At 56.3% G+C, this 57,671-nt stretch carries 52 protein-coding genes, 1 tRNA gene and 1 pseudogene (2 of these 54 only partly in view); 36 read left to right on the top strand and 18 right to left on the bottom strand.

Annotation, left to right across the window (positions count from 1 at the left end):
* Positions 1-293 carry the 5' end (the start) of a 5'-methylthioadenosine/adenosylhomocysteine nucleosidase gene (locus FKCLFG_RS16540; RefSeq protein ID WP_472614155.1) on the bottom strand. 493 nt of this gene lie to the left of the window's left edge, so the window shows 293 of its 786 coding nt (coding positions 1-293); it begins with the start codon at positions 291-293; its stop codon lies off the left edge, out of view.
* A 1,353-nt stretch (positions 294-1,646) separates the two neighbouring features.
* Between FKCLFG_RS16540 and FKCLFG_RS16545 the strand changes: the two genes are divergently transcribed.
* The 6 genes from FKCLFG_RS16545 to FKCLFG_RS16570 all read left to right on the top strand — a co-directional run bounded on the left by FKCLFG_RS16545 (position 1,647) and on the right by FKCLFG_RS16570 (position 8,091).
* A complete protein-coding gene (locus FKCLFG_RS16545) occupies positions 1,647-3,275 on the top strand; it encodes a GMC family oxidoreductase (RefSeq protein ID WP_472614156.1) in 1,629 nt (542 codons plus the stop codon).
* 106 nt (positions 3,276-3,381) lie between these two features.
* The gene (locus FKCLFG_RS16550; RefSeq protein ID WP_472614157.1) at positions 3,382-4,152 is read left to right on the top strand and encodes an ABC transporter ATP-binding protein; all 771 of its coding nucleotides are present in this window, start codon (positions 3,382-3,384) and stop codon (positions 4,150-4,152) included.
* Positions 4,152-4,862, top strand: coding sequence for an ABC transporter ATP-binding protein (locus FKCLFG_RS16555; RefSeq protein WP_472614158.1), 711 nt, complete (start codon positions 4,152-4,154; stop codon positions 4,860-4,862). The genes FKCLFG_RS16550 and FKCLFG_RS16555 overlap by 1 nt, the downstream gene beginning before the upstream one ends.
* 48 nt (positions 4,863-4,910) lie before the next feature.
* Positions 4,911-6,125: an ABC transporter substrate-binding protein gene (locus FKCLFG_RS16560; RefSeq protein ID WP_472614159.1), complete on the top strand. Its 1,215-nt coding sequence runs from the start codon at positions 4,911-4,913 to the stop codon at positions 6,123-6,125.
* A 108-nt stretch (positions 6,126-6,233) separates the two neighbouring features.
* Complete coding sequence (locus tag FKCLFG_RS16565) at positions 6,234-7,118, top strand: branched-chain amino acid ABC transporter permease (protein ID WP_472614160.1); 885 nt, start codon at positions 6,234-6,236, stop codon at positions 7,116-7,118.
* 1 nt (position 7,119) lies between these two features.
* Positions 7,120-8,091: a branched-chain amino acid ABC transporter permease gene (locus tag FKCLFG_RS16570; protein ID WP_472614161.1), complete on the top strand. Its 972-nt coding sequence runs from the start codon at positions 7,120-7,122 to the stop codon at positions 8,089-8,091.
* A gap of 61 nt (positions 8,092-8,152) precedes the next feature.
* On the opposite strand, the gene FKCLFG_RS16575 is transcribed toward FKCLFG_RS16570, so the two are convergent.
* Positions 8,153-9,310 carry an iron-containing alcohol dehydrogenase gene (locus FKCLFG_RS16575; RefSeq protein WP_472615881.1) on the bottom strand — a complete coding sequence of 386 codons (1,158 nt, stop codon included), beginning with the start codon at positions 9,308-9,310 and terminating at the stop codon, positions 8,153-8,155.
* A 237-nt stretch (positions 9,311-9,547) separates the two neighbouring features.
* Here FKCLFG_RS16575 and mnmG point away from each other — a divergent pair, with 237 nt between their 5' ends.
* The 17 genes from mnmG (at position 9,548) to FKCLFG_RS16660 (ending at position 26,522) form a co-directional block, all read left to right on the top strand.
* On the top strand, positions 9,548-11,491 hold the full coding sequence (gene mnmG, locus FKCLFG_RS16580) for a tRNA uridine-5-carboxymethylaminomethyl(34) synthesis enzyme MnmG (RefSeq protein ID WP_472614162.1): 1,944 nt from the start codon (positions 9,548-9,550) through the stop codon (positions 11,489-11,491).
* A gap of 7 nt (positions 11,492-11,498) precedes the next feature.
* The gene (gene rsmG / locus FKCLFG_RS16585) at positions 11,499-12,149 is read left to right on the top strand and encodes a 16S rRNA (guanine(527)-N(7))-methyltransferase RsmG (protein WP_472614163.1); all 651 of its coding nucleotides are present in this window, start codon (positions 11,499-11,501) and stop codon (positions 12,147-12,149) included.
* A gap of 158 nt (positions 12,150-12,307) precedes the next feature.
* Entirely contained in the window at positions 12,308-13,078 is a 771-nt protein-coding gene (locus FKCLFG_RS16590; RefSeq protein ID WP_472614164.1) for a ParA family protein, read from the top strand.
* A gap of 9 nt (positions 13,079-13,087) precedes the next feature.
* Positions 13,088-13,978, top strand: coding sequence for a ParB/RepB/Spo0J family partition protein (locus tag FKCLFG_RS16595; protein WP_472614165.1), 891 nt, complete (start codon positions 13,088-13,090; stop codon positions 13,976-13,978).
* A 441-nt stretch (positions 13,979-14,419) separates the two neighbouring features.
* Positions 14,420-14,764, top strand: a complete 345-nt coding sequence (locus tag FKCLFG_RS16600; RefSeq protein ID WP_472614166.1) for an ATP synthase subunit I — start codon at positions 14,420-14,422, stop codon at positions 14,762-14,764.
* Positions 14,761-15,591: a F0F1 ATP synthase subunit A gene (gene atpB / locus FKCLFG_RS16605; protein WP_472614167.1), complete on the top strand. Its 831-nt coding sequence runs from the start codon at positions 14,761-14,763 to the stop codon at positions 15,589-15,591. Before FKCLFG_RS16600 ends, atpB begins: the two co-directional genes overlap by 4 nt.
* Before the next feature lie 74 nt (positions 15,592-15,665).
* Positions 15,666-15,908 (top strand): F0F1 ATP synthase subunit C, encoded by a 243-nt coding sequence (gene atpE, locus FKCLFG_RS16610; RefSeq protein WP_472614168.1) that lies wholly within the window; start codon positions 15,666-15,668, stop codon positions 15,906-15,908.
* A 66-nt stretch (positions 15,909-15,974) separates the two neighbouring features.
* Positions 15,975-16,445 (top strand): F0F1 ATP synthase subunit B, encoded by a 471-nt coding sequence (locus tag FKCLFG_RS16615; RefSeq protein WP_472614169.1) that lies wholly within the window; start codon positions 15,975-15,977, stop codon positions 16,443-16,445.
* Between the two features lie 2 nt (positions 16,446-16,447).
* Entirely contained in the window at positions 16,448-16,981 is a 534-nt protein-coding gene (locus FKCLFG_RS16620) for a F0F1 ATP synthase subunit delta (RefSeq protein ID WP_472614170.1), read from the top strand.
* A gap of 50 nt (positions 16,982-17,031) precedes the next feature.
* Positions 17,032-18,573 carry a F0F1 ATP synthase subunit alpha gene (gene atpA, locus FKCLFG_RS16625; RefSeq protein ID WP_472614171.1) on the top strand — a complete coding sequence of 514 codons (1,542 nt, stop codon included), beginning with the start codon at positions 17,032-17,034 and terminating at the stop codon, positions 18,571-18,573.
* 22 nt (positions 18,574-18,595) lie between these two features.
* Positions 18,596-19,465 (top strand): F0F1 ATP synthase subunit gamma, encoded by an 870-nt coding sequence (gene atpG, locus FKCLFG_RS16630; protein WP_472614172.1) that lies wholly within the window; start codon positions 18,596-18,598, stop codon positions 19,463-19,465.
* A 45-nt stretch (positions 19,466-19,510) separates the two neighbouring features.
* Entirely contained in the window at positions 19,511-20,890 is a 1,380-nt protein-coding gene (atpD, locus tag FKCLFG_RS16635; protein ID WP_472614173.1) for a F0F1 ATP synthase subunit beta, read from the top strand.
* A 93-nt stretch (positions 20,891-20,983) separates the two neighbouring features.
* On the top strand, positions 20,984-21,406 hold the full coding sequence (locus tag FKCLFG_RS16640; protein WP_472614174.1) for a F0F1 ATP synthase subunit epsilon: 423 nt from the start codon (positions 20,984-20,986) through the stop codon (positions 21,404-21,406).
* A 27-nt stretch (positions 21,407-21,433) separates the two neighbouring features.
* Positions 21,434-21,985, top strand: coding sequence for a CoA-binding protein (locus FKCLFG_RS16645; protein WP_472614175.1), 552 nt, complete (start codon positions 21,434-21,436; stop codon positions 21,983-21,985).
* Complete coding sequence (locus FKCLFG_RS16650; RefSeq protein WP_472614176.1) at positions 21,982-22,800, top strand: PPK2 family polyphosphate kinase; 819 nt, start codon at positions 21,982-21,984, stop codon at positions 22,798-22,800. Before FKCLFG_RS16645 ends, FKCLFG_RS16650 begins: the two co-directional genes overlap by 4 nt.
* A 259-nt stretch (positions 22,801-23,059) precedes the next feature.
* Positions 23,060-24,139, top strand: a complete 1,080-nt coding sequence (gene hemE / locus FKCLFG_RS16655; protein WP_472614177.1) for a uroporphyrinogen decarboxylase — start codon at positions 23,060-23,062, stop codon at positions 24,137-24,139.
* A gap of 361 nt (positions 24,140-24,500) precedes the next feature.
* Positions 24,501-26,522 (top strand): primosomal protein N', encoded by a 2,022-nt coding sequence (locus FKCLFG_RS16660; protein WP_472614178.1) that lies wholly within the window; start codon positions 24,501-24,503, stop codon positions 26,520-26,522.
* A 66-nt stretch (positions 26,523-26,588) separates the two neighbouring features.
* On the opposite strand, the pseudogene FKCLFG_RS16665 reads toward FKCLFG_RS16660, so the two are convergent.
* From FKCLFG_RS16665 to uraH, 4 genes and pseudogenes are all read right to left on the bottom strand, one after another.
* Positions 26,589-26,827, bottom strand: a pseudogene (locus FKCLFG_RS16665) (transposase); the annotation flags it as partial.
* A gap of 242 nt (positions 26,828-27,069) precedes the next feature.
* Positions 27,070-28,632, bottom strand: coding sequence for an alkyl hydroperoxide reductase subunit F (gene ahpF / locus FKCLFG_RS16670; protein WP_472614179.1), 1,563 nt, complete (start codon positions 28,630-28,632; stop codon positions 27,070-27,072).
* Between the two features lie 212 nt (positions 28,633-28,844).
* The gene (gene ahpC / locus FKCLFG_RS16675) at positions 28,845-29,408 is read right to left on the bottom strand and encodes an alkyl hydroperoxide reductase subunit C (protein ID WP_472614180.1); all 564 of its coding nucleotides are present in this window, start codon (positions 29,406-29,408) and stop codon (positions 28,845-28,847) included.
* 113 nt (positions 29,409-29,521) lie between these two features.
* Positions 29,522-29,875 (bottom strand): hydroxyisourate hydrolase, encoded by a 354-nt coding sequence (gene uraH, locus FKCLFG_RS16680; RefSeq protein ID WP_472614181.1) that lies wholly within the window; start codon positions 29,873-29,875, stop codon positions 29,522-29,524.
* Between the two features lie 180 nt (positions 29,876-30,055).
* Between uraH and puuE the strand changes: the two genes are divergently transcribed.
* Both puuE and FKCLFG_RS16690 read left to right on the top strand, forming a co-directional pair.
* Positions 30,056-31,024, top strand: a complete 969-nt coding sequence (puuE, locus tag FKCLFG_RS16685) for an allantoinase PuuE (protein WP_472614182.1) — start codon at positions 30,056-30,058, stop codon at positions 31,022-31,024.
* The gene (locus FKCLFG_RS16690; protein WP_472614183.1) at positions 31,025-32,797 is read left to right on the top strand and encodes an allantoate amidohydrolase; all 1,773 of its coding nucleotides are present in this window, start codon (positions 31,025-31,027) and stop codon (positions 32,795-32,797) included.
* Here FKCLFG_RS16690 and FKCLFG_RS16695 read toward each other — a convergent pair.
* On the bottom strand, positions 32,781-32,951 hold the full coding sequence (locus FKCLFG_RS16695; RefSeq protein ID WP_472614184.1) for an oxidoreductase-like domain-containing protein: 171 nt from the start codon (positions 32,949-32,951) through the stop codon (positions 32,781-32,783). The two genes, FKCLFG_RS16690 and FKCLFG_RS16695, sit on opposite strands and share 17 nt — an antisense overlap.
* A gap of 220 nt (positions 32,952-33,171) precedes the next feature.
* On the opposite strand from FKCLFG_RS16695, the gene FKCLFG_RS16700 reads away from it, so the two are divergent.
* From FKCLFG_RS16700 to FKCLFG_RS16725, 6 genes are all read left to right on the top strand, one after another.
* Positions 33,172-33,384 (top strand): SlyX family protein, encoded by a 213-nt coding sequence (locus FKCLFG_RS16700; RefSeq protein WP_472614185.1) that lies wholly within the window; start codon positions 33,172-33,174, stop codon positions 33,382-33,384.
* 160 nt (positions 33,385-33,544) lie between these two features.
* Complete coding sequence (locus tag FKCLFG_RS16705; RefSeq protein WP_472615882.1) at positions 33,545-35,740, top strand: YgiQ family radical SAM protein; 2,196 nt, start codon at positions 33,545-33,547, stop codon at positions 35,738-35,740.
* Between the two features lie 18 nt (positions 35,741-35,758).
* Entirely contained in the window at positions 35,759-35,983 is a 225-nt protein-coding gene (locus FKCLFG_RS16710; RefSeq protein WP_472614186.1) for a VF530 family protein, read from the top strand.
* 49 nt (positions 35,984-36,032) lie between these two features.
* On the top strand, positions 36,033-36,884 hold the full coding sequence (locus FKCLFG_RS16715) for an NYN domain-containing protein (RefSeq protein ID WP_472614187.1): 852 nt from the start codon (positions 36,033-36,035) through the stop codon (positions 36,882-36,884).
* Positions 36,885-37,032: 148 nt separating this feature from the next.
* Entirely contained in the window at positions 37,033-37,542 is a 510-nt protein-coding gene (locus tag FKCLFG_RS16720) for a hypothetical protein (protein WP_472614188.1), read from the top strand.
* A gap of 430 nt (positions 37,543-37,972) precedes the next feature.
* Complete coding sequence (locus tag FKCLFG_RS16725; RefSeq protein WP_472614189.1) at positions 37,973-38,638, top strand: YiaD family glycine zipper/OmpA-like lipoprotein; 666 nt, start codon at positions 37,973-37,975, stop codon at positions 38,636-38,638.
* A 165-nt stretch (positions 38,639-38,803) separates the two neighbouring features.
* Here the strand turns inward: FKCLFG_RS16725 and FKCLFG_RS16730 are convergent, their stop codons facing one another.
* Positions 38,804-39,685, bottom strand: coding sequence for a c-type cytochrome (locus FKCLFG_RS16730; protein WP_472614190.1), 882 nt, complete (start codon positions 39,683-39,685; stop codon positions 38,804-38,806).
* 198 nt (positions 39,686-39,883) lie between these two features.
* On the opposite strand from FKCLFG_RS16730, the gene FKCLFG_RS16735 reads away from it, so the two are divergent.
* Positions 39,884-39,959, top strand: a tRNA-Arg gene (locus FKCLFG_RS16735).
* A 133-nt stretch (positions 39,960-40,092) separates the two neighbouring features.
* Here FKCLFG_RS16735 and FKCLFG_RS16740 read toward each other — a convergent pair.
* From FKCLFG_RS16740 to FKCLFG_RS16775, 8 genes are all read right to left on the bottom strand, one after another.
* Positions 40,093-41,601 carry an HDOD domain-containing protein gene (locus FKCLFG_RS16740; RefSeq protein WP_472614191.1) on the bottom strand — a complete coding sequence of 503 codons (1,509 nt, stop codon included), beginning with the start codon at positions 41,599-41,601 and terminating at the stop codon, positions 40,093-40,095.
* Entirely contained in the window at positions 41,598-43,292 is a 1,695-nt protein-coding gene (locus tag FKCLFG_RS16745; RefSeq protein ID WP_472615883.1) for a putative bifunctional diguanylate cyclase/phosphodiesterase, read from the bottom strand. Before FKCLFG_RS16745 ends, FKCLFG_RS16740 begins: the two co-directional genes overlap by 4 nt.
* Positions 43,293-43,686: 394 nt before the next feature.
* Positions 43,687-44,751 carry an AbrB family transcriptional regulator gene (locus FKCLFG_RS16750; RefSeq protein ID WP_472614192.1) on the bottom strand — a complete coding sequence of 355 codons (1,065 nt, stop codon included), beginning with the start codon at positions 44,749-44,751 and terminating at the stop codon, positions 43,687-43,689.
* A gap of 137 nt (positions 44,752-44,888) precedes the next feature.
* Positions 44,889-45,962 (bottom strand): ABC transporter ATP-binding protein, encoded by a 1,074-nt coding sequence (locus FKCLFG_RS16755; protein ID WP_472614193.1) that lies wholly within the window; start codon positions 45,960-45,962, stop codon positions 44,889-44,891.
* A 34-nt stretch (positions 45,963-45,996) separates the two neighbouring features.
* The gene (locus tag FKCLFG_RS16760; protein WP_472614194.1) at positions 45,997-47,757 is read right to left on the bottom strand and encodes an ABC transporter permease; all 1,761 of its coding nucleotides are present in this window, start codon (positions 47,755-47,757) and stop codon (positions 45,997-45,999) included.
* Between the two features lie 148 nt (positions 47,758-47,905).
* Complete coding sequence (locus FKCLFG_RS16765; protein ID WP_472614195.1) at positions 47,906-49,015, bottom strand: ABC transporter substrate-binding protein; 1,110 nt, start codon at positions 49,013-49,015, stop codon at positions 47,906-47,908.
* 65 nt (positions 49,016-49,080) lie between these two features.
* Positions 49,081-50,055, bottom strand: coding sequence for a Bug family tripartite tricarboxylate transporter substrate binding protein (locus FKCLFG_RS16770; RefSeq protein WP_472614196.1), 975 nt, complete (start codon positions 50,053-50,055; stop codon positions 49,081-49,083).
* Positions 50,056-50,232: 177 nt separating this feature from the next.
* On the bottom strand, positions 50,233-51,210 hold the full coding sequence (locus tag FKCLFG_RS16775) for a porin (protein ID WP_472614197.1): 978 nt from the start codon (positions 51,208-51,210) through the stop codon (positions 50,233-50,235).
* Between the two features lie 141 nt (positions 51,211-51,351).
* On the opposite strand from FKCLFG_RS16775, the gene FKCLFG_RS16780 reads away from it, so the two are divergent.
* From FKCLFG_RS16780 to FKCLFG_RS16795, 4 genes are all read left to right on the top strand, one after another.
* Positions 51,352-52,059 carry a response regulator gene (locus FKCLFG_RS16780; RefSeq protein ID WP_472614198.1) on the top strand — a complete coding sequence of 236 codons (708 nt, stop codon included), beginning with the start codon at positions 51,352-51,354 and terminating at the stop codon, positions 52,057-52,059.
* A complete protein-coding gene (locus FKCLFG_RS16785) occupies positions 52,056-53,498 on the top strand; it encodes a sensor histidine kinase (RefSeq protein ID WP_472614199.1) in 1,443 nt (480 codons plus the stop codon). The genes FKCLFG_RS16780 and FKCLFG_RS16785 overlap by 4 nt, the downstream gene beginning before the upstream one ends.
* A gap of 329 nt (positions 53,499-53,827) precedes the next feature.
* Positions 53,828-54,142, top strand: coding sequence for a metal-sensitive transcriptional regulator (locus FKCLFG_RS16790; protein ID WP_472614200.1), 315 nt, complete (start codon positions 53,828-53,830; stop codon positions 54,140-54,142).
* 134 nt (positions 54,143-54,276) lie between these two features.
* Complete coding sequence (locus tag FKCLFG_RS16795) at positions 54,277-55,263, top strand: CAP domain-containing protein (RefSeq protein WP_472614201.1); 987 nt, start codon at positions 54,277-54,279, stop codon at positions 55,261-55,263.
* A gap of 13 nt (positions 55,264-55,276) precedes the next feature.
* Here the strand turns inward: FKCLFG_RS16795 and mnmE are convergent, their stop codons facing one another.
* Together mnmE and FKCLFG_RS16805 are read right to left on the bottom strand one after the other, a co-directional pair.
* Positions 55,277-56,650, bottom strand: coding sequence for a tRNA uridine-5-carboxymethylaminomethyl(34) synthesis GTPase MnmE (gene mnmE / locus FKCLFG_RS16800; protein ID WP_472614202.1), 1,374 nt, complete (start codon positions 56,648-56,650; stop codon positions 55,277-55,279).
* A 213-nt stretch (positions 56,651-56,863) separates the two neighbouring features.
* Positions 56,864-57,671 carry the 3' portion of a chemotaxis protein CheA gene (locus FKCLFG_RS16805; RefSeq protein ID WP_472614203.1) on the bottom strand. The gene runs 986 nt beyond the window's last position, so 808 of the gene's 1,794 nt are visible here — the last part of the coding sequence; the start codon falls outside the window, past its right edge; its stop codon occupies positions 56,864-56,866.

Here is a 57,671-nt window from a genome sequence, read left to right on the forward strand (position 1 = left end):
TCCGCCAGCACGATATCGCCAACCTGCACCTGGTGCGCAGCGCTACCGGCCACACCGGTAAATACGATATGGGTCACGTTAAAGCGTTCAATCAACGTAGCTGCCGTTGCCGCTGCAGCAACTTTTCCAATTCTGGACAGAACGCATACGCAATCAATCCCCCATAAGGAGCCGCTGGTGTAGTCGCGCATGCCGCGCTGGATGCTGTGTTTGCGCTGCATTTGTTCTATCAAGCCGGTTTGTTCTTGATGCAGGGCGCTGATAAGCCCCAAACGAATTTTTTTGTCTGTCATTGCTTGCCTTGATCTGGTTGCCGGATGTTTACTGGGTTTTTAATACTTTGTTTATATATATAAATAGTAGTAATAGTTAACGGTCGGCCTAGCCTGTGGATAAGTGTATAAAACCGAATGATTTCAAGCAGTTGGCGATTTCATAAAGTCTGCATAAGCGCGGTATGTATACAGGATAGATTCTGGACAAGATTTTAGCCGCACGTGTATACATCACTTATGCACAAAAACACCCTGTGGATATCCCTAGGGTTATCCACAGGGTAAAGCGTAAAAAATATCTGTTTTAGTAATTTTTTGCTTATTTTTTGCTGGGTTATCCACATTTTCGATTTTATTTAAGCCGAAAAGGTATTTTTAGGCGTCTGGCAAGCTTGAAAAAATTTTGGGCTCCCGCATTCGCTAAATCGTCTGCCAGCGCCTTCAGCGATGGATTCAAGGCTTCGTAGCGGCATTCATGCGCTTATTGCAGTCATGTTTGCGCTGGAAAAATTTGAAGTTGCCGGAAAAATTAATTTTTAAATAAAACTTGCAGCATTCTTTTTGTAAAAGTAGCGCTATGACAAGGTCATTTCCGTTTCGTCATTGATTGCGGCCGCAAAGATACCGCGCCTGGCTTATTCACAAGGCAATCCTGCATTATTTGAAAAATCTGGAAGGCGTTTTTTGATATGACGCTGCCGGCGAAGAGGGTTTTGATTTTTTTTCAGCGTTGTTTAATGTTTTATATATATAAATAGTAGTAATAGCTAACGGTCGCACTTGCCTGTGGATAAGTGCATAAAACCGAATCATTTCAAGCGACTGGCGATTTCATAAAGTCTGCATAAGCGCGGTATGTTAACAGGATGGATTCTGGATAAGAAAAATGTCGATTGCGCCGGATGTGCTTACACACAATGGATAGGCCAGATATCCACAGGCTTATCCACAATTGGCAGAAACGCACTATTTATTCATACTGATTTATACCGATCATCAGTATTTTTTAAAGCCGCTTTATTCGTATGCGGAAAATAATATGTTTTTTGGCATACTGCCTGATTATTTTATTTTTTCAGATTTAATGCCGTAGTGCAAAAGCGCTGCGACGACAGGCGTTTGGCGCCGGCAATGAACGACAGTTCAGACCCCAGCGCGACTACGCGGGCAATTACAATGCAGTGCGCGCGGACTTCGCGCAGCGCGATCCGAACGGTATTGGCAAGGACGCAATAATGGTGTTTGTATTTTTTTTGATAATTATTTATTAAGGGGGTATGCTGTAAAAGCAATGCTTTACCGCATTATTTATATGCGGTATTAAAAAATACAATAGATAGTATTTAATCAAACACTAAAGCGGGGCATGCCATGGAGTCTGCAGGTAAATACGATTACATCATCATCGGCGCCGGCTCGGCCGGTTGCGTGCTGGCCAACCGGCTCAGCGCCGACAGTCAAAATTCGGTGTTGCTGATCGAGGCCGGCGGCAAGGATGATTATCTGTGGATTCATATTCCGGTCGGCTATCTGTATTGCATCAATAATCCGCGCACCGACTGGATGTACCGCACCGAACCGGATGCTGGCCTGAACGGGCGCAGCCTGATTTATCCGCGCGGCAAGGTGCTGGGCGGCTGCTCCTCGATCAACGGCATGATTTACATGCGCGGGCAGGCCCGCGATTACGACCAGTGGGCTGATTTGACCGGGGACGAGAGCTGGCGCTGGGACAATGTCTTGCCGTTTTTCATGAAGAGCGAAGACCATTACAACGGTGCCGATGCTACGCACGGGGCCGGCGGCGAATGGCGGGTCGAAAAGCAGCGCCTGTCGTGGGAAATCCTGGATGCGTTTCGGGCTGCGGCGTTGGAATGCGGGATTCCCAATACCCTTGACTTCAACCGCGGCGACAATTCCGGTTGCGGCTATTTCGACGTCAATCAAAAGCGCGGGGTGCGCTGGAATACCGCGAAAGCCTTCCTGAAACCGGCCGCCGGCCGTCCCAATCTGGAGATCATGACCGGTTGCCAGGTGCGCCGCTTGCGCACCACGAGCGGGCCGCAGGGCGTGGTCTGCAGCGGGGTGGAATTCGTCGGTGGCGGCCGCGAATGGTTTGCCGAATCCGCTTGTGAAACGATTCTGGCCGCCGGCGCCATCGGCAGCCCGCAGATATTGCAACTGTCCGGCATCGGCCCGGCCGCCTTGCTGCAGCAGCATCAGGTGCCGCTGGTGCTGGACCTGCCGGGTGTCGGCGAAAACCTGCAAGACCATTTGCAGATTCGCACCGCTTTCAAAATAAAGGGCGCGAAAACGCTGAACATGATGGCCGGCAACTGGTTCGGCAAGATGAAGATCGGCCTCGAATATGCGCTACGTCAAAGCGGCCCGATGTCGATGGCGCCGTCGCAACTGGGCGCGTTCACCAAGTCCGATCCATCGCAGGCCAGCGCCAATCTGGAATACCACGTGCAGCCGCTGTCGCTGGAAAAATTCGGTGAGCCCTTGCATCCGTTTCCGGCTTTTACCGCCAGTGTGTGCAATCTACGGCCGACTTCGCGCGGCCATGTGCGCATCGCGTCCGGCTTGGCACTGGACCCTCCAAAAATTTCTCCGAATTATTTGAATACGCCGGAAGACCGCAAGATAGCCGCAAGTTCGCTGACGTTGACGCGCAATATCGTCTCCGCACCGGCGCTGAGAAAATATGCGCCGGAAGAATTGAAGCCCGGCGCGCAGTTCCGCAGCGAAGAAGAACTGGCGCGCGCGGCCGGCGATATCGGCACCACCATCTTCCATCCGGTCGGCACCTGCAAGATGGGCCGCAGCGACGATCCGCTGGCGGTGGTCGACAGTCAGTTGCGGGTCAGGGGCATCGCCGGGTTGCGGGTGGCGGATGCCTCGGTGATGCCGACCATCACCTCCGGCAACACCAATTCTCCCACCATCATGATTGCCGAAAAAGCGGCAGCGTGGATACGCGCCAGCCGTAACCCTTGATCAATCTTGATACGTATTTATACGGTATTACCGCACGACAAATAATGTTGTATATTAAAAAAAGTATACAAATAAAGCCGGAAAAACCCGGCAGCGAGGAGACAAAATGGGCGACGTTATCTTGGAAACGAGAGGCCTGACCAAGGAGTTCAAGGGCTTTACTGCCGTTGATAATGTGAATCTGCAGGTGCAGCGCGGCCATATCCATGCGCTGATCGGGCCGAACGGCGCCGGCAAGACCACCTGCTTCAATTTGCTGACCAAGTTTTTGATTCCGACCACTGGACAAATTCTGTTCAACGGGCGCGACATCACGGCCGCCAGGCCGGCCCAGATTGCGCGCCAGGGCATCATCCGCTCGTTCCAGATTTCCGCAGTATTTCCGCATCTGACGGTGCTGGAAAACGTGCGCATCGGCCTGCAGCGCGAGCTTGGCACTTCCTATTATTTCTGGAAAAGCCAAGCCAGCCTGACACAACTCAACGAACGGGCGATGGCATTACTGGAACAGGTTGATCTGGGCGAATTCGCCGCTACCGTGACGGTCGATTTGCCTTACGGCCGCAAGCGTGCGCTCGAAATCGCCACCACGCTGGCGATGGAACCGGAGCTGATGCTGCTCGATGAGCCGACCCAGGGCATGGGACACGAAGATGTCAGCCGCGTCACCGAACTGATTAAGAAAGTCTCCAGCGGCCGCACTATCCTGATGGTCGAACACAATATGAATGTGGTGTCCGGCATTTGCGACCGGATTTCGGTGCTGCAGCGCGGCGCGATTCTGGCCGAAGGGACGTATGCCGAGGTATCAAACAATCCCGAAGTAATGGAGGCCTACATGGGTTCAGACAGCGAAGAGTTGGCGGGAGCGCACTGATGAGCCAAAGCGCACTGGAAATCACCGGCTTGCACGCCTGGTATGGTGAATCGCACATTTTGCACGACATCAATTTATCGGTCCAGCAGGGTGAAGTGGTCACTTTACTCGGGCGCAACGGCGCCGGCCGCACCACCACGCTGCGCGCGATCATGGGCTTGACCGGCACGCGAAAAGGCTCGATCAAGGTTGGCGGGGTTGAAACTATCGGCATGCCGACCCATCGCATCGCGCACTGCGGCATCGGTTATTGCCCGGAAGAGCGCGGGATTTTTTCTTCCCTGTCGGCCGAGGAAAATCTGCTGCTGCCGCCGCTGCTCTCGAAAACCGAGCAAGCCATGTCGCTGGGTGAGATTTACGCAATGTTTCCAAATCTGGAAGAACGCAAGTCCAGCCAGGGAACGCGGCTGTCGGGCGGCGAGCAGCAAATGCTGGCGGTGGCAAGAATTTTGCGCACCGGCGCGCGTTTGCTGCTGCTCGACGAGATTTCCGAAGGGTTGGCGCCGGTCATCGTGCAGGCCTTGGCGCGCATGATCAAGATGCTGAAATCGAAAGGCTATACGATCGTAATGGTGGAACAGAACTTCCGTTTCGCCGCGCCGCTGGCCGATCGGTTTTATGTGGTGGAACATGGCCAGATTGTCGAGGCTTTTGCCGCCAGCGAATTGAGCGCAAAAATGCCTGTGCTGAACGCGTTGCTGGGAGTTTAGGTTGCTAGGTTGGTTTGAGGGTAGTAGTTTTTAATCACTGGAGAAGACATGAGAATTAAAATTAAAACGTTAGCACTGGCAGTTTCAGCAGTCATGACAGTTGGTTTTGCTGGCAGCGCCAGCGCGCAGGTGTCGGGCGACACTGTCAAGATTGGTTTTATTACCGACATTTCCGGCCTGTATTCCGACATCGACGGTAATGGCGGCGTGGAAGCGATCAAGATGGCGATTGCCGACTTCGGCGGCACGGTGCTCGGCAAAAAAATCGAATTGGTGAGCGCAGATCATCAAAACAAGGCGGATATTGCAGCCAGCAAGGCGCGCGAGTGGTTCGACCAGCAAGGCGTCGATGCGCTGATCGGCGGTACCAATTCAGGCACCAGCCTGGCGATGGCGAAGATCGCGCAGGAAAAGAAAAAACCGTTCCTGGCAATTGGCGCCGGCAGCGCGCGTTTGACCAATGAAGCATGTTCGCCGTACACCATACATTACGCTTACGACACCGTGGCGCTGGCCAAGGGCACCGGTTCGGCCGTCGTCAAGCAGGGCGGCAAGTCCTGGTTCTTCCTGACCGCCGATTACGCGTTCGGCCATTCGCTGGAAAGCGACACTGCCAATGTCGTCAAGGCATCCGGCGGCACGGTATCGGGCGCGGTCAGGCATCCGCTGTCGGCCTCCGATTTTTCATCGTTCCTGTTGCAGGCGCAAACCTCGAAAGCACAGATTCTCGGTTTGGCCAACGCCGGCGGCGATACCATCAATGCGATCAAGGCCGCCAACGAGTTCGGCATCAACAAAACCATGAAGCTGGCCGGCTTGCTGATGTTCATCAACGATGTCCATTCACTGGGCCTTAATCTGACGCAAGGCATGTATTTGACCGATAGCTGGTACTGGGATCAAAGCCCTGAGTCGCGCAAATGGGCCAAGCGCTATTTCGAAAAAATGAAGAAAATGCCATCCAGCCTGCAGGCGGGCGACTACTCGGTGGCGATGCAATATTTGAATGCGGTAAAAGCTGCCGGCACCGACGACGCCGACAAGGTGATTGCTAAAATGAAGGCCACCAAGGTCAATGACATGTATGCCAAAAACGGCACCATCCGCCCGGATGGACGCATGGTGCATGACATGTTCCTGATGCAAGTCAAAACCACGGCCGAATCGAAATATCCGTGGGATTATTACAAAGTGGCGCAAACCATTCCTGGCGACCAGGCTTTCACGACCAAGGCCGAATCGAAGTGCTCACTCTGGAAATAACGCATACCGCAGTGTGATGTAATGCTATGTGATTCGGGCGGCGCATGATGGTCTGGTGCGCCGTTTTTCTTCCACTATCCCTCGGGATGACTTTTATTTTCTATTGACATGGATATTTTTGGCATTCCCATGCAGGCGATGTTGAGCCAGCTGTTGTTAGGCTTGGTCAATGGTTCGTTTTACGCAATGCTGTCACTCGGTCTGGCAGTCATTTTCGGTTTGCTCAATGTAATCAATTTTGCCCACGGCGCCCTGTACATGATGGGAGCATTTTTCGCCTGGATGGGGATGACGTATTTTGGCCTGAATTACTGGCTGATGCTGGTGCTGTCACCATTGCTGGTGGGTGCAATCGGCATCGTAATCGAGCGCACCATGCTGCGCTGGCTGTACCAGCTCGATCATCTGTACGGCCTATTGCTGACGTTTGGCATCACGCTGCTGGCAGAAGGGATTTTTCGGTCGTTTTACGGTGTTTCCGGCCAGTCGTATCCGGTGCCGGACGCGCTGGCTGGCGGCACTGACCTGGGCTTCATGTACTTGCCGAATTACCGGGCCTGGGTGGTGCTGGCTTCGCTGGTCGTATGCTTTGCGACCTGGTTTGTGATCGAAAAGACCAAGCTCGGCGCTTATTTGCGCGCCGGTACTGAAAACCCCAAACTGGTGGAGGCTTTTGGCATCAATGTGCCTCTGATGGTCACACTCACTTACGGCTTTGGCGTCGCTCTGGCGGCCTTTGCCGGGGTGTTGGCGGCGCCGGTGATACAGGTCTCGCCGCTGATGGGCTCCAACCTGATCATCATCGTGTTTGCCGTGGTGGTGATCGGCGGCATGGGTTCCATCCTCGGCTCCATCCTGACCGGCTTGGGCCTGGGCGTGATCGAAGGCATGACGCGGGTGTTTTATCCGGAAGCTTCTGCCACCGTGGTGTTTGTAATCATGGCTATCGTGCTTGTGATTCGCCCTGCTGGACTGTTCGGGAAAGAGAAATGATATGAACAAGAAAATTGGCTATGGAATAGTGTTGGTTCTGGCGTGCATCGCACCGCTGGTGCTGTATCCGATCTTCCTGATGAAGGTGTTGTGTTTCGCATTATTTGCCTGTGCCTTTAATTTGTTGGTTGGCTATACGGGGCTGCTGTCCTTTGGCCATGCGGCATTTTTCGGCGGTGCCGGTTATGCCGCCGGCTACGCGTTAAAGGTGTGGGGTTTGCCGATGGAACTGGGGGTGCTGTTTGGCGTGCTGGTTGCGGCGGCAACCGGCTTGCTGATGGGGGCGCTGGCGATTCGTCGCCAAGGTATTTATTTCACAATGATTACGCTGGCGCTGGCGCAGATGTTTTATTTTTTCTATCTGCAAGCACCTTTTACCGGCGGCGAAGATGGCTTGCAGGGAGTGCCACGCGGCTCTTTGTTGGGCTTGATGGACCTTGGTAACGATCTGATTCTGTACTACGTGGTTCTGGCCATTTCGATTGCCGGCTTTGCGTTGATCGTCAGGATTGTCCATTCGCCTTTCGGCCAAGTGTTGCGGGCCATCAAGGAAAATGAGCCGCGGGCGATTTCACTCGGTTACGATGTGGATCGCTACAAGCTGCTGGCATTCGTATTGTCGGCTGCACTGGCCGGTCTGGCCGGCGCCACCAAGACCATGGTGCTGGGCTTTGAAACCCTGACCAATGTCCATTGGACCATGTCCGGTCTGGTGGTTCTAATGACTCTGGTGGGCGGTCTAGGCACCATTATTGGGCCGATCGTGGGCGCCATCATCATCATCGCGCTAGAAAACAAGCTCGGCAGTCTGGGTTATTTCTTGTCATCGGTAACCGGGATCGAATGGTTTCAGACGCTCGGCGATTCGGTGACGATTGTTACCGGCCTGATTTTCATCATTTGCGTGCTGGCGTTCCGGCGTGGCATTGTGGGTGAAATACTGGCCCGTTTCGGCCGTTCCCCTGCATCCTGATATTTTTGTCTATTACTATCAAAAAGGGGCGCAAGCCCCTTTTTTTATCGCTTATACGGATTCAGAAAGCGGCCGAATAAATTGCATAGGCATCCTGCCGCGTAACTTCGCGCGGATTGTTCAATAACAGGCGGGTTTGCAGCATCGCGTCATCGGCCAGCCTGTCGAGATCATTTTTACTGATGCCGACCTGTCGCAGGCGGGTCTCGATACCGGTGCCGGAAGCAATTTGCTGCATCGCAGCAATCAAGCCTTGGGCGCGCGCTTGCTGGCTGCCTTGTATCCCCGGCGTAACGATGTCCGCCAGTTCCGCATATTCGGTCGCTGCTGCGGTTGCATTGAAGCGCAGTACATGCGGCAGAACCAGTGCATTGGACAGTCCGTGCGGTACGTGAAAGATGCCGCCAATCGGATATGCCAATGCATGTACCGCAGCTACCGGCGCATTGGAAAAAGCTTGTCCGGCCAGCATCGCACCCAGCAACATGTGCTGTCTCGCGGCCAGATCATTGCCGTTGGTGCAGGCCGCAATGATGTTGCGCGACAACAAAATGAGTGCCTGGCGTGCCAGCATATCCGACAGGGGATTTTTCTTGTGCTTGCTGGTATACGCCTCTATAGCATGCACCATTGCGTCGATCCCGGTAGCGGCGGTTGTCTTGGCCGGGAGTCCAACCGTTAATGTCGCGTCCAGGATGGCCATATCTGCATACAAGACAGGCGAGACGACACCCATCTTGGTGGTTGCGCCGGTAGTGACGATCGAGATCGGGGTGACTTCCGAACCAGTGCCGGCAGTGGTCGGTATTTGGATTAAAGGCAGCCGCCTGGATTTGATGTTGCCAATCCCATACATGCCGGGCAGAGCTTGCTCGCCGCAGTACAGCGCCGCAATCAGTTTAGCGACATCCATCGAACTGCCGCCGCCCAAGCCGATAACGAGGTCGACCGGGTGCTGCTGCACCTGCGCTGCCGCTTGTAAGATCAGCGCTTCCGGTGGATCGGCCAACACATCGGTGTATAGCTGCACTGAAATATTTGTGGTACGTAAGCTGGCTGCCGGGGCATCAACCAGGCCAGTGCGGGCAAAGCCTGCATCGGTAACAATTAAAGCGTGCCGCACCTGCGGGAAATATTCGGACACGATGGTGCCGAGCCGCGTGGCGGCACCCAGTTCGCTAATAATGTGCGGTACGGTGCTAAATTCGAAAGACATAATTTAATCTCCATTATTGATTTAATTGTGCAATGCCTCTTCTTAAGCATTGATCCGACAAGATATAAACAAGTGCTTCGTTCCACGTGAAACATACCGTCAATCAATATCACAGGCAGATATGCATTGTTCCACGTGAAACAGGATATGCCAATTTCTGTAAAAAATTTAAATGCGGTAATGCTGGTGACTGAAAAACCTTATAATTCTGCTTCTGCTCACGTCTCCTTGAAGTGCATTATGTATTTTCCCAAAGAATTTGATGTCATTGTCGTCGGTGGTGGTCATGCCGGCACCGAGGCGGCGCTTGCCTCGGCCCGTATGGGGCAAAAAACATTATTGCTGACCCATAATATAGAAACCCTGGGCCAGATGTCTTGTAATCCATCTATTGGCGGCATTGGCAAGGGCCATCTGGTGCGCGAAATCGATGCGATGGGCGGTGCGATGGCAATCGCAACCGATGAGGCCGGTATCCAGTTTCGCATCCTGAATTCGTCCAAAGGCCCGGCAGTTCGAGCCACTCGAGCTCAGGCCGACCGGATTTTATACAAGCAGGCAATCCGCTCCAGACTGGAGAATCAGCCAAACCTGTGGTTGTTTCAGCAGGCAGTTGATGACTTGATGGTGGAGGGCGATCGCGTGGTTGGTGCAGTAACGCAGATTGGCATCCGCTTTCTTAGCCGTGCTGTGGTGCTGACCGCAGGCACTTTCCTGGACGGGAAAATTCACGTGGGGCTGAATAATTATGCGGCCGGACGTGCTGGTGACCCGCCGGCAATTTCGCTGTCGGCCCGTCTGAAAGAATTGAAGCTGCCGCAAGGGCGTCTGAAAACCGGCACACCGCCGCGCATTGATGGACGCACCATCGATTTTTCCATGATGCAGGAGCAGGCTGGCGATTTGAATCCTATCCCGGTTTTTTCCGTGATGGGTGCAGTTGCCATGCATCCGGCCCAATTGTCGTGCTGGATTACACACACCAACGAGCGCACGCATGACATCGTCCGTGCCGGGCTGGACCGCAGTCCGATGTATACCGGCGTTATTGAAGGCGTCGGACCGCGTTATTGCCCCTCTATCGAAGACAAGATTCATCGTTTTGCCGACAAGACATCGCACCAAATTTTTTTGGAGCCGGAAGGCTTGACCACCAACGAGTTTTATCCAAACGGCATTTCAACCAGCCTGCCATTTGACGTCCAGTTGGCGTTGGTGCAATCGATGCATGGAATGGAAAACGCCCACATCCTGCGTCCCGGCTATGCAATTGAATACGATTATTTTGATCCGCGCGGCCTGAAGGCCTCGCTGGAAACCAAGTCGATTCAAGGCTTGTTCTTTGCCGGCCAGATCAATGGCACCACCGGCTACGAAGAGGCCGCAGCGCAAGGCATGTTGGCCGGCTTGAATGCTGCCTTGCAGGTGCAGGAAAAAGCAGCCTGGACTCCGGGCCGCGATCAAGCCTACTTGGGTGTTCTGGTGGACGACCTGGTTACCAAGGGCGTGCAAGATCCATACCGGATGTTTACCAGCCGTGCCGAATATCGCCTGAGCTTGCGCGAGGATAACGCCGACATGCGTCTGACGGAAATCGGTCGCACGCTGGGTTGCGTCAGCGACGCCCAATGGGCGCAGTTTGAACAAAAACGCGAAACAATCACGCGGGAATTGCAAAGGCTCAAGTCAACCTGGATCAGCCCACGCATGCTGGCCGATGAAGAAGCCGTGCGGGTAATTGGCAAGGTGATAGAGCGCGAATATTCGCTGGCCGATCTGCTGCGACGCCCAGACATTAGCTACGACAGGTTGATGACTCTGGTCGGACTGGAAGGGCAGGGCTTGGCTGCGCTCGGGGCGCTGCAGGAAGATCAGGCAGAACTCAAGGAACAGGTCGAAATCCAGCTCAAGTATGCCGGCTATATCGAACGTCAAGCCAAAGAGGTGACGCGCCATGCCCATTTTGAGCATTTGATATTGCCAGCGCAATTCGATTATCTGGAAGTCAATGGATTGTCGATTGAAGTCAAACAAAAACTCAATTTCCAGCGTCCGGAAACTCTGGGCCAGGCTTCACGTATTTCCGGTATCACGCCGGCCGCGATATCGCTGTTGCTAGTCCATCTGAAAAAGCGCGGCTACAACCAGTTTGCCGCACTGGCAGATATCCAGCCAAGTGCTTGAGGAAGGCATGCAAGTATTCAATCGTATCACCCTGACAAAGGCGCTATCCCAGGGAGCAGCCACACTGCAATGTGACTTGAGCGAGCGACAAATCGACTTGCTGATAGATTATCTGGCGCTATTAATCAAATGGAATGCCGTCTATAACTTGACTGCGGTGCGTGACCCCGCTCAGATGGTGGTCCAGCATGTGCTTGATTCGCTTGCTGCCGTTGCGGCTTTTGACGACGCAAAAAATGTTCTGGATGTTGGCGCCGGCGGCGGCTTGCCTGGCATGGTGCTGGCAATTGCACGCCCTGACATGCAGGTCGCAATGATCGATACGGTACACAAAAAAACTGCGTTCCTGACGCAAGCCAAGGTTGAGCTCGGTTTAGACAACGTAACCGTCCACACTGCACGGGTGGAGCAATTGCAGGTGGCGCACAAGTTCGATGCAATCACATCACGCGCCTTCGCCGAGTTGGCTGACTTCATCAACTGGTCTGAGCATTTACTGGCACCGGGTGGCCGTTTCATCGCAATGAAAGGCGTAAATCCGCAACAGGAATTGTCGCGTTTGCCGGCCGGTTGGGTAGTGCGGGAAGTCCGTGCACTGACCGTGCCAAGCTTGCAGGCGCAGCGGCATTTGGTTTTTATTGAGCGCAGTACCGATTGAGTTGGCATTGCCGGGCTCATCCCCAAAAATACTGGATTAAAAGATTTATGTGCGGCATAACGCAATACCCCGGTTTTATCCTTGCGCTGCGGATGTTCGTGGTCACTCTGGCCCTGACCGGTTTCGGCGTCAAATTGACGATTAACTAAAGCGACCCCATGGCAAAAATTTTCTGTATCGCGAATCAAAAGGGCGGGGTCGGTAAAACCACCACCACGGTCAATTTGTCCGCCGGCTTGGCAAAAATCGGCCAGCGCGTGTTGTTGGTCGATCTCGATCCACAGGGCAATGCAACCATGGGTGCCGGCATCAACAAAGCCAAGTTGGGTACCTCGGTCTATGAAGTGCTGCTTGGCATGGCCGATGTGGCTGCGGCAAGGCTGGTTTCCGAAACTGGGAAGTTCGATGTGCTGCCTGCCAACCGGGAGTTGGCCGGAGCCGAAGTAGAAATGGTCGAACTGGAAAACCGAGAAAAACGTCTGAAGGTGGCACTGGCGCTGGTCGCTGCAGAATATGATTTCATCCTGATCGACTGCCCGCCGGCACTGTCGATGCTGACCTTGAACGGGCTGTGTGCCGCGCATGGCGTGATCATCCCGATGCAGTGCGAATATTATGCGCTGGAGGGCTTGTCAGATTTGGTTAATACCATCAAAAAGGTACATGCAAATCTAAATCACGACCTCAGCATTATCGGTCTGCTGCGGGTGATGTTCGATCCGCGCATGACCTTGTCGCAACAAGTTTCGACCCAGCTTGAGCAGCATTTCGGCGACAAAGTTTTCAAAAGCATCATCCCGCGCAACGTGCGGTTGGCTGAAGCGCCTTCCTACGGGGTGCCCGGGGTTAACTTCGATCCCGCCTCGAAAGGAGCTCAAGCGTATATCGCTTTTGGCACAGAGCTGGTTGAACGCATAAAATTAATGTAAAGAGCAATTATGGCGACGAAAAAACAAAAAGGCCTGGGGCGTGGCCTCGACGCCTTACTGGGTGGCTTGAATGATCCTGATCCACAATCCTCTGCGGTCGGAATCCCTTCCGTTCTATCTGTAACGCAATTGCAGGTCGGAAAGTATCAGCCGCGCACTCGCATGGATGAGGGCGCACTGGATGAACTTGCCTCCTCGATCAGAGAGCAGGGCGTTCTGCAGCCGATTTTAGTGCGTCGAATCGGGCGCGAAAATGGAGCGGAAAAATTTGAAATTATCGCTGGTGAACGGCGTTTTCGTGCGGTGCAGCTGGCCGGGCTCGACACCATCCCAGTACTGATCAAGGAAGTCGACGATCAGGCTGCCGCGGCTATGGCTCTGATTGAAAACATCCAGCGCGAAGACCTCAATCCGCTGGAAGAGGCGCAAGGAATTCATCGTCTGATTAGCGAATTCGATTTCACCCACGAACAGGCGGCTGGTGCGGTGGGGCGTTCGCGCAGTGCAGTTTCAAATCTGTTGCGCTTGTTGAATCTGGCGCAAGCGGCGCAAACCATGTTGATGGCCGGCGATATCGATATGGGCCATGCGCGCGCTTTGCTGGCAGTCGACGCTGCGACCCAGATCACACTGGCAAACGCTATTGTGGCTAAGCGCATGTCGGTACGAGAGGCAGAAAAACTGGTGCAACGCACGGTATTGGCGCAATCTGAAGTCCAGCAAGGGAATGGAAAAACTCGGGAAAAATCGCGCGATATTATCCGGCTAGAAGAGGAGTTGTCCGATCTGCTGGCGATGGCGGTCACGATCAAGAGCAGCGTTAAAAACCACGGTCAGCTTATTATCGATTTTGCCAATTTAGACGCGTTGGATGGCTTGCTGGCACGCTTACGCAGTTGAGCAGTAGTCGCTACTGGCGGCTCAGGCATTATCCGTAATTATTTAATACTGGTAACTGTATTTATATAAGTTCGCTAGATAAAAGAGAAAAGTTGGATGTTCTTTGATATACCCTGCAGATTTATAATAATAAAAATATTTTGATTTATTTGCAACTGTCGTGGGGGAATTATTAATTTAAAAAGCACTCAAAATATACCAGGCCAAATACTACAAAATACGCAAATATATTGAGTATTAACCTCGTGAATAAAGCGCCATTCACCAAAATAATATAAAACCAAATCGCAATTCCGTACCATCAAAGTTTGACGCGTTACGTAGTAGCACTTATAATTCCGTGGCTTTGGAAGGTATAACACCGGAAGCAATTGCGCCCAACCATTTTACTGCTTCGGCATTGCGGCAAATGCATAATGTGAATGCAGGATAGAGGTAAGCATGGCGCGCATTGTGATGCTGCAAATAATGGCAACAGTCCTGGTTGCACTCATAGCGGGTTTGCTGTGCGGTATCTCAGCAGCTTTTTCCGCACTATTGGGTGGTCTTTGTTGTGTTGTTCCAAACGGCTTGTTCGCGCTACGCTTGTTCCTGGCAGCACGCAGACCCGGCGGGACAGATCCGATGGCGTTCTTTATCGGCGAGTTTATCAAAATTGCTTCAACGATGGCGCTGTTCGGGGCCGTCGTCTGGTTGTACCGTGATGTCAACTGGCCCGCTTTTTTAGGCGGCTTCATCGTGGTGCTTAAAAGTTACTTTATCCTACTATTTAGACATCGACCATGAGCGTAGCAGAACAAGCAGGGCATGTGCCTACCGCAAAAGAGTACATCGTCCACCATTTGGGCCACTTCTCCACACAGCATCAAGAAAAGATCGTTGACTTTTCCATAATTAATATGGATACCCTCTTCTGGTCCATCTTTGCCGGCGTAGCTGGTAGTTTGCTGATGTACCTGGCGGCACGCAAGGCCAGTTCCGGCGTGCCGGGACGTTTTCAGGCCTTTGTCGAAATGGTGGTAGAGATGGTCGACGATCAGGCCAAGGCCATCGTACATGGTGACCGCTCTTTCATTGCTCCGCTGGCCTTGACAGTGTTCGTCTGGGTTTTGCTGATGAATTCACTCGATTTCCTACCGGTTGACCTGTTCTCCAGTTTTTTCAAGCTGGTCGGTCTCGATAGCGTCATTCCTTATCACCGTGTAGTGCCAACCGCTGACCTGAATGGGACTTTGGGCATAGCGCTGGGCGTGTTGGTATTGATGCTTTTCTATAACTTGAAAATCAAGGGCCTGGGTGGCTTTATTCACGAATTGTTTGCTGCTCCGTTTGGTATCTGGCTGGCGCCGTTCAATCTGTTGCTCAATTTGATTGAGTTCGCAGCCAAATTTCTATCCTTAGGCATGCGGCTGTTCGGCAACATGTATGCAGGCGAATTATTGTTCCTGCTGATTGCTCTGCTGGGTGGGATGGCAACTGCGTTCGGTTTCTTGGGGCAGGTGGTTGCCGGCTCGATTTGGGCTATTTTCCATATTCTGATTGTTCTATTGCAGGCTTTCATTTTCATGATGTTGACGCTGGTGTATATCGGTCAGGCGCATGAGAAGCATTGAAATTGTTGTAATGAGTAAGTCCGTTTTTTCGCTTTGAAAATTTTTGAATTAACTTTAACTTTGAAGGAATTGTCATGACTGACGTCGCTTTGGTTGCACTGGCTTGCGGTTTGATCATTGGTTTGGGTGCTATCGGCGCCTGTATCGGTATTGGCATCATGGGTGGTAAATATCTGGAAGCATCTGCTCGCCAACCTGAGCTGATGAATACTTTGCAAACTAAAATGTTTCTGCTGGCTGGTCTTATCGATGCTGCGTTCCTGATCGGTGTTGGTATCGCCATGTTGTTCGCTTTTGCAAATCCGTTCGTTAAATAACCGACGTCCTTTTCCTGCCGATAGCATCATGCTGTTGGAAAGAATCATTTAGATAAGGGATTAACCGTGAACATTAATGCAACATTGTTTGCTCAGTTCGTGGTTTTCTTCATCCTGTCGTTCTTCACGATGAAATTCGTGTGGCCGCCACTGATGAAAGCGCTCGATGAGCGCGCAAAGAAAATCGCGGATGGCTTGGCAGCTGCAGAACGCGGCAAGGCTGAGATGCAAGCGGCAGAAAAGCATGTGCAAATAGAGCTTGCTGCTGCACGTGATGAGGGTCAAAAACGCATTTCAGAAGCAGAAAAACGCGGCCAACTGATCATCGAGGAAGCCAAAAAAAATGCCTCTGACGAAGCTGCGCGGATCATCGCGGCAGCCAAGGCTGATGCTGACCAGCAGGCTACGAAAGCACGCGAAGAATTGCGTGGCCAGGTTGCGACCCTTGCGATTCAGGGTGCCGAGCAAATCCTCAAGCGCGAGGTTAATGCGTCGGTACATGCTGATTTGTTGAACCAATTGAAAACCGAGCTGTAATCATGGCTGAACTCGCAACCATCGCTCGTCCTTATGCAGTGGCGCTGTTTCGCGTCGCGAAAGACGGCAACCTGTCGGCCTGGTCGGAACGTCTTTCCGAGATGGCGCAAGTTGCGGCTATCGCTGATGTTCAGGCTCTTGCGCACAACCCGAATGTTTCAGCAAAACAAATCGCTGCCACGTTCTTGTCCGTGCTGAAATCTCCTGTCAACGAGGAAGCCAGAAATTTTATTGGTGCATTGACCGATAACGGACGTCTGACTCTGTTGCCGGAAATTGCAGTCCAATTCGATGACCTCAAAAACGCCGATGAAGGCACTGCCGACGTCGAAATCACCAGTGCATTTGAATTGACGAATGTTCAGGTGCAGGAATTGACCGCGACGCTGGAGAAGAAATTCGGCCGCAAGCTGCGCCCGACCGTCACGGTGGATTCATCGTTGATCGGCGGCGTGCGGGTGATGGTCGGAGATGAAGTGCTGGACACCTCAGTACGCGCAAAGCTGCAGCAGATGCAAGCCGCCTTGACCGCTTAATCGCGGCTTGAGCCAGAGAGTAAGCAGCAAGAACATAATTAGGAGTTAGTATGCAACTCAACCCGTCTGAAATCAGCGAACTGATCAAGAGCCGCATTCAAGGGCTCGGCGACAGTGCTGAGATTCGCAATCAAGGTACGGTTATTTCCGTTACCGACGGTATCTGCCGCATTCACGGTCTGTCCGACGCGATGCAAGGCGAGATGCTGGAATTTCCTGGCAACACATTCGGCCTCGCGCTGAACCTCGAACGTGACTCGGTCGGCTCAGTGATTCTGGGCGACTACGAGCATATTTCCGAAGGCGACACAGTCAAATGCACTGGCCGTATTCTGGAAGTGCCTATCGGTCCTGAGTTGCTTGGCCGTGTAGTTAACGCGCTGGGCCAGCCGATCGACGGCAAAGGCCCGATCAACGCCAAACTTACCGCTCCAATCGAAAAGATCGCCCCAGGTGTTATTGCGCGTCAGTCCGTTTCGCAGCCGATGCAAACTGGCCTGAAGTCGATTGATTCGATGGTGCCGATCGGCCGTGGCCAGCGTGAATTGATCATTGGCGATCGTCAAACCGGTAAAACGGCAGTGGCGATTGACGCCATCATCAATCAAAAAGGTCAGGGCGTTACCTGTATCTATGTTGCGATTGGCCAAAAAGCCTCTTCTATCAAGAACATTGTGCGCTCGCTGGAAGCGCATGGCGCGATGGAGTACACCATCGTGGTTGCCGCTTCCGCGTCTGAATCGGCCGCGATGCAATATGTGTCAGCCTATTCCGGTTGCGCGATGGGCGAATATTTCCGCGACCGTGGCGAAGATGCGTTGATCGTCTACGATGACCTGTCCAAACAGGCGGTAGCGTACCGTCAGGTGTCCTTGCTGTTGCGCCGTCCGCCAGGTCGTGAAGCGTATCCCGGCGATGTGTTTTACCTGCACTCCCGTTTACTGGAGCGCGCAGCGCGTGTCAATATCGCTTACGTCGAGAAGTTCACCAATGGCGCAGTCACCGGCAAAACCGGTTCGCTGACAGCTTTGCCGATTATCGAAACCCAGGCTGGCGATGTCTCCGCTTTCGTGCCAACCAACGTGATTTCGATTACCGACGGCCAAATTTTCCTGGAAACTTCGTTGTTCAACGCCGGTGTCCGTCCAGCGATTAATGCCGGTATTTCGGTGTCGCGGGTTGGTGGTGCGGCACAGACCAAGGTCATCAAGGGCCTGTCTGGCGGTATTCGTACCGATCTGGCGCAGTACCGCGAACTGGCCGCATTTGCACAGTTCGCTTCCGACCTCGACGAAACCACGCGCAAACAACTCGATCGCGGCGCACGCGTAACCGAATTGTTGAAGCAGGCACAGTATTCGCCGCAGCCGATTTCCTTGATGGCGGCGACCCTGTTCGCAGTCAACAAAGGTTACCTCGATGATATCGAAGTCAAGAAGGTGCTGCCATTTGAGTCCGGACTGCATAGCTTCCTGAAAACCAGTCATGCAGCGCTGCTCGCCAAGATTGAAGAAACCAAGCAACTCGACAAAGACAGCGAAGCTGCGTTGTCTGCCGCAGTTGCTGATTTCAAAAAATCCGGCGCGTATTAATCCTAACTGGAGCTGAATACTCATGGCCTCAGGCAAAGAGATACGTGGCAAGATCAATAGTGTAGAGAATACGAAAAAGATCACCAAGGCGATGGAAATGGTCGCCGCTTCCAAAATGCGCAAAGCGCAGGATCGGATGCGGTCGGCCCGTCCCTACAGTGACAAGATTCGTAATATCGCAGCTAATTTGTCGCAAGCCAATCCGGAATATAAGCACCCGTTCCTGGTCAAGACAGAAGCCGCCCGCAAGGTGGGCTTCATCGTGGTTACTACCGACAAGGGCTTGTGTGGCGGCATGAACACCAACGTACTGCGCGCGGTTACCGCCAAGCTCAAAGAGTTTGAGGCGCAGGGTGTCGGTATCGAGGCTACGGCGATCGGCAACAAGGGTTTTGGCTTCCTCAACCGTATCGGCACTAAAGTGGTGTCGCACGCGGTGCAGCTAGGCGATACGCCGCATCTTGAAAGACTTATCGGCCCGGTGAAAGTATTGCTGGATGCGTACCAGGAAGGTAGTCTGGATGCGGTTTACCTGTGTTATACCAAATTCATCAACACGATGAAGCAGGAGCCGACGATCGAGCAATTGCTGCCGTTGTCGGCCGAAAAGCTGGAAGGCGATAAGGATGCCCATTCGTGGGATTACATCTATGAGCCGGAAGCCGCGACTGTGATCGATGAATTACTGGTGCGTTATGTCGAGGCTTTGGTTTATCAGGCTGTGGCTGAAAATATCGCTTCCGAGCAGTCGGCCCGGATGGTGGCGATGAAGTCGGCTAGCGACAATGCAGGTAACGTCATTAAAGAGCTCAAGCTGGTCTATAACAAGACCCGCCAAGCTGCAATTACCAAAGAACTCTCCGAGATCGTCGCCGGTGCGGCTGCGGTTTAATAGCGCGCAAGCGTGAAACGAATTTAACTATTTGAAGGAACGAAAATGGCTGATGGCAAAATCGTTCAGTGTATCGGCGCAGTGGTAGACGTAGAATTTCCACGCAACGCGATGCCCAAGATTTATGACGCGCTGACGATGGAAGGCGCTGCCCTGACTTTGGAAGTGCAGCAACAGCTTGGCGACGGCATCGTCCGTACCATTGCACTAGGAACTTCCGACGGCCTGCGCCGCGGCATGATGGTGCAAAACACCGGTAAGCCGATTATGGTGCCGGTTGGCGTCGGCACTTTGGGTCGCATCATGGATGTGCTTGGCAACCCGATTGACGAGGCCGGTCCGGTCAAGTGCGAGGTGCGCGCATCGATCCATCGTAAAGCTCCGGCTTATGATGATTTGTCACCATCGCAGGATTTGCTCGAAACCGGCATCAAGGTGATTGATCTGATCTGTCCGTTCGCTAAAGGCGGCAAGGTTGGCCTGTTCGGCGGCGCGGGAGTGGGCAAGACCGTCAACATGATGGAATTGATCAACAATATCGCCAAGCAGCATTCGGGCTTGTCGGTGTTTGCCGGCGTCGGTGAGCGTACTCGCGAGGGTAACGATTTCTATCACGAGATGAAGGATTCCAACGTTCTCGACAAGGTAGCGATGGTGTACGGCCAGATGAACGAGCCGCCGGGCAACCGCCTGCGCGTTGCGCTGACCGGCCTGACTATCGCTGAAGGCTTCCGCGATGAAGGCAAGGACGTGCTGTTCTTCGTCGATAACATCTACCGCTACACGCTGGCGGGTACCGAAGTATCCGCGTTGCTGGGCCGGATGCCTTCTGCCGTGGGTTACCAGCCTACGCTGGCCGAAGAAATGGGTCGACTGCAAGAGCGTATTACATCAACGAAAACTGGCTCGATTACCTCGATCCAGGCCGTGTACGTGCCTGCCGATGATTTGACCGATCCTTCTCCTGCGACTACTTTTGCCCATTTGGATTCGACCGTGGTGTTGTCGCGCGATATCGCTTCTTTGGGTATTTATCCAGCGGTTGATCCACTGGATTCGACTTCGCGTCAGCTGGATCCACAAGTGGTGGGTCAAGAGCATTACGACACCGCTCGTGCCGTGCAAGGCATTTTGCAGCGCTACAAAGAATTGCGCGACATTATCGCGATTCTGGGGATGGACGAACTGGCACCGGAAGACAAGCAGTTGGTGGCACGGGCACGCAAGATGCAGCGCTTCCTGTCGCAGCCGTTCCATGTTGCTGAAGTATTTACCGGTTCCCCAGGCAAGTACGTTTCGCTCAAAGATACGATCAAGGGCTTCAAGATGATCGCATCCGGCGAACTGGATCACCTGCCGGAACAAGCGTTCTACATGGTTGGCACAATCGAAGAAGCGATCGAAAAAGCGAAAAAGATGAACTAATCGCCTGGCAGTGCGGTATCTGTGGCCGACGTTGCGTTGGGTACACAGACCGCCTGCCATCTATCGGTCTTTGATGAATGAGAAGGTTCTAACATGGCACACACAATTCACATTGACGTTGTTTCCGCCGAAGAGCTTATCTTCTCCGGCGAAGCCGAATTCGTCGCGTTGCCGGGCGAATCGGGTGAGTTGGGAATTTATCCCAAACATACTCCGCTGATTACCCGCATCAAACCGGGTGCGGTGCGCATTAAGATGGTTGACCGGGCCGAAGAAGAATACGTCTTCGTAGCTGGCGGCATCCTGGAAGTGCAACCGAATGTGGTTACAGTACTGGCCGACACCGCGATTCGCGGTGCCGACCTGGATGAAGCCCAGGCAACGGAAGCGAAAAAGCTGGCTGAAGAAGCGATGGTCAATAGAGAATCCAAAATTGACTATGCAAAGGCGCAGATCGAACTCGCCATTGCGATTGCGCAGTTGGCGACAATCCAAAAATTGCGTCAAAAACGCTAATCGCCACCCTGTGGCGTTAGCAGTAAAATGAAAGGCAGCTTTGGCTGCCTTTCATTTTTTTCGAAAGGTTTTTGTGGTCAGCCTTGCCAATCTCTTGCTTATACAGGATTAGTCGCCATGCAACCTCCCGAAAAACAGGCAAAAGGGATTAATTTTCAGCATCTTTTTGCCCAGAATCGCACCATCGCCGTGGTTGGTCTGTCAGCCAAGAGCACCCGTCCCAGTCACGAAGTAGCAGGCGCCATGCAGGCCTACGGCTACCAAATCATTCCAGTCAACCCACTGTTAGCGGGCACTTACATACTGGGAGAGCTTTGCTATGCAACGCTAGATGAAGCTGCTGCTGCCATGCGGGCAGAAGGAGTCGGAATCGATATCGTCGACTGTTTCCGCAAATCGGCCGATATCCCTCCGATCGCAGACGCTGCCATCGCTATCGGTGCCAAGGTGTTATGGATGCAGATGGGGATCAACAACGAGCCGGCGGCGGCCAAGGCACGTGCGGCCGGATTGCAGGTGGTGGTGGATCGCTGCATCAAGGTTGACGCAGCAATTTATTTGAATCGGGGAACACAATGAATGTCTGTGAATTGTTTCGCGCCAAGAAAAAATTGGACTTGCATGATGCCGACGCCGCCAACAAGCCATTGGCGCCGGCGGGGAAAGCGAATGACAAATCCGAGGACAAACTGCAGGTAGTCAAGCTGGCCGAGCGCATAGCCGGCTACCAGGACGTGTTTTATGCTGCCCGTGAGCGCAAATTGCTGGTCGTGCTGCAAGGCATGGATACCTCCGGCAAAGATGGCGCGGTGCGCGGTGTGTTCGGCCTGATCGATCCGCTCGGGATACGCAGCGTTGCATTCAAGGCGCCCACCCAGAACGAGCGTGAGCATGATTACCTGTGGCGTATCCACAAGGAAGTGCCGGGACAGGGCGAAATCGTGATTTTCAATCGCAGCCATTATGAGGATGTGCTGATTAGCCGCGTGCATGGCTGGATTGACGAGAAGGAATGCCAGCGTCGTTATGTTCAGATCCGGGATTTCGAACGCATGCTGACGGAGAGCGGGACGGTGCTGCTGAAATTCTTTTTGCATATTTCAAAAGAAGAGCAAAAGCAGCGCCTGGAAGAACGTATTAGCGACCCCGACAAACACTGGAAATTCGACCCCAATGATTTGGCGGAACGGCAATATTGGGCCGATTACCAGAAAGCCTATCAACAGGCGATCCAGGAAACCGATGCCGATCATGCCCCCTGGTATGTGATCCCGGCCAATAGCAAAACTCACCGCAACCTGGCAATCGCCAGCATATTGGTGGACGCACTGGAAAAAATGCGGCTGACCTATCCATCAGCCAATCCAGACTACACCAAACTAAAAGTGGTGTGAGCCGGCAACTGCGCAGTTACCGAGCCGTCACATCCGGCAAGAAATTGCGCAACGGCATATATAAAATGCATTCTGCGGTTTGGCTGCGACTGCGTATGCACAATCTGCCGTTGCGATACTTATGCTGCATTAGCCAGTTAAATCTCTATCCTGCTGCCCACTTATTTCTGACATTCGCCTGGCGAGGGATGGTGGATTGCTCGACTGTGCATCGTTATCGGCGATAATGTCGGATTATTTTCGCCACCAGACGCATGCCATGACCCAATTTGCTCCGCTCCAGAATGACACTTTCCTGCGCGCACTGCTGCGTCAGGCCACCGATTACACGCCAGTCTGGATGATGCGCCAGGCCGGTCGATACTTGCCGGAATACCGTGCGTCGCGGGAGCGGGCCGGTTCTTTTCTGGGCCTGGCCAAAAATCCTGATTACGCCACTGAAGTTACGCTGCAGCCGCTGGGTCGCTACGCGCTGGATGCGGCAATCCTGTTTTCTGACATTCTGACGGTGCCCGATGCGATGGGATTGGGCCTGTATTTCGTCGAAGGCGAGGGGCCGAAGTTCGAGCGTCCGCTGCACAATGAAAAAGATGTGCTGGCGCTGCAAGTTCCGGACATGGGCTCGCTGCAATATGTATTCGATGCGGTTACCCAAATTCGCACCGAATTGCATGGCCGGGTGCCGCTGATCGGTTTTTCCGGCAGCCCGTGGACACTGGCCTGCTACATGGTCGAAGGTGGCGGCTCAAGTGACTTTCAACGGGTCAAGACGATGCTGTACCAGCGCCCGGATCTGATGCACCACATCCTGAAGATCAATGCCGCCACCGTGGCTGATTACCTGAACGCACAAATTGATGCCGGCGCGCAGTCGGTGATGATGTATGACACTTGGGGCGGGGCGCTGGCCGATGGCGTCTATCAGCAATTTTCGTTGTTTTATATGCGTGAAGTAATGCAACTTCTTAAGCGCGACAAAGATGGCGTACGCATTCCATCGATCGTCTTCACCAAGGGCGGCGGACTGTGGCTGGATCAGATTGCCGACATCGGTGCCGACGCTGTAAGCCTGGACTGGACCGTGAATCTGACCAAAGCGCGCGCGCTGGTTGGCGACAAGGTCGCGCTGCAAGGCAATCTCGATCCGAGCGTATTGTTTGCCAAGCCGGACCAGATCCGCGCCGAAGTGATCAAGGTGCTCGATGCATTCGGCACGCCCTGCGACGGCAATGGTCACGTCTTCAACCTGGGTCATGGCATTTCGCAGTTCACGCCACCGGAAGCAGTGACGGCGATGGTCGAAACGGTGCATGACTACAGCCGGCAACAAAGAGCCTGATTGCGCTTGCTGCATCGGCCTGTTGCCGGGTGCGGCTTGCAGCAGCATATTGACTGCAAGGCCGCACTCAAACGAGACTTCAGGCCTGTAGATAAATTAAAAATTGCCTACTTATGCACAAAAATAATAACAGTTAGTGGATTTCGAACGGTGCGATGAAAATCCGCCAACTGAATACTCAAGTCGTTGATTTTAAAGTAATTATTATATTATTCTGGTGACGTAGACATACTTGTGGCAGGTTCAACTATGTTATTTCTGCAACTTGATAGACATCTATCCACAAAGTTATCCACAGGCTTTGTGGACAAGTAGAAAAAATCCGCGACAGAAGCGCATCCCATCAAAATAGGTTTATTCCGTGACAATCATCCAAGTCGCGCTTGACACTCCGCTCGACTTTTGCTTCGATTACCGCTGGTGCCCGGAACACCAGGCGGCAGTGGCACCTTTGGCCGGCCAACTGGCGCTGGTGCCGTTTGGCCCGCGCGAAGTGGTCGGGCTGATCGTCGCGGCGAATGTCGAGACCGTTGTCCCGGCCGGCAAACTCAAGGATGCGCTGGCGATTCGCAGCCAGTTGCCGGCATTGTCCGGGCAGTGGCGTGCGCTGTGCGCTTTCGCCGCCGATTACTACCAGCGCCCGCTGGGCGAAGTGGCGATTCCCGGCCTGCCGCGCAATCTGCGCGCGCTGAAAACTACCGCGCTCGATCGCGCCTTGAAAAAACTGGCGAAGATCGCCGCCGTGCATGACGCCACGCCGGCCGCCATGCCAGTTCTCAATCCGGAGCAGCAGCAAGCGGTTGACGCGATAGCAGGCGCGCAAGGATTCGCGCCGCATTTGCTGTACGGGGTTACCGGCAGCGGCAAGACCGAAGTTTATCTGCAAGCCGCGGCACACATTCTGACGCGTTTTGACGCTGCGCAAATCCTGATCCTGGTGCCGGAAATCAATCTCACGCCGCAGCTTGAAGGCAGCATCCGGGCCCGTTTTCCCGGCGTTGCGGTCGCCACTCTGCACAGCAGTCTGGCCGAAGGCGAGCGCATGACGCACTGGCTGGCGGCGCACTTGGGGCAAGCCCGCATCGTGCTGGGCACCCGGCTGGCGATTCTGGCCTCGTTGCCGAAGCTGCAACTGATCGTTATCGACGAAGAGCACGACCCGTCCTACAAGCAGCAAGAAGGATTGCGTTATTCGGCGCGCGACCTGGCCGTGTGGCGGGCGCACCAGTTGGGAATTCCGATTGTGCTGGGCTCCGCCACGCCGTCGCTGGAGAGTTGGCAGCATGCGCAAAGCGGCCGTTATCGCAAGCTGGAGTTGCGTCAGCGTGCGGTCAGGGCCGCCGTCTTGCCTACCGTGCGCTTGATCGACATGGAGCACAACAAGCCGGTCGATGGCCTGACGCCGGTTCTGATTGCCGCGCTAAAACTGCGGCTGGAGCGTGGTGAGCAATCGCTGCTGTTCCTGAACCGGCGCGGCTATGCGCCGGTGCTGGCCTGCGACGCCTGCGGCTGGATCAGCAACTGCAGCCGCTGCACAGCGTTCATGGTGCTGCATAAACCAGAGCACCGCTTGCGTTGCCACCACTGCAGCCTGGAACTACGCATCCCGAGATCGTGCCCGACCTGCGGCAATGTCGACCTGCAACCGCTGGGGCGCGGCACGCAACGGGTGGAGGAAGGCTTGCAGGCGATTTTTCCCGAAGCGCGCATCAGCCGCATCGATGCCGACTCGACCCGTCGCAAAGGCAGCGCGCAAGCCGCGTTCGACGCGGTGCATCGGGGCGAGGTCGATATCCTGATCGGCACCCAGATGGTGGCCAAGGGCCATGATTTCAAAAACCTGACTTTGGTCGGCATCCTCAACCCCGATACTGCGTTGTTCTCGCAAGATTACCGCGCCAGCGAACGGTTGTTCGCGCAACTGATGCAAGTCGCCGGTCGCGCCGGTCGCGCCGCGCAAAAGGAAGGCGGCAGCGTCAGCGAAGTGCTGATACAGACCCGTTACCCGCAGCATCCGTTATATGCGGCAGTGGTGAATCACGATTACGATCACTTCGCCACCGAACTGTTGGCCGAACGCCAGCAAGCGCATCTGCCGCCTTACCTGTATCAGGCGCTGCTGCGGGCCGAAGCCCGCGAATTAGAAATCGCGATTGATTTCCTGAAGCAGGCCGCAAACGCAGTCGAACACGCCGGCATCACCATCAACGACCCGATCCCGATGACGATGACCCGCGTGGCCAACGTCGATCGCGCCCAGTTGCTGATTGAATGCCCGTCGCGTCCGGCGCTGCAAGCCTTCCTCAAAGTCTGGCTGACCGCACTACGGAAAATCAAGACGCGCGCCAAATGGTCGCTGGAAGTCGATCCGGTGGATATTTGATGTCACGCATGCTTGCTGCAATGAGATGCGTTTTATATGGGGGGCTTATGTATTAAAAGTACCATATTAGCTACCAACCTCAGAGAGGCGCAGAATGCGTAGCGGTAAAGATTTGGTGACGGCTGCGGCATAGAGTAATCGAGGCGCGTTGAAGCCAAATCGAAACGGCGGTTGAGGCGATATTGAAATTCAGCCAGATGCCGGGTTGCGTATTTGAAAAAATCAAAGGCATGGTAAGTGCCTGCCAACGAGGTCTTCAAATTACCCAGCATGGTATTGACATAGTGAAACCGAGGATGCATCGCAACCTTCTTTTCATGGCCAGTAACATGGGCTTTATGGGAAACGTTATGCGGGAAGAGTGTCTCGCGCGTGGCGCTCAAGCTGAAACAGCAGTAAGCGTCGATTTCGGCTTTGCTGGGCAATCCGCGCGAACAAGTCAGTGCCGCGGAAAAATTCTGAGCATTCGTTAAAAATACGCGCAAAAAAAAAGCCGGAGCAGCGCAAGGTACGCTGTTCCGGCTTTTTTAACGCGGTGAAGCTGGCGTTAGGATTCTGCCGGTGCCGACGAGCGGATCAAATAATCAAACGCGCTGAGTGCAGCCTTGGAACCATCGCCCGCCGCAATCACGATTTGCTTGAACGGCACTATGGTGGCATCGCCGGCAGCGAAGACGCCGGGAATCGAGGTCTGACCGCGCGCATCGACTTCGATCTCGCCATGCGGTGTCAATGCAATCGTGCCTTTGAGCCACTCGGTATTCGGCACCAAACCGATTTGCACGAAAATGCCTTCCAGCTCGACTTGCTTGATCGTGTCGGAAGTCAAATCCTTGTAGCTCAGGCTGGTGACTTTTTTGCCGTCGCCATGTACTTCAGTGGTCTGGGCGCTGGTGATGACGGTGACATTCGGCAGGCTATGCAGCTTGCGCTGCAATACCGCATCGGCGCGCAATTCAGCGCCGAATTCCAGCAATGTCACATGGCTGACCAGTCCGGCCAGGTCAATTGCAGCTTCGACGCCGGAATTGCCACCGCCGATGACCGACACCCGCTTGCCCTTGAATAACGGGCCATCGCAATGCGGACAGTACGCCACGCCGCGGTTCAGGTATTCCTGCTCGCCGGGCACGTTAATCTTGCGCCAGCGCGCACCGGTGGCGAGCACCACCGATCTGGCTTTGAGCACCGCGCCGCTGACCAGTTTGATTTCGATCAGATCGCCTGCCACCAGTTTTTCGGCGCGCTGCAAATTGATGATATCGACATCGTAGCTACGCACATGACGTTCCAGGTCGGCGGCAAAGCGCGGGCCTTCGGTTTCCGGGACCGAGATGTAATTCTCGATGGCCATCGTGTCCAGCACCTGACCGCCGAAACGTTCTGCCACCACGCCGGTGCGAATACCTTTGCGCGCTGCATAGACTGCGGCAGCGGCACCGGCTGGCCCCCCGCCGACGATCAACATGTCAAACGGTTCTTTGGCGTTAATTTTTTCAGCATCGCGGCCAGCCGAGCCGGTATCAAGTTTGGCAAGGATTTCTTCCACGCCGAGGCGGCCTTGATCGAATACTTTGCCATTCAGGTAAATAGTCGGCACTGCCATGATTTCGCGCTTCTCGACTTCATCCTGGAACAATGCGCCGTCGATCACCACGGAGCGCACACGCGGGTTCAGCACTGCCATCATATTCAGCGATTGCACTACTTCCGGGCAGTTCTGGCATGTCAGCGAAACATAAGTCTCAAACTGATAGTCGCCATCGAGATTTTTAATGCGTTCAATGACATCGGCCTCGACTTTGGGCGGATGGCCGCCGGCCTGCAGCAATGCCAGTACCAGGGAAGTAAATTCGTGCCCCATCGGAATGGCGGCAAAGCGGATGCCTATGTTGGCACCGGCGCGGTTGATCGAAAACGACGGCTTGCGCTCGGCGTCATCAAAACGTTCGATCAAGCGGATTTTGTCGGATAAAGTAGTAATTTCCTGCAACAACGACTGCATTTCGCGCGATTTGTCACTGGTATCAAGCGAGGCAACCAGTTCGATTGGCTGCGTCACTTTTTCCAGGTAAGCCTTCAACTGGGTTTTGAGATTATTCTCTAGCATGATTGCCTCATATTTCACAACGGTGATTCGGGGTGATGCTTCATTGTTACCGGGTATTTTCAAATACGCACAATATATATACGGTAAATGACATGTTTTTGATCATACTCTGGCACATATTTTTAACAGCTTCGTAGCGTGGGCACGTTTTTTGTGCCCACGCGGACGGTCGAACGATGTTGGCAGGCGAGCGCGAGACTCGCCCCTACGGCTTAAATCTTGCCGATCAAATCCAGCGATGGTGTTAATGTTGCGGCACCTGGTGTCCATTTTGCAGGACACACTTCATTTGGATGGGCAGCAACGTATTGCGCCGCCTGCACTTTACGCAGCAATTCTTTGGCGTCACGGCCGATGCCGTTGTCATGCACTTCCATGACTTTGATCTGGCCTTCTGGATTCACAACGAAAGTACCGCGCAAGGCCAAGCCTTCTTCTTCGATCAGCACTTCAAAATTGCGTGCCAGTGCCAAGGTTGGGTCGCCCAGCATTGGGTAGGTGATCTTGCCGATGGTGTCGGAAGTATCGTGCCAGGCTTTGTGCGCGAAGTGCGTGTCAGTGGAAACGCTGTAAATTTCGACGCCCATCTTCTGGAATTCTGCATAATTGTCGGCCAGATCGCCCAATTCAGTTGGGCAAACAAATGTGAAGTCGGCTGGATAAAACACAAATACCGACCATTTGCCCTTCAGGTCTTCATTGGTTACTGGAACGAATTTGCCATTATGAAAAGCAGTTGCCTTGAACGGTTTAACTTCAGTATTGATTAAAGACATGGTGATTTCCTTTGCGGGTTGAAGTAATGAGTGATCATAATAAGTCGATCCTTATTATTTGTAAAATTAATTAAATATATATACTTGATTGTCTCTGCCTATCGAATAGGGAATCAACTACCGCGATAAGTCGAATACGCCCACGGCGAAACGAGCAGCGGCACGTGGTAATTCTGATCAGGATCGGCGATGCCGAAAGCGATGCAAACCCGGTCAATGAATTTCGGGTTCGGCAACGGCACGCCTTGCGAATCAAAATAATCGCCGGCGAAAAACACCAGTTCGTATTGGCCGACATGCAGCGCGCCGCCTTCCAGCAGCGCCGCATCGCAGCGGCCATCCTGATTAGTGGCAACGGTTTTGAGTAGGATTCTGTCGCCATCCTGCAATGCATACAATTCGATCCCGACCCCGACACCGGGCTTGCCTTGCGCGACATCCAGCACATGCGTGGTGAGCTTTCCCATCGTGACTCCCTTATCTCGGAACGGTTATGCGGTAAATCATATAACGCAGTCGGTACAGCGGATATACACTTCCTAAACTTCCTAAACTTCCTAAACTTCCTAAACTTCCTAAACTTCCTAAACTTCCTAAACTTCCTACTCATCAATCAATCATGCTGGTTACAACCTGAGAGGTAACGCATGACCGACGCTGACGCAAACTATCCCCGCGACCTGACCGGTTACGGCCGCACGCCGCCGCACCCGCAATGGCCGGACGGTGCGCGGCTGGCGCTGCAATTTGTGCTGAATTATGAAGAAGGTTCGGAAAATTGCGTGCTGGATGGCGATACGGCGTCCGAAACTTTTCTGTCCGAAATCATCGGCGCGCAAGCATTCGCGATGCGCCACATGAGCATGGAATCGCTGTACGAATACGGTTCGCGCGCCGGTTTGTGGCGGATATTGCGCTTGTTTGAGGAGCGCACACTGCCGTTGACGATTTTTGGCGTGGCGATGGCGCTGCAGCGCAATCCGGAAGCAGTCGCCGCGTTCCAGTCGTTCGGTCACGAGATCGCCTGCCACGGCCTGCGCTGGATCAGCTACCAGCAGATGGATGAGGCGACCGAACGCGCTCACATGCGGCAGGCGGTGCAGATCATCACCGAATTGACCGGTGCCGCGCCGGCCGGCTGGTACACCGGGCGCGATTCGCCCAATACCCGCAAACTGGTGGTAGAGCACGGCGGCTTTTGCTATGACTCGGATTATTACGGCGACGATCTGCCGTTCTGGCAGCAAGTCGCGATCACCGATTCCGATGGAAAACCCGCCAGCAAGCCGCATCTGGTGGTGCCGTACACGCTCGACAGCAACGACATGCGCTTCGCCGCAATGCAGGGTTTCAATTCCGGCAGCCAGTTCTTTGATTACCTGAAAGATGCGTTCGATGTGCTGTACGCGGAAGGCGATCCGGACGGCCTGAATCAGCCGAAAATGCTGTCGATCGGTCTGCATTGCCGCATCATCGGACGCCCGGGACGGAGCGCGGCGCTGGCGCGTTTTCTGGATTACGTGCAGTCGCAGGACAAGGTCTGGATCGCGCGCCGGATCGACATCGCACAGCACTGGCGCAAGGTGCATCCGTTTTGCGAACAAGGGAGTAAATAGATGCATCCAATGCCCGTCACCACCACATTAGCCCAACTCAATACCTGCGATGCCACCAGCTTTGTATCGACGTTGCAAGGCATCTACGAACATTCGCCGTGGGTAGCGCAGCGGGCGGCGGCGCAGCGGCCTTTTGCCACGCTGGCGGCGCTGAAACTGGCGTTGCAGGATGCGGTCAGGAACGCACCCGAAGCCGAGCAACTGGGCTTGATTCGCGCCCATCCTGAACTCGCCAGCAAGGCGGCGCTGGCCGGCGCACTGACTGCGGAGTCGCGCAGCGAGCAAGCCAGAGCCGGCCTGAATCACTGCAGCCCGACAGAGTTGGCCGCGCTGCAGCAACTGAATGCCGATTACAACGCCAAGTTCGGCTTTCCCTTCATCGTCGCTGTCAAGGGGCCGGATGGGCGCGGGCTGTCGCGGCAAGCGATCATCGCAATTTTCAGACGCCGGCTGCGCCATCAGCGCGCCGACGAACTGGCCGAATGCCTGCGCCAGATCGGCCGCATCGCCGAACTGCGCTTGAACGACCTGCTCGGCCACACGCTGGAGTTCGGCCACACCATTCTGGCCTGGGCTGAAACGCTGGCGGCCTGGAGCGATAGCGAAGACGGCCTGACCTGCGCGTTCATGACGCCAGCGCACCGCAACACCGCCGCCCAACTGGCTGAATGGATGCGCAGCGCAGGCTTGCAGGCCGAAATCGACGCAGTCGGCAACGTGGTCGGGCGCTATCGGTGCGACGACCCGCACGCCCAAACACTGCTGACCGGCTCGCATTACGACACCGTCAGAAACGGCGGCAAGTACGACGGCCGGGCCGGAATTCTGCTGCCGATTGCGGTGCTGCGCCAACTGCATGAACGCGGTGAAAAACTGCCGTTTCACCTGGAAGTAATCGGCTTTGCGGAAGAGGAGGGTGTGCGCTTCAACAGCACCTTTTTGGGCAGCAACGCGGTCATCGGCCAGTTCGATCCGACGCTGCTGGAGCAGGTTGACGCCGACGGCGTGACCATGCGCGCTGCGTTAATCGCAGCGGGTCACGACCCGGCGCAGATTGCCGCCAGCGCGCGCAATCCGGCCGATCTGCTGGGTTTTGTCGAAATCCATATCGAGCAGGGCCCGGTCTTGCTCGGGCGCGAGGTGCCGGTTGGGATCGTCAGCTCGATCGCCGGCTCGCTGCGCTATCAGGTTGCGCTGACCGGCGTGGCTAGCCATTCCGGCACGACGCCGATGACGATGCGCCGCGACGCGGCAGCAGCAGCGGCCGAAATCATCCTGTTGGTCGAGCAGCGTTGCAGCCAGGCGCCGACGCTGGTCGGCACCGTCGGCCAGTTGCAGGTGCCGCACGGTTCTATCAATGTGATTCCCGGAGCCTGCAATTTATCGCTGGATATTCGCGCCGCCGATGATGCCACCCGTGATGCGGCGGCGGCCGACGTACTCAAGGAGATCGCCGCGATCTGCGCGCGCCGCAATATCGATGTTGCGCTGGAGCGCGTCGAAATCTCGGCCGCTGCGCCGTGCGCGCCGTGGCTGATGCGCCAATTGGCGGCTGCCACCGAACGGGCCGGCGTCCCGGCGATTACGCTGCCTTCCGGGGCTGGCCACGATGCGATGTTGCTGGCCAGGATCACCGATGTCGCGATGCTGTTTATCCGTTGCGGCAATGGCGGCATTAGCCACAATCCGCTGGAAACCATGACCGCCGACGATGCCGAGATTGCCGCGCAGATATTTTTGGATTTTTTGCGCTCTTTTAGGTCGGCGCGCTGATGTTCGCACTATCGTTATGCGCTGCGGCAGCGGCAGTGAGCGCCGCCTGCTGCTCTTCCCAGGTCCGCAGCGCTGCATAATAGGTATCCCAAATGCACGGATCGCAGCCGTTTTCGCAGCATTCGCCGTCGGCTGGGGGAATTGGTTTATTCATGGCGAGGTCTGGTGATGTTTCGGCTGAGGATGAGCCACCATGTTAACGCAGATCGGAAAAAATCGGAGCAGCCGGCAGCACGGCTTCGGACCAAATCATATACAGTGTCTTGTATATTTTTGTTGCGCAATATAAACATGCGGCAATTGCACTGTTTTAAGGCATACTCCCATGCAATTCAGCAACAACACGTTACACATATTCCAAGGAGAAGTTCACGATGAACTCCGAAGCACGCATGATGGAAATCGAGATCAAGCTCACCCGCCAGGAAGATTTGCTCGAAACATTGAATACGCTGGTATATCGCCAGCAGCAAAAAATAGACCAGCTGGAAACCCTGTGCGCGGCACTGGCGCGGCTGATCAAGGAACCGGCCAGCGATCAAGACGGCAGCGCCAATAGCGCCAACGAAAGGCCGCCGCATTATTAGTCGCGCAATGCCAGTCGCGCCTGCAGCGCGCCTTAGACGCCTGCGGTACAATCCGGCCGATATGAACGCACTCACTATTGCCCCCAAACACGCCCCGACCAACCTGTTTTCCAGCGTAAAAAAACGCTCGGAACGGACTGCGGCCGCCCCTTTCCTGCCGATGTCGCGCGCCGAAATGGATAAGTTGGGCTGGGACAGCTGCGACGTGATCCTGATCACCGGCGACGCCTATATCGATCATCCGAGTTTCGGCATGGCATTAATAGGGCGCTTGCTGGAGGCGCAGGGCTTCCGGGTCGGCATCCTCAGCCAGCCCGACTGGCACTCGGCCGAGGCGTTTCGTGCGCTGGGCCGGCCGAATCTGTATTTCGGCGTGACCGCCGGGAATATGGATTCGATGATCAACCGGTATACCGCCGACCGCAAGATCCGCTCCGAAGATGCGTACACCGCCAATGGCGAACCGAACAAGCGGCCCGACCGCGCAGTGGTGGTGTATGCGCAGCGCGCCCGCGAAGCCTATTCGGACGCCAACATCGTGATCGGCAGCATCGAGGCCAGCCTGCGCCGCATCGCCCATTACGATTACTGGACCGACAAGGTCAAGCGTTCGGTGTTGCCGGATTCCAAAGCCGATATTTTGCTGTATGGCAATGCCGAGCGGGCGCTGGTCGATCTGACGCATCGGCTGGCGGCTGGCGAGCCGATCAAAGCGATCCGCAACCTGCGCGGCACCGCCTTCATGGTGCCGCGCGGCTGGCTGCCGGGGGACGACTGGAGCGAAACCAATTCGACCCGGGTCGATACTCCGGGCCGCATCGAGCCGACCATCAGCCCGTATGCGGAAATACCGGAAAAAGAATCCTGCGCCAGCAACAGCTCTGCCGCCGAGCCCGTGGTCAAGCCGATCCTGATCCTGTCGCGCGAAGAGCGCCAAGCCGCGCAGAAGGAGCAACGCGACAAGAGCGTGATCCGGCTGCCGTCGTTCGAGCAGGTCAGCACGGACCCGGTGCTGTACGCGCACGCGTCGCGCATTCTGCATCTGGAATCCAATCCCGGCAACGCGCGGGCGCTGGTGCAAGGCCATGGCGAGCGCGATGTCTGGCTCAACCCGCAACCGCTGCCGCTGGCGATGGACGAGATGGACGGCATCTACGGCATGCCGTATGCGCGCGGCCCGCATCCGAGCTACGGCAACGCCCGCATCCCGGCCTGGGAAATGATTCGGTTCTCGATCAACATCATGCGCGGCTGTTTCGGCGGCTGCACTTTCTGCTCGATCACCGAGCACGAAGGCCGCATCGTCCAGAGCCGCTCCGAGCCGTCGATCCTGCACGAAATCGAAGAAATCCGCGACAAGACCAAGGGCTTCACCGGCACCATTTCCGACCTCGGCGGGCCGACCGCGAATATGTACCGGCTGGCTTGCAAGGATAAAAGCATCGAGGAATCCTGCCGCCGTTTGTCCTGCGTGTATCCGACCATCTGCTCCAATCTCGGCACCGACCACAGCAAGCTGGTCTCGGTCTATCGCAAGGCGCGCGCGATTCCCGGCGTCAAGAAAGTGCTGATCAGTTCCGGCCTGCGCTATGACCTGGCGATCCGTTCGCCGGAATACGTGAAGGAACTGGTCACGCATCACGTCGGCGGCTTGCTGAAAATCGCACCGGAGCATACCGAACAAAATACGCTGTCGAAAATGATGAAGCCCGGTATCGGCAACTACGATACCTTCAAGGAAATGTTCGACCGTTTCTCCAAGGAAGCCGGCAAGAAGCAATACCTGATTCCGTACTTCATCGCCGCCCATCCCGGCACCACCGATGAAGACATGCTGAATCTGGCGCTGTGGCTGAAGAAAAACGATTTCAAGCTGGATCAGGTGCAGACATTCGTGCCGACCCCGATGGCGATGGCGACCACCATGTACCACACCCGCAAAAATCCGCTGCACAAGGTGAGCGAAGATTCGGAAGTGGTGGAAACTGCGCGCAGCGGCCAGATCCGCAAACTGCACAAGGCCTTCCTGCGCTTCCATGACCCGGCCAACTGGCCGATCCTGCGCGAAGGCCTGAAGCGCATGGGACGCACCGACCTGATCGGCAACGGCCCGCGGCATCTGATCCCGGCCTGGCAATCGTCGGAAGACGGCGGCCTGGGCAGCGCCAAAATAACCAGACAAGCCAGCGCCAGCCGCACTGTCGGCAAGGCCGCCTTCAAGGGCAAGCCGGCCGCTCTGTCGACGCCACCGAGCAAACCGTCGCCGGCAAAATCGGCTGCCGGCCACGCCCCGCGCAAAAATGCCAGCAGCATCGGCAACGTGCAAAGAAACACCCAGAGAAGCGGGCGCAAGTAATACTTATAGAGCGACGACATGACCAACGCACAATCCAATAATCCGCTGCAAGGCATCACGCTGGAAGCGCTGTTGACCGAACTGGTGGCCCGCTACGGCTGGGATGGCCTGGCCAGCAGAGTCGATGTACGCTGCTTCAAGAGCGACCCCAGCATCAAATCGAGCCTGACCTTCCTGCGTAAGACGCCGTGGGCCAGAACCCTGGTGGAACAGATTTACGTTCGCCGCAACGATATCAAATAGCGCAGGCCTGTCGCGCCGGCACTACTAACAACAACAAAAGGAACACACGATGGCAGGTCGACCAGAAGTCACCAACATGGCATTATTTTGCGATTTCGAGAACGTGGCGCTGGGCGTGCGGGATGCCAAATTCCCGCAATTCGATATCCGCATGGTGCTGGAACGCTTGCTGCTCAAAGGCAGCATCGTGGTCAAAAAAGCGTACTGCGACTGGGAGCGCTACAAGGAATTCAAGGGCGAGATGCACGAAGCCGCATTCGAGCTGATCGAAATCCCGCATGTGCGCATGTCCGGCAAGAATTCGGCCGACATCCGGATGGTGGTCGATGCGCTCGACCTGTGCTACACCAAGGCGCATGTGGACGCGTTCGTGATCATCAGCGGCGATTCGGATTTTTCGCCGCTGGTGTCGAAACTGCGCGAAAACAACAAATATGTGATCGGCATCGGCGTCAAGAGTTCGACGTCCGACCTGCTGTCGGCTAATTGCGACGAATTCATCTTTTACGACGACCTGGTGCGCGACGCCAAGCCGAAGCGCAAGCCGGTCGAGAAGAAAGTCGCGGTCAAAGCTGTGGCCAATGACAAAAACGACAAGACCAAACCGGCACTGCCAAAATTAGAAGATAAGCAGGAAGAAGACAAGCGGCACGAGGCGCTCGACTTCATCATCGAAACCATCGAAGCGCTGATCGCCGAACGCGGCGAAGAAGAAAAATTGTGGGGCTCGATGGTCAAGCAAACCATGAAGCGGCGCAAGCCCGGCTTCACCGAATCCGCCTACGGCTACCGCTCGTTCCGGCAACTGGTGGAAGACGCGCAAAAACAGAATCTGCTGATCATGGTGCGCGATGAAAAATCCGGCCAATACACGATACGCCTGCCGGCGCTGGAAGACTGAGTCAACCTGAAAGCATCGTAGGGCGGGTGTGCGGCTTCATCGCGTAACCCGACATTTGCGCCGGCCAATTCCCGCTCGCTCTGCTTGTGAAGTGCGTAATATTAGTCAGATTTGCACGCGCACCTTTTCATTTTCTTAAGAACCACACATGCCAAACAAAGACTACACACGTCCCGCCACGCTCTACCTGTATGCGCCAAACGCGGTGCTGGAACGCTGCCTGACCCTGGGCGAATTCCGTCTGCAACCGGCCACCGATCAGAACCCCGGCGCGCCGCTGCCGCCGTCCGGCATCCGGCTCAATTCTGCGATGGCGCCCAACTTCCTCACCGTCAGCTTCGCCCAAGCCTGGGATGAAAGCCTGTTCAATACCTTCGCCGGCAGCGATGCCTGCCTGGTGATACACCACACCGAAAAATTCGGCGAGCGCCTGCACCGCGCAGTCCAGCGCGCGCTGCCGAACTGGGCCGGCATCGACGGTGCCATCAGTTACGGCAAACGCAGCCCGCTGGGCGCGATTTTCACCCGGCCAGCCGCGCACGCGATGCAGCAAGCTTGGCAATTCGCCTGGCGCCCGATGCAGCCGACCATCACGCTCAACCCGATCACCATCAAGCTGGGCAGCATCGAAGAATTCGCCGAAATTCGCACCCGCTAGCCAGCAATTGTTTGCGCGCCCACAAACCCCGGCGGTTTGGCGCGGCTATCTTGAACATGCTTGCCTGGTTCTGCCATATGCTTTTGGGAATTGTCACTGTTCAGCCTGCCAGGTAACGACTGTTTGCATGGCCTCTCCCGCATGCGGGAGCGAGACCGGCAGAGAAGGTAGTAGCCGTCCCAAGCAAACTGAATAGGAGCTTGGAATTGCAAATAACATGGGGTATGGGAAAAAATACGGTAATTGCCGCATATATTCATTGCGGAACATAAAAATACGTATAACAGTATTATTTTTTGAAAAGTATTGTCAGAGAACGCCGAAATGCAAAATCCGGCTAGCCGGATGGATATGTTAACAAATGAAACATTCAGTCCGGCATCGGAACCGGTCTGCCAGAATGCGTATTCTCATTAAAAAAGGGTTCGTCATGCGTACAAAATTCACTCTCTCTGCATCAGTTGCCGCTCTGGTATTGACTGGTTGCGCCAACATGCCTGAGATGTCCAATACCCAGCGCGGCACTGCGACTGGCGCCGGCGTGGGCGCATTGGCGGGCGCGGTAATCGGGGCTGCCACCGGCGGCGGTGGTGGACGGCGTACTGCAGCCGGCGCAGCTATCGGCGGACTGGCCGGCGCAGCCGCCGGCAACATTTGGTCAAACCGGATGGAAAACCAGAAGCGTGCAATGGAACAAGCCACCGCCGGCACCGGCGTACAGGTCAGCCAGACCGCCGACAATCGCCTGAAATTGGATATCCCGAGCGACATTTCTTTTAACGTTGGCAAGTCCGATATCGCGCCGAATTTTCGCCCGGTACTGGATCGCTTCGCCTCCAGTCTGAATGAAAATCCCGGCACCACCGTGACGATTATCGGCCACACCGACAGCACCGGCTCCGACGCAATCAACATGCCCTTGTCACACGACCGCGCCGCGCACGCGCGCGATTATCTGGCGGCCCGTGGCGTAGCGTCCAATCGTTTTACCGTCGAAGGCCGCGGCCCGCATGAGCCGCTGGTATCCAACGACAGCGCCGCTAACCGGGCAAGAAACCGCCGGGTCGAGATTTTCGTGGCGGAACAGGCGCGCTAACTACAAGCCTGATCCAAGTTCTTGCAGCGTCAAAATCAAAAAAGGGGCCGCGGTAAAACGCGGCCTCTTTTTATCTTCAAATCCGATCTTTAAAAAACAAGGCAACAAAAAAGCCAGTCAATGGTTATTGACCGGCTTTTTTGTTGCCTTGCATTCCGACAGGATTTACTTCGCTGCAGCCGTCATGTAATCAACTGCCGCTTTCACTTCATCCTCGGAGGCGGCAGAACCACCCTTCGGCGGCATCATCCGGATGCCGGCAATCGCATTTTTATGCAATAGCTCCGGACCCTGCTTGATGCGAGGCGCCCAGGCTGCCTTGTCGCCGAACTTGGGAGCGCCCATCACGCCAGAGCCGTGACAAGCCATGCAAGCTGAGTCATAGATTTTCTTGCCGGTGTCGGCGGCCAGCTTGGCCGGCGCTGCGGCAGGTGCGGCATCAGTTGCAGGCGCTGCAGCAGTGGCTGCTGGTGCTGCGGCAGGGGCATCGGCTGCAGCAACTGCGCCCGCTGCCTTTGCCGCTGGCTCCTTGAATGAAGCGCCACCCTTATTGGCCATATACACCACGGCGCGCGCTACTTCGACATCATCCAGATCAGGATTGCCGCCTTTGGCAGGCATGCCGCGAATGCCTTGAACGGCGTGCAACACCAGCGTGTCGTAGCCTTGCGCGATACGTGGCGACCAAGCAGCGCTGTCGCCGAATTTAGGCGAACCGGCAGCGCCGCTATCGTGGCAGGCGGCACAAAAAGCGGTATATACGGCGCTGCCAACCTTCAACTGCTTCGGCCCGCTCGCGTCTTTCAGGGTAAAGCCTTGATCGGCAACAGGACTAATACGCGCCGCGACCGCCTCTGCCGTATCGCCGTTCGAGCCGGCGCCCATTTTCTTGTCGTTGGTTACATACTGGACCAGTAGCACGATGCAGATGATGGGAACGATAAAAGCCGCCAGCACTGCAATTACCAGTTGCTTTGGGGTCTTGATCGGGGATTGGTGATCGTTGTGTTTGCCACTGTGTTCGTTTTGATTAGATAGATCGCTCATGGTTTCCTCGGTGCTATTTTTTTAAACCGGTAGGCGAATGCGCAATCACAGCCAATCTGCATCCGCAGGCAGCGCAAAGCTTCGCCAAACCTTTGATTATAGGCGCAATGCAACGGCTTTGAAACGGAAAATCATAGCTTTAAATGGACGATCCGTACGAAAAACTGTATCCTCTGTGCCTGTCCAAAATTTCCCAATGCGGCTGTAGCTCAGTGGATAGAGTATTGGCCTCCGAAGCCAAGGGTCGCTGGTTCGATTCCAGCCAGCCGCACCAATAAAATCAACGATTTACGGTTTTCCCGTAATTCATCCTGCATTCCAAAACTCCTTTGTGTAACCGCGGTGTCGGGACTTTCTCAACAAGGTCTGCTGATGCCAATCAGCTGTCAAATTTCGGCAGCGGAAAATCAATGCGCGGCAGGTGCGCTGGCGGTCGTCGTTGCGTTGCGCCGTTCTGCCGTTTGCGTGACCAGGGCGCGCAAATCGTTCATGATGACGAACTCTGCTGGGCTTGGTTTGGCGTTGGGTGCTGCGTCGCTCCAGTCACCGTACATAAAGCCGACTGGCTGGCGGTTGATCGTCAGGGGCAGGATGATAAAACCGGTGGCAGAAGACACGCTGTTCTGCCACCAGCGCGGCAGTTTGGCGGCAAACTTGGGATCTTGGGCATTCTCAACAAAAATGATGCGATCGCCGGCCAGCGCCGCATGAAACACGTCAGGCTGATATGCATCGTTGAACACCAGTTTCGGGATCAGCGCCGGCACGCCTGTGCCGAAGCCCATTGTGGCCAAGTATTTCGCTTCTTTGACATTTCGCAAAAAAGCAATCGCGCGTCTGAAGCTGAGTCCCTGATACAAGGTTTCCAGTCCCATCGTCAACATCTGGCTGGGAGTTGCACTATTGACAATGCTGCGCATATCGATCACACCCTGCAGCAAAATGCCGTGGGCCGCCGGTTCAGGCAAGGCACCTTCGGCGCGGGAGCGTTTTTCGGTATTGCTGCGCTTGGTGCTGTGAACCGCGCCAAAGCCGGATTCGGCAGTCTTTTTTGCATTTTCTGCCGCCTTCAGCACTGCGGTGGCGTCGACCCCGAGCATGCCGGCATAAGCGTCGGCTAGTCGCAGGATTTCGGTCTCGCCCGAGGCGTCGTCCTGGCAAAGAGCGCTTGCGCATTGGCTGGTCATGCTCGATATCGCAGCCAGCCATTCGGCATGCGGCACTTTTTCGCTCGCTGCCAACGCCAGCGGTTCGACCTTGCGCATGCTGTCGATCAGGCTGCCGGGCAATCCCCAGCGCTGCGCAATAGCGCGGCCCATTTCTTCCAGTGAAAGCCCCAGTATTTCCTGCGCCACTAGATCAGGGTGCCGCTGCGTTTTTTCGCTTTCCTGCTGTGCCTGCGACCAGTGATCGGGCAAATAAAACGCCACCATCATCCGGCCCAGCGTGTGCAGCATCGAGCACACGACAGCCTCTTCGGCATGATGGCGATTGGCGCTGCTCGTGACCTGGCGCGCAACATGCCCGGCCAGCAATGCTTTTTCCATTTCGAGGCGGGCGCTGAGGGTATCGGGCGCGCTGGCCGACAATGCATCGATCAGCTTGGAGCCCAGCGCCAGATGGCCGATGGTTTGCGTCCCCAATAGCATGACTGCCTTCGACACGGTGCCGACGCTTTGGCCGAAGGCCGAATACATCGCGCTATTGGCCAGCCGCAGCACTTTCTGGGTTAGCCCGGGATCGGACATGACGGTTTGCGTCAGGTTGAATTCCTGCTCATCTTCACCGTGCAGGGCGTCCAGCACCGCGCTGATGGCTTTGGTGAAACCGGGAAGGTCGCCGCGCTGCCGGATGCGCTCCCAGAGCAGTTCCAGGGTTTTGTCGGCATCGGGGGCGTCGGGAGTGCGCATGGTCATGATAATCGAGTTGGTTCAGATGAATCCGGCGCGGTCTCAGCGCGCACCGGTTGTGCAGGAATGCCGATTTCAGCCAAAGCTTGCTGCGCGCTGTGCGGCGACATCGGCTTGCCGGTCAGGTAGCCCTGAATGTAGGTACAGCGCCGGTCGAGCAGGAACTGGAGCTGCGCTTCTGTCTCCACCCCTTCGGCCACGACCGACAAATGCAAATGGTGGGCCAGGCTCATGATCGTGTTGCAGATGGCCGCGTCCTTTTCCGATGCGGGCAGATCCTTGATGAAAGCCCGGTCGATTTTTAGAATCGCAATCGGGAACCGCTTCAGATAAGCCAGTGACGAGTAACCGGTGCCGAAATCGTCGATCGAGATGCGGACCTTGCGCGCGACGATTTGGTGCAGGATGGCTTCGGCCTGCAGTGGATCGGTCATCAGCGTACCTTCCGTGATCTCCAGCACCAGTTGGTCGCCGCCAATTCCTGAGAAGGCAATGGCCTGGTCCAGCAACTCCAGGAATTGCGCCTGGCGGAACTGTCTTGGGCTGACGTTGACCGAGATGTAAAGCGGCCGTTTGGCCACCGCCTCGAAGCTCTTGAGCTGGGCGCAGGAAGCCTTGAGCGCCCAGGCGCCGAGCAGATTGATGAGGCCGTTGGCTTCTGCGATCGGGATAAAACGGCTGGGCGGCACCAGGCCAAGACCCGGGCGCAGCCAGCGCATCAGTGTTTCAAAGCCTTGTATCTGGCGGGTCCGGGCATCGACGATGGGTTGGTAATCGAGAAAGAATTCGCCATTCGTGACGGCCTGAAACATCGCCGCTTCCAGCGACAGATCATGCTCCGGCTGGCCGATCTGGCCGCTGTTATAGACCACACAGCATGCTTTGCCGGTCTCTTTTGCGCGGTACATGGCGGCATCCGCATGGGCCAGCAGCGCGACCTCGTCCTCGCCGTGTTCAGGATATACGGCGACCCCGACCGAGGCGCTTACGTACAGCGTATGGCCCTGCACCTCGAACGGGGCCTGCATGGTCGACATCAGGCGGCCGCTAACGAGTTTGATATCGGCGCTGCTCACCGCGCCCGGCATGATGGCGACGAATTCGTCGCCGCCGATGCGCGCCAGCGTATCGCTATTGCGCAAAGCCTTGATCAGCCGGGCACTGGCTACCTGCAGCAGCGCATCGCCGACCGGGTGTCCCAGGCCGTCATTGACTTTCTTGAAACCATCGAGATCGAGCGAGGCCACCGAAAATCCCTGGCCGCTGCGACGCGCCTGCGCGATGGCCATGCGCAGCCGGTCCGATAGCAGGGCCCGGTTCGGCAATCCGGTCAAGGCGTCATGCGTGGCAATGTGGCGCAGGCGCGCTTCGGTCGCATGCGTGCTCGACATGTCGCGGCCGACCGCAAGTAATTCCGTGGCATCGCTTGACGTGGTGTAAGCCGATAGTTGAAACTCGAACCAGAGCAGTGCCTCGCTGGTCTTGATGCGCAGCTTGACGCGGCCGGACTGCCGGGTTGCGCCGGCGTCTGCCAGCGCGGTCTGCAACGCGTCCTGCTCCGAAGCGCAAACCAGTTCCGACAGCGTGCTGCCGATCAGATCCCGCTCGGCGTTAATCAGGTCAATCGTGCGCTGGCTGGCATACAGGATGTCACCCTGATAGTTCAGCCTGACAACGATGTCGCCGGCAGCCTCCATCAGACTTGCCAGCGCACGACGATAGTTTGCTTCAGGGTGCGGTAGTGAACTGGATGACAATTTGGAAACCTGGCTCTTCAATATGGTGTGGGTCTGAAGCCGTCCGATAACGGGAATCGCATAAGTAATGCTTTTCGGAAATGTAACACCGAGTATGCGGTTTTTGTGGAAAAAGGGCAAACGCAGCAATGCCGCGAAATCGGGGCGCGGCCGATCCGCGGGGGATTTTCCAGCGCAGCAGGAATCTGCCCCGCGCATTCGGCGGGCATTGCGGGATAAGGAAGCGGCGGCCAACTGCCGTTTATCATGGCTCTGGAAGCAATTGTCGAATTTTAATATACTGATGACAGCATATTTACGGTACGCATATATAACGTGCGGACAACACCATGTTTCAGGTGATACCCCTGTTTTTTATTGATTGTATCAAGCGAAACAGGGGGCCGATCGACAGCACCAGCGTGGCCATCCGGGTCACGTGGAAAGCGGTCACAATCGGCACCCCGAGCTGCAGATTTTTGGCGGTGAGCGACATTTCGGCGATGCCGCCGGGCGCGGTGGCCAGGATTGCGGTGGCGGGGTGAATCCCGGACCAGGCCGCCAGCAGCAGGCCGAACCCGGCCGCCACCACGATCGTTGTGATGCTGCATAGCGTGACTGCGGCCAGGTAACGCGGCGCGGTATGCAAAAAGGCCGGCGTGAAGCGGGTGCCCAGCGAGACGCCAATGAAGAGCTGGCCACAGTTGATGATCCATTGCGGCAACGCCGACAGATGCACCTCGGATGCCGTCAGCGCGATGGCGATGATCAGCGGACCGATGACCCAGGCATTCGGCCAGTTCAGACGCCGCAGCAGAAAAGCGCCGCAGCAAGTCAATCCGATCAGGCTCAACAGCCCGAGCATATTCACCACTTTGGTGCCCTGCAGATACGGGTCCATTCCGTGCACATCGGCGAACTTGAAGCCGAACGGGATGATCACCACCACCAGCATGATGCGCAGGCTGTGCGCGGCCGCGACCCGATCCGCCAGCGCGCCGTGGCGTTCGCCCTGGGTTGCCATCTCGGACGCGCCACCGGTGGCCATCGCGAAGAAAGTGGTGGTGCTGTCGACGCCGGTAAGCTTGTGCAGCAGCCAGCCGCCGCCGGCGCCCAGCAGCAGCGCGAACACCACCCCGACCACGATGGTGCCGACATAGGACGACAACACATGCAGCACGACCGGCGTGAAATACAGGCCGAGCGCGGTGCCGATCGCCCATTGCCCGGCCTCGCGCACCTGCACCGGCGCTTGCAAGTCGAGGCCGGCCATACGCGCGGCGGCGGTTGCAATGAGCGGGCCGATCATCCACGGCAACGGGGTTTTGAGCCAGATGCACAAGCCGGCGGCACCCAGCGCGATCAGCAATGCGCGCAGGAAGGGCAGGGATGTGAAGCGCGAGAGGAATCGAATTGCCATGGATATTAGTGGGGTATCATCATAAACATGGCATTTTCCGCATTATTTTAAAGCGACTTGAAAAATACACCATGCTGTAAATGCAGCAGCACGGTTCCGCGCTGCTGCGAAAGCCATACGATGTTAGCGTTGTTGGCTTAAAACACCCACAGCTTATCTTGCGGCAGTTGCACCCAGTACTCGCCGGCGGCCAGCCGCTGCGGGGCGTAGGCGCGCAGGCCAAACTCGTCCGCAGCGCCGCGTTTGAACAGGCATTCCCAGCGGTCGCCCAGATACATGCAGGTCGACAGCGGCAGCCGGATGCTGTTCTCAACTTCCGTATCGACGATGCGCACCTGTTCCAGCCGGATCAGCGCGGTAACGTCGGCGCCGAGATTGGCGCCGCGCGCGGTGCCATGCAAGGTGCGGCCTTCGATTTGCAGCGTGACGCGTTCGCCGTCGCGCTGCAGCACTCGGCCCGGCAGGCGATTGTTGCTGCCCATGAATTCGGCGGTGAATAGCGTTTCCGGCGTCTGGTACATGCTTTGCGGGCTGCCTTGCTGTTCGATCTTGCCGTTGTTGAGCAGCAGGATGCGGTCCGAAATCGCCATCGCTTCGCCCTGGTCGTGCGTCACCATCAGCGCCGACAGGCCGAGCCGGACGATCAGTTCGCGCAGAAAGGCGCGCGCTTCTTCGCGCAGTTTGGCGTCCAGATTCGACAGCGGTTCATCCAGCAGAATCACCGGCGGGTTGTAGACCAGCGCCCGGGCGATCGCAACGCGCTGTTGCTGGCCGCCCGACAGTTGATGCGGGAAGCGCTCGCCCAGCTGGCCCAGGCCGAGCTGGGTCAGCACCTGCTTGACCCGGCTGGCGATCTCCGAGCTGGCCATCTTGCGCAGCTTGAGGCCGTAGGCGACGTTATCAAACACCGTCTTGTGCGGCCACAGCGCATACGACTGGAACACCAGGCCCAGGTTGCGCTGCTCGGCCGGCATCTCGTAATTCTTCGCGCCGTCATACATCAGGCGTTCGCCGATGCGGATGGTGCCGGCTTTTGGCGCTTCCAGTCCGGCCACCGCGCGCAGCAGCGTGGTCTTGCCGCTGCCGGAAGGCCCCAGCAGCGCGACCACTTCGCCGCGCTGCAATTCCATCGACACGCCTTTCAGGATCTGGTTGGCGGCGGCCCCGGTGCCGTAGTCGAGGTATAAATCGTTGACGCTTAATTCGTTCATGTTGAAGTCTCTTTTGATTATTGTTGTGCGATGCTTAATTGTGCAGCTTGACGCCGAAGCGCAGCGCGATGCCCAGGCCGATCGCCACCAGGGTGATGTTGATGAACGATAGCGCCGCCACCAGATCGACCGAGCCGCCGGCCCACAGCGACACCAGCATCGCGCCGATAACTTCGGTGCCGGGCGACAGCAGATAGACGCCGGTCGAGTATTCGCGCTCGAAAATCAGAAATACCATCAGCCATGCGCTCAGTAGACCGTATTTGATCAGCGGCAGCGTCACGTCGCGCGTGACACGGGCGCGGCTGGCGCCGATCGCGCGCGCGGCTTCTTCCAGTTCCGGGCCGACTTGCAGCATGGCCGACGAAATCAGGCGCATGCCGTATGCCAGCCAGACCACCGAATACGCCAGCCAGACCGAGAAAATGGTCGAGCGCAGTTCGCGCAGCACCGGAATGAAATGTTCACTCAGCCACAGCGCGACGCCGTTATCCATGCCCTTGAGCGCGCCATCGAGCCAGGCCGGCACGAACAAAAATACCCACAGAAACGACAAGCCCGCGAGCAGGCCGGGGATCGCGCGCGGCACCAGCACGCTGTAATCGAGAAAGCGGGTAATGCCGTCCTGCTTGCGGTGCATCGCCAGCGCGACCGCCGCATAACACAACACCGCCAGAGCGCCGCCGACAATGCCGATCAGGATCGTATTCCAGATGCCGCGCATCAGCGACGGTTGCTCCAGGATGTCGCGGAAGTGTTGCAGCGTCAGCACATCGGCCAGCTTCACGCCTTCGCCCCAATACGACACGAAGGCGCGCAGCACGATGCCGGAAATCGGGATCACGACGGTAAACAGCAGCCACAGCGCCAGCAAGGCAAATGCGATCCACTTCCAGTTACCCAGCGGCAGCGCTTTCTGGCGCGCGCCCTTGCCCTTGATCGACACGTATTTGTTGGCCGACTTCAGCAGCCAGCGCTGCAGCATCACCAGCGGCATCGTCACCATCACCAGGCACACGGCGACCGCCGCCATCAGGTGGTAGGACGGCGTGCCGAGCTTGTTGGTCAGCTTGTACAGATAGGTCGACAACACCAGATGGCCTTCCGGATCGCCCAGCACCAGCACCAGACCGAACACTTCGAAGCCGAGGAAGAACACCAGCACCGCCGCATACGACAGCGCCGGCATGATCATCGGCAACGACACGTTCATCATCACTTGCAGCGGCGATGCGCCGGCCACGCGGGCCGCTTCCTCGACGTCCGAACCGAGGCTTTTCAGCGCCGAAGAGGCATACAGATACACGTGCGGCACGTGCGTCAGGCCGGCGATGATGACGATGCTGGCGAAGGAATAGATGTTCCAGGGTGCAGTCCCGATCAATTGCTTGACCCACAGCGTGTAGAAGCCGACCGGGCCCATCGACACCACGTAGCCGAAACCCATCACCATCGGCGATACGAAGATTGGCACCAGCAGCAGCGGCGCGACCCAGCCGCGCCCGGGCAGGTCGGTGCGCACCATCAGGAACGCCAGCATGCCGCCCAGCGGCACCGCAATCACGGCCAGGCCGGTGGCCAGGATCAACGCATTGATGAAGGAATGGCTGAAATCGGGATCGGCGAAAATGAAACGATAGGCATCGAAACCCAAAGTTTTGACCGGCATGAAAAACGGCGCCGACAGGAAACTTTGGTAAAAAATCAGGTATATCGGGAAAAATATTACGAGCGACGCCAGCGCCACGACTAAGCCGCGCGGCCAGTTCAGACGGGGAAATATTGAGGTTTGCATCACAGTGTCCGATGAAGGGATGGGGCGTGCTGAGGGGCGTCAGAACGCAGCAGCGCAGAGTTTTTTCATTCTCTGGTATTTTTCAGGCGTTGATTGCGCTGCCCTGTCCGGTTGGCGGAGCAGCGCAGCGCACGGGAATTGCTTGGAGTTATTTCTTGCCGGCAGTCTCTTTCCACTGCTTCAGGAACGCCAGGCGCTTGGTCTGATCGAGGTATTGCAGCAGCATCGGGCTGACCGGCACCGGCTTCACGTTGGCGGCGCCAATTTTCCGGATCAAATCGGATGCGGTGGTTTCACCCTTGACATCGGCGCGGATCGCATACAGTTTCGAATCATTGGCAATCACGGTCTGGCCGCGCTGCGACAGCATATAGTCAAGCCACAGCTTGGCTGCATTGACATGCTTGGCGCTCTTGCTGATGAACAGCACGCGCGACATGATCAGCGTGTAATCCTTCGGCAACATGACGCCGATCGACGGATCGGTCTTGGCGCGCACCAGCGCATAGGAGCCAATCACGTTGTAACCGATCAGGTTTTCACCGGAAGAGATGCGCTCCAGCATGGTGCCAGTCGAGGATTGCACCCGTACTTTGGCGACGCCGAAGGCTTTTTCCAGCCCGGCGAAATCCGGGTTGGCGCGCGAATCCTGGGTCATGAACATGAAACCGACGCCGGATTTCTCGATATCGTAAGTGGTGACCTTGTCCTTGAATTTTTCCTGGGTGATCAGCTTGGCAAAATCGGCATGGGTGGCCGGCACTTCCTTGGGGTCCAGCAAGCGCTTGTTGTAGACGATCGCAGCCGGCTCGAACGTGGTGCCGTAGGCGGTATTGTTCCAGATCGCCCATTCCGGCAACTTGCCGGCTTCAACCGACTTGTATTGCAACGCATAGCCGTCCGAAGCCAGCTTCATCTGCAAGTCCATCGACGACGACCACAGCAAGTCGGCGGTGGTGCCGCCGGCGGCCACTTCGGAGATGAAACGGTTGTAGACCTCAGTCGAGTTCATGTCGTTATATTCGACCGAAATGCCTGGATACAGGGCGCTGAAATCCTTCACCAGCGGCGCGGTGGCCTTGCTGTCGGTAGCGCCGTAAATCACCAGCTTGCCTTCTTTTTTGGCAGCGTCAACGATCTTGGCGTAAGCGGCCGGGTAAGTAGCCGGATAAGCGGCTGGAACTTGGGCCAGTGCGCCAAAGGCAGCGCTGGCCGCGAGTGCGCCTACCGCGCTCAGAATGCATTTTTTTGAAAACATGGTGTCATCTCCTTATCGTTATAAAAACTACTCGCTTGGGCGCAAAAACGTGCCCACCCTACAACCTATCGAACCAAACCCAATTCCCCGGCCTGTTTGCCGTAGTTATCGACGGTTTTTTTCACATACCCGGTAAGCACCTCGCCGGTCATCGCAAACGGATACAGTCCATGTGCGGCGCGCAAGCGGTCAAATTCCGGCGTTGCCATCGCGCGCTCGAATCGCGCCACCCATTTCCGGTAATGCGCATCGGCTACCTGAGGCCCCATGTAAAAGCCGCGAATAATCGGCCACGTCACATCAAAACCCTGTTCCCGCGCCGTCGGCACGTTGGACAGTGCGCCCGGCAAACGGGCATCCGACAGCACCGCCAGCACGCGGATTCCCGCATTTTTCTTGTCCACGCCAGCGTGCAGGATGGCTTCCGAGACATCGCCCGATACCGCCTGCACGTGGCCGGCCAGCAGCGCAGTAAACGCTTCGCCGCCGCCCTCAAAGGCCACGAAACGCAGGCCGCGGGTATCGACGTCGCCCTGCTTGGCAATCAGCATGGTCTTCATCCAATCCTGGCTGCCGATAGTGCCGCCCGCGCCGATCACCACTTGCGCCGGGTTCTGCTTCCAGGCGGCGACCAGATCGCGCAAGGTTTTGTAAGGCGAATCCTTGCGTACTGCGATCATTCCGTAGTCGGTGCCGACTGCCGCCACCCAACGCACATCCGAGGCCGAGGTCCGGCCGTATTTGCCTTCCGCCAAATTGAGCAGTGAGCCACCGGAAAACGCGACCAGCGTATCGAGCTCGCCGCGCTTTTGCGATACCACTGCATTCCAGGCCGCCGCGCCGATGCCGCCCGGCTGGTAACTGATCATTAAAGGCGGCTCGTGATCGGCCAAACCCTTTTGCGCCAACTTGCAGGTCAGATCCATGCCGCCGCCCGGCTTGGCCGGCACGATGCACTGCGGCGCGGCAATCGCATTCACCGCAAAAGCCGCCAGCGCCACGGCTAATAAGCACTGCAAGGATTGCATCAAATTACGCATAAAGCACCGAATTTTTATATGGGTCATCATTGTGGCGCATATCTTAGTCGCCTCAAACTTTCAATTAGCTTTCATCAGAAACCGATTCGGCACAGATTGCGGCTGATTTTGTAGCGGGTCAAAAGAATGTCTGTGCAATCCCTGACAGGCATCCGAGGATGCCTGTTTCTGACAAGATCAGAACTTGTGGCGGATGCCGACATTGAACTCACGGTCGCCGCTGCCATCGCCAGTTCTGGTGCGGGAAACCAGCTTGTTCTCGTTATTGATGCGGGTATAGGAAGAGTACAGATTGGTACGCTTGGATAGCGTGTAGGTATACGCCAGGGCTATCTGACTGGCATCGTCGTTGGCTGCCGACTTGTCGTCCTTTCGGGTATAGGAAACCATTACGGTGCTGAGGCCCAGCGGCACTACCGCGCCAATTACCGCAACCTTGTCATCGATCGCACCGACGCCTTTGTTGACTTCATAGCCCAGCAGGGCCTTCACCACGCCGAAGTTGTAGCCGCCGCCCAGATAAGTGCTCTTGCTACTGTCGCTGTCGGTGGCGTCATTTTTGTTCTGATGCGCCAGTTTCAGCACCAGCGGGCCATTTGCATACGCCAACCCGCCGCCCAGGATGCGGCTGGCGGCACTATTGCCGGGAACTTCGCCCAGGCTGTAGGCCAGCTCACCCGAGAAACCGTTCAGGTTGGGAGACGCGTACCTGATGGTGTTATCGGTGCGAACATCCCGGCGCATCAGGTTGTGGGAACTGCCGGAGATGCCATCCACCGGGTCGAGGCTATCGATGGCCGACCACAGCGGCGTGTATTGGCGTCCGGCAGTGACCGTACCGAAAGCGCCCTGCAGACCGGCAAAAATCTGACGCCCGAACAAGCGGCCCTGACCTTGGGTGCCGTCGTCCGGATTGAAGCCGTTTTCCAACGTGAAAATCGCCGCCAAGCCGCCGCCCAGATCTTCGCTGCCCTTGAAGCCCAGCCGCGAGCCAGACTGGATGCCGCTTCCCAGCGTGACCATCGAGCCTGCCGGACCGCCATGTTCGGAAGTGATGCCGACATCCAGCAAGCCATACACGGTGACGTTGGTCTGGGCCGATGCAGTGGCGGTGAAAGCACCCAGTAATAGCAGTGCGAGAAGCGTTTTTTTCATTACAGTGTCTCCTGATTATTATTGAAGCAGCCTATTTTTTGACCGCAACACGCAGGATGATGATGCAAGCTTTCAAATCGCTTTCGGTGTCGGTTTTATTGGATTTCATCCTTTATCGCAAACTGGAATAAGATGCAGGCCATGCGCATACTGCTTGTCGAAGACCATCTTGAATTATCCCGCTGGCTCAGCAAGGCCTTGCAGGATGCCCACCTGTCGGTGGAGTGCGCGGTGAACGGCAGCGATGCCGACGCCTTGCTGCATACGCAGGAATATGCGCTGGTGATCCTCGACCTGACCCTGCCGAAAATGGATGGGCTGGAAGTGCTCCGGCGGCTGCGGCTGCGCGGCAGCAAAATACCGGTGCTGATCCTGACTGCGCGCGGCGGGCTGGAGGAGCGGGTGCAGGGCCTGAACCTGGGCGCCGACGACTACCTGGCCAAACCGTTCGAGCTGGCCGAACTGGAAGCGCGGGTCAAGGCGCTGCTGCGCCGTTCGCAAGGCAATGAAGTGGTGGTTCATTGCTGCGCCGCCCTGCAGTTCGACACCGTGAGCCGCATGTTCACTTATGACGCCGCGCCGCTGGCGTTGACGCCGCGCGAACATGCAGTACTGGAAGCGTTGATTACCCGCGCCGGACGGGCGGTGCCGAAAGAAAAACTGTTCGACGAAGTATTCAAACTCGATGACGACGCCAACCTGGATGCGATCGAAATTTACATCCACCGGCTGCGCAAGAAGCTCGATACGCTGAGCGCCTGCGGCGTTGCCATTACCACCTTGCGCGGCATCGGCTATGTGCTCGATGCCAAACTCAGCGCCGCCGCAAACCCCAATCCGAGCATATGAGGTGGCCCGCCCGGCACGCTGCCAGCAGCACGCCCGGCAGCCTGCGCGGCCAGTTGCTGCGCTGGATTCTGATTCCGCTGGCGCTGCTGGCGGTGCTCGATTCGGCATCGGTTTACCGCACTGCACTGACTGCTGCCGAGCGCGCCTATGACCGCGCGCTGCTGGCCTCGACCCGCGCGCTGGCGGAGCGGGTTTCTTTCGTCGATGGCAAGGTGGTGGCCGACGTGCCGTATGTGGCACTCGACAGTTTCGAGACCGATACGCTGGGCCGGATTTATTACAAGGTCACCGGCGTTCAAGGCGAATTTGTGTCCGGCTATGAAGATCTGCCGGCGCTGCCACCCGACGTGCCGCGCTCGGATCTGTATCCGGCCCTGGTGCATTTTTACGACGCCAACTATCGCGGCGAAGCGGTGCGGGTGGCGGCTTTGTATCAGCCGGTGTATGACAGTTCGATGCGCGGCATTGCGCTGATTCAGGTCGGCGAAACACTGAATGCCCGGCTCGGTCTGACCCGCACTATCTTGCGCGATACGCTGTGGCGCCAGGCTGCCCTGATTGTTGCGGTAACGCTGTTGGTGTGGTTTTCGGTGCGGGTCGTATTGCGCCCCCTGATGCGCCTGAAGAACGATGTGGCGACGCGGCAGCCGACCGACCTGTCAGACTTCGATCCGAGCATGGTGCATAAGGAGGTGCGGCCACTGGTGCTGGCCATGAATGGTTATATGGCGCGGTTGCAGATCCTGATCAACGAGCAGCAGCGCTTCATCGCCGACGCCTCGCATCAATTGCGCACGCCGCTGACGGTGCTCAAGACGCAGGTCGAACTGGCGCTGCGCGAGAACGATCCGTACGCATTGCGCCAAATTATCCACAGCATCGGCCACACCACAGAATCTGCGGTCCATCTGGCCAACCGCCTGCTGACGCTGGCGCGGGCCGAACACCGGGCGCTGGCAGGCCAGATGACGGCCGTCCCGCTGGCTGCCATCGCGCGCCAAGTCGGGCTGGAACTGGCGCCGGGCGCGGTGCGAAAAAATATCGACCTGTCGCTGGAGGCGCAGGAGGATGCCGTCGTCACCGGCAATGCGCTGCTGTTGCACGAGATGGTGGTCAATTTGGTCGACAATGCGATTTGCTATACGCCGATCGGCGGCCGGGTGTCGCTGCGGGTATTCGGCGCTGCGCAACCGACGCTGGAAGTCGAAGACAGCGGCAGCGGCATTCCGCTGGCGGAAAGGGGCAACGTCTTCACGCCGTTTTACCGCGCCTCGGCCGCACTGGAAGCCAATCCGGGCGGCTCCGGACTCGGCCTGGCGATCGTGCAGGATATCGCCACCTTGCATGGCGCGCAACTCGAACTGGCTGACGGCGCCGGCGGCCACGGCTTGAACATCATGGTCCGGTTCCCACCTCCGACAGGCATTGCAAAGAAATAGTACTATTATCAGTATTATTTAAGCCGATTTAAAACAATGCGGGAAACGATACGTTTTTATATATACTCCATCATTTATACGGGTGTAATGAAACCTTTCCAGGTTACACAACCCGGCGTTGCAAGCAGAACCAAAGGCAGGACAAGCGCGCTACGATCCGGCATTGCAGGGTCCGGGATATCGCCGCCGTCAACCCAGTTTTCTGCCGAATCGCAGCGCCCCCGAAGCCGCAATACTGGATCGGAATCTAGGCCATTTAAAGATAATTAGTATTTATTTACTCCCCCATAGTATAATTTTTACTATACACATCATAAAGGAGTCTCACCATGTCATACGAAGCCCCCCTGAAGGTCTTGAGCGGTACCGCATTGACCGACGAACAAAAGAAAGACCTGTTGAACCGCCTGGCGCGCGTCGAGGGTCAGGTGCGCGGCGTGCGCAAATTGCTGGCCAAGGCAGTAGTGCCGGATGACTGCGATGGCGTTGCGCAACAAATGGCCGCCGCCCGCAAGGCGCTCGATCGCGCGTTCGTGAACTTACTCACCAGTGCGATGGTCTCACATACTTCCGGCTCGACCAGCCTGGAAGATGCATCTGAACGCGCTAAACACTTGTCGGAAATGCTCAACAAGTTCGCCTGATTTGCTGGCTTATTTGCTAGATCAAGCGCATAAGAATTTGCAACTTCCGGGTGCGAGGGCGGAAGCGGTGCTGCCCTCGCCGCAAGAAGGCCGTAAGCTTTGCGGCTGTTTATCCCTAATTCTGGAAGCCTGTCATGTCCCGCTTATCGCCTCTTGCTCCTGCCATATTACTGAGCCTTGCGCTCGCCGCTTGCGGCGGCAGCGATTCGTCCACGCAGGCAGCGCCGCCATCTTCCGCGGCGGTCGCTTCGCAAGAACTGGCGAAAGAATCAAACGCACCGCAAGTGAGCGGCAATATGGCGACGGACGGCTTCAACTGGTTCAATTTCCGTCGGCAACAGATCGCCCTGCCTAAACTGACACGCAACGCCCTGATTGATAGCGCGGCGCAAGGGCATTCCAGTTATCAAGCAGTCAATAATGTCATCACCCACGACCAAACCATTGGGAATCCCGGTTTCACTGGCGCCAAGTTGGAAAACCGATTAAATCGAGCCAGATACAACTTGATACCAAGTTATGCCATCGGCGAAGTCATTGCACAGACCGGCTACACCGATGGCTTCACTGCCGCCGAGGCCTTGATTACCGCCATCTATCATCGTTTCGTGATTTTCGAGCCGATATACAAGGAAGCGGGGGCGGGTTATGTCACAGCAACCAGCGGCTTTACCTACTTCACCACCGATTTCACCGCCAACAATGGTTTGGGTGCCGGGCTGGGCGCTGGGAAATTTACCGCATACCCGTATTCCGGCCAGAAAAACGTCCCACTGAATTTTTTCAGCAATTCTGAGGAACCCGATCCGGTACCCAACCGGGACGAAGTGGGTTATCCGATCAGCGTGCATGCTGATATCGATCAACTGATCAGCGGCGCCAATTTCAGTGTCAGACTGCGCGGTGCGGGAACACCACTCGCGGCGCAATTGCTAACCAGTCAGTCCGATCCTCAAACCCCAACCTCCGGCGCTGCCATCATCCCGCTCGAACCGCTGACCAGCGGCGCCACCTATGATGTGGCTTTTTCCGGCCGTATCTGCACCATCAGTCCACCGAATACCGCCTGCATTTCTGCGGACACGGCAATTTCACAAAGCTGGTCTTTCACAACCAAGTAAGGGCAATATTTTCTTACTTGCCAATACAGAAACGACTAAAGATTTCTCCCAGCAAATCATCCGGCGTAAATTCGCCGGTGATGCTGCCCAGTTGCTCCTGGGTCAGACGCAACTCCTCCGCCAGCAGGTCCAGCGATTGGTCGTTTTGTGCGGCAAACTGCGCTGCCAGCTGCAGATGATCGCGCGCGGCGCGTAGCGCAATCAGGTGCCGCTCGCGCGCCAGATACACCGATTCGCCGGTTTGCTGCCAGCCGGCAATACGCAGCAGCTCCGAGCGCAACAGGTCGATTCCGCTCTTGTCCTGGGCCGACAGATAGATGTGCGTGGCGTCCAGCATGGTGTCGATGCTGGGTTTGTGTCCGGACAGGTCGATTTTGTTCCAGATCCGGATCACCGGCACGCCGGTTGGAAAGCGCGCCACCATCGCCTCATCCGCGCGCGTCGGCCCTCGTCCCGCATCCAGCAAGTGCAGGATTACGTCGGCACGGCCAACCTCAATCCAGGTACGCTCAATGCCAATCCGCTCCACTTCGTCATTGGCATCATCGGTGGCGCGAATACCGGCGGTATCGATGATATTGAGCGGAATGCCTTCGATCTGGATAGTTTCAGTCACCTTGTCGCGCGTGGTGCCGGCAATCGGCGTGACGATCGCCACGTCCGCGCCGGCCAGAGCGTTCAACAACGAGGATTTCCCCACGTTGGGCTTGCCGGCCAACACTATATTCAAGCCTTCGCGCAGCAATGCGCCCTGCTGCGCTTGCAGCAAGACGCTGTGCAAAGTCTGTTGAATGCGTTCCAGTTGGCCGCGTGCGTTGGATTTTTCCAGGAAATCGATTTCCTCTTCCGGAAAATCGAGCGTCGCCTCAACCAGCATGCGCAATTGCACCACTTGCTCAACCAGCGTATGAATTACCTTGGAAAAGACGCCCGACAGCGATTGCGAAGCCGACTTTACCGCGGCCTCGGTTGAGGCCTCGATCAGATCGGCGACCGCTTCCGCCTGCGCCAAATCCAACTTATCGTTAAGGAATGCCCGGTGTGTGAATTCACCCGGCTGCGCCAGACGCAGGCCGATTTCCCGCCCCGCCTCCAGGCAGCGCGCCAGCAACATTTGCAGCACTACCGGCCCGCCGTGCGCCTGCAATTCCAGCACATCTTCGCCGGTGTAGGAATGCGGGGCCTTGAAATGGAGCGCCAGACCCTGATCGATGATGCTGCCATCGGCCTGCGTGAAGGGTAAGTAAGTGGCATGGCGCGGTTTTAGCTGAAAACCCAGCGCCTGCAGCAAGGCCGCAAGATTCTTGCCGGAAACACGTACTACGCCAATACCGCCGCGCCCGGGAGCGGTGGCAATGGCTGCTATTGGGGAAGAGTCAAGGTTCATACCGCGATTTTACCTAACTGCGCTTATGCACTGTTCACGAAAAACACGAAAGGCACGAAAAAAGCAAAGCAACACAGTAGGATGGGTGCAACCCATCTTGTACGTTCGATGGGTGATGGGTGCACCCATCTACGCACTGAACGACATTCGCTTACAAGAAAATGTCGTTCAGCAAGGGAGGGTAGCCAAGGTCTGCTGCGGCAGGCAGACTGTTTATGCCACCAGGCGCGCGTCCGTGCGGCAACCGTCGAGCAGATAGCCGAGGCCGATCACCAGCAACAATTCGCCTTCAGCTGACCGCGCGGTTCCGGTAATGCCCGGTACGTTGAGGCAGGATAAGGGTTTGATGACCAGATCTGCGGTGCCTTCAACCGCCTCCATGGCGAGAATGTACGGTTGCTGCGCGGCAATCACGATACCAACCCGCTCCACGCATGCCTCGTAACCGAGAATCTCAGCCAGCGAACGCACCAGCAGCGGACGCCCCTGATCGCGCAATATCGGGGCTCCACCGACTTCGGAAAATGTTTCCGGCAGCTCCACCACGCGCTCAATCACGGCTAACGGCATTGCCAACGCAGCACCGCTGGTACGCACCAGCATGGTTGGCACAATCGAGAGCTCGATTGGCAAGCGAATCAGAAAACGTGTGCCTTGACCGAGGCGCGAATCAATCCGGATCGTGCCGCGATTCTTGTCGACCGCGGTCTTCACCACATCCAGGCCGACCCCGCGCCCAGATACCGCGGTAGCGACTTCCTTGGTAGAAAATCCGGGCAAGAAAACCAGTTGGAATGCTTCTTCGTCGGTCTGCGCATCGTTCTCGCCGATCAATCCTTTGGCGCGCGCTTTTTCTCGCAAAAATTGCGGGTTCATGCCTTTGCCGTCATCCGCCACCTCGATCATCACGCTGCTGGCTTCCTGCCAGGCGGTCAGGGATATTGTCGATTTGGGTGATTTCCCGGACTTGATGCGGTCTTCCTGACTTTCCACTCCATGATCCAGCGAGTTGCGCAGCATA

It is taken from the genome of Gelidimonas denitrificans (assembly GCF_055694065.1).

What these genes read in the sequence shown, in the direction of transcription:
- FKCLFG_RS16745 (WP_472615883.1), bottom strand. Translation starts at nt 43,292, where the DNA reads ATGGAGGCTGCCGGCGACATCGTTGTCAGGCTGAACTATCAGGGTGAC.
- FKCLFG_RS16730 (WP_472614190.1), bottom strand. Translation starts at nt 39,685, where the DNA reads ATGAGCGATCTATCTAATCAAAACGAACACAGTGGCAAACACAACGAT.
- FKCLFG_RS16710 (WP_472614186.1), top strand. Translation starts at nt 35,759, where the DNA reads ATGACCAACGCACAATCCAATAATCCGCTGCAAGGCATCACGCTGGAA.
- mnmG (WP_472614162.1), top strand. Translation starts at nt 9,548, where the DNA reads ATGTATTTTCCCAAAGAATTTGATGTCATTGTCGTCGGTGGTGGTCAT.
- FKCLFG_RS16765 (WP_472614195.1), bottom strand. Translation starts at nt 49,015, where the DNA reads ATGTTTTCAAAAAAATGCATTCTGAGCGCGGTAGGCGCACTCGCGGCC.
- FKCLFG_RS16570 (WP_472614161.1), top strand. Translation starts at nt 7,120, where the DNA reads ATGAACAAGAAAATTGGCTATGGAATAGTGTTGGTTCTGGCGTGCATC.
- FKCLFG_RS16790 (WP_472614200.1), top strand. Translation starts at nt 53,828, where the DNA reads ATGTCATACGAAGCCCCCCTGAAGGTCTTGAGCGGTACCGCATTGACC.
- FKCLFG_RS16695 (WP_472614184.1), bottom strand. Translation starts at nt 32,951, where the DNA reads ATGAATAAACCAATTCCCCCAGCCGACGGCGAATGCTGCGAAAACGGC.
- FKCLFG_RS16640 (WP_472614174.1), top strand. Translation starts at nt 20,984, where the DNA reads ATGGCACACACAATTCACATTGACGTTGTTTCCGCCGAAGAGCTTATC.
- FKCLFG_RS16555 (WP_472614158.1), top strand. Translation starts at nt 4,152, where the DNA reads ATGAGCCAAAGCGCACTGGAAATCACCGGCTTGCACGCCTGGTATGGT.
- FKCLFG_RS16785 (WP_472614199.1), top strand. Translation starts at nt 52,056, where the DNA reads ATGAGGTGGCCCGCCCGGCACGCTGCCAGCAGCACGCCCGGCAGCCTG.
- FKCLFG_RS16720 (WP_472614188.1), top strand. Translation starts at nt 37,033, where the DNA reads ATGCCAAACAAAGACTACACACGTCCCGCCACGCTCTACCTGTATGCG.
- FKCLFG_RS16550 (WP_472614157.1), top strand. Translation starts at nt 3,382, where the DNA reads ATGGGCGACGTTATCTTGGAAACGAGAGGCCTGACCAAGGAGTTCAAG.
- FKCLFG_RS16760 (WP_472614194.1), bottom strand. Translation starts at nt 47,757, where the DNA reads ATGCAAACCTCAATATTTCCCCGTCTGAACTGGCCGCGCGGCTTAGTC.
- FKCLFG_RS16795 (WP_472614201.1), top strand. Translation starts at nt 54,277, where the DNA reads ATGTCCCGCTTATCGCCTCTTGCTCCTGCCATATTACTGAGCCTTGCG.
- hemE (WP_472614177.1), top strand. Translation starts at nt 23,060, where the DNA reads ATGACCCAATTTGCTCCGCTCCAGAATGACACTTTCCTGCGCGCACTG.
- atpB (WP_472614167.1), top strand. Translation starts at nt 14,761, where the DNA reads ATGAGCGTAGCAGAACAAGCAGGGCATGTGCCTACCGCAAAAGAGTAC.
- atpD (WP_472614173.1), top strand. Translation starts at nt 19,511, where the DNA reads ATGGCTGATGGCAAAATCGTTCAGTGTATCGGCGCAGTGGTAGACGTA.
- FKCLFG_RS16725 (WP_472614189.1), top strand. Translation starts at nt 37,973, where the DNA reads ATGCGTACAAAATTCACTCTCTCTGCATCAGTTGCCGCTCTGGTATTG.
- uraH (WP_472614181.1), bottom strand. Translation starts at nt 29,875, where the DNA reads ATGGGAAAGCTCACCACGCATGTGCTGGATGTCGCGCAAGGCAAGCCC.
- atpE (WP_472614168.1), top strand. Translation starts at nt 15,666, where the DNA reads ATGACTGACGTCGCTTTGGTTGCACTGGCTTGCGGTTTGATCATTGGT.
- rsmG (WP_472614163.1), top strand. Translation starts at nt 11,499, where the DNA reads ATGCAAGTATTCAATCGTATCACCCTGACAAAGGCGCTATCCCAGGGA.
- mnmE (WP_472614202.1), bottom strand. Translation starts at nt 56,650, where the DNA reads ATGAACCTTGACTCTTCCCCAATAGCAGCCATTGCCACCGCTCCCGGG.
- FKCLFG_RS16715 (WP_472614187.1), top strand. Translation starts at nt 36,033, where the DNA reads ATGGCAGGTCGACCAGAAGTCACCAACATGGCATTATTTTGCGATTTC.
- FKCLFG_RS16620 (WP_472614170.1), top strand. Translation starts at nt 16,448, where the DNA reads ATGGCTGAACTCGCAACCATCGCTCGTCCTTATGCAGTGGCGCTGTTT.
- FKCLFG_RS16545 (WP_472614156.1), top strand. Translation starts at nt 1,647, where the DNA reads ATGGAGTCTGCAGGTAAATACGATTACATCATCATCGGCGCCGGCTCG.
- FKCLFG_RS16595 (WP_472614165.1), top strand. Translation starts at nt 13,088, where the DNA reads ATGGCGACGAAAAAACAAAAAGGCCTGGGGCGTGGCCTCGACGCCTTA.
- FKCLFG_RS16780 (WP_472614198.1), top strand. Translation starts at nt 51,352, where the DNA reads ATGCGCATACTGCTTGTCGAAGACCATCTTGAATTATCCCGCTGGCTC.
- FKCLFG_RS16645 (WP_472614175.1), top strand. Translation starts at nt 21,434, where the DNA reads ATGAAAGGCAGCTTTGGCTGCCTTTCATTTTTTTCGAAAGGTTTTTGT.
- FKCLFG_RS16650 (WP_472614176.1), top strand. Translation starts at nt 21,982, where the DNA reads ATGAATGTCTGTGAATTGTTTCGCGCCAAGAAAAAATTGGACTTGCAT.
- atpG (WP_472614172.1), top strand. Translation starts at nt 18,596, where the DNA reads ATGGCCTCAGGCAAAGAGATACGTGGCAAGATCAATAGTGTAGAGAAT.
- FKCLFG_RS16705 (WP_472615882.1), top strand. Translation starts at nt 33,545, where the DNA reads ATGTCGCGCGCCGAAATGGATAAGTTGGGCTGGGACAGCTGCGACGTG.
- FKCLFG_RS16565 (WP_472614160.1), top strand. Translation starts at nt 6,234, where the DNA reads ATGGATATTTTTGGCATTCCCATGCAGGCGATGTTGAGCCAGCTGTTG.
- FKCLFG_RS16690 (WP_472614183.1), top strand. Translation starts at nt 31,025, where the DNA reads ATGCATCCAATGCCCGTCACCACCACATTAGCCCAACTCAATACCTGC.
- puuE (WP_472614182.1), top strand. Translation starts at nt 30,056, where the DNA reads ATGACCGACGCTGACGCAAACTATCCCCGCGACCTGACCGGTTACGGC.
- ahpF (WP_472614179.1), bottom strand. Translation starts at nt 28,632, where the DNA reads ATGCTAGAGAATAATCTCAAAACCCAGTTGAAGGCTTACCTGGAAAAA.
- FKCLFG_RS16600 (WP_472614166.1), top strand. Translation starts at nt 14,420, where the DNA reads ATGGCGCGCATTGTGATGCTGCAAATAATGGCAACAGTCCTGGTTGCA.
- ahpC (WP_472614180.1), bottom strand. Translation starts at nt 29,408, where the DNA reads ATGTCTTTAATCAATACTGAAGTTAAACCGTTCAAGGCAACTGCTTTT.
- FKCLFG_RS16740 (WP_472614191.1), bottom strand. Translation starts at nt 41,601, where the DNA reads ATGACCATGCGCACTCCCGACGCCCCCGATGCCGACAAAACCCTGGAA.
- atpA (WP_472614171.1), top strand. Translation starts at nt 17,032, where the DNA reads ATGCAACTCAACCCGTCTGAAATCAGCGAACTGATCAAGAGCCGCATT.
- FKCLFG_RS16750 (WP_472614192.1), bottom strand. Translation starts at nt 44,751, where the DNA reads ATGGCAATTCGATTCCTCTCGCGCTTCACATCCCTGCCCTTCCTGCGC.
- FKCLFG_RS16590 (WP_472614164.1), top strand. Translation starts at nt 12,308, where the DNA reads ATGGCAAAAATTTTCTGTATCGCGAATCAAAAGGGCGGGGTCGGTAAA.
- FKCLFG_RS16560 (WP_472614159.1), top strand. Translation starts at nt 4,911, where the DNA reads ATGAGAATTAAAATTAAAACGTTAGCACTGGCAGTTTCAGCAGTCATG.
- FKCLFG_RS16770 (WP_472614196.1), bottom strand. Translation starts at nt 50,055, where the DNA reads ATGCGTAATTTGATGCAATCCTTGCAGTGCTTATTAGCCGTGGCGCTG.
- FKCLFG_RS16775 (WP_472614197.1), bottom strand. Translation starts at nt 51,210, where the DNA reads ATGAAAAAAACGCTTCTCGCACTGCTATTACTGGGTGCTTTCACCGCC.
- FKCLFG_RS16755 (WP_472614193.1), bottom strand. Translation starts at nt 45,962, where the DNA reads ATGAACGAATTAAGCGTCAACGATTTATACCTCGACTACGGCACCGGG.
- FKCLFG_RS16700 (WP_472614185.1), top strand. Translation starts at nt 33,172, where the DNA reads ATGAACTCCGAAGCACGCATGATGGAAATCGAGATCAAGCTCACCCGC.